This window comes from Pseudomonas sp. KCJK9000, assembly GCF_046230725.1.
Lineage (GTDB): Bacteria > Pseudomonadota > Gammaproteobacteria > Pseudomonadales > Pseudomonadaceae > Aquipseudomonas > Aquipseudomonas promysalinigenes.
This window is the reverse complement of record NZ_JBJJLN010000041.1, coordinates 1-41706: the sequence shown is the minus strand read 5'-3', so window position 1 is coordinate 41706 and position 41706 is coordinate 1. Positions and strand designations below refer to the sequence as shown.

Genomic DNA, 41706 nt, shown 5'->3' with positions numbered 1-41706 from the left:
GGGTGGATCAGTCATCGTGAAGCGTCTCGAAGATCAGGTCCGAAAATTCCTCGCCGTACTTCATCCCTTTAGTGCTTCCGAGGTAAGCTCCCGCCCCGGTTATGGCTATTCCGCATATGAACACGGCTTTAGGATGTCCGATTCTCCAGCAAACTTTTGCAGCAGCTTTAGCTCCCGCCTTGCCTCCAGCCCAGCCCCCGGCCAAGCCACCGGAGAAATTCCCTGCCTCAGTAACTTTGACCTTTTCGCAGGCCCTGGCGTCGCCCGCTAGGCACACGTCGGAAATTTTCACTACCGAGCCGACACCACCAATTCCAATGCCTATACGCCCCCCTGCCTTCAAATACTTGGAAATGCTTGCCAGTTTATCCAGGTGTGTTGAGTATCCGGGGATCTGGCCAGGTGTCCCTGCTTTGCTCCAGTGATGAACCAGGCTTTTTGATGAGATGCCCAAATCCCGACGCAACCTTTCATAGTTGCCAAGGTCAAGGCGCTTGTTCAGCACGGTTGCTTTGAGGGCCGTATCTAATTGTTTGAGCAGCTTCATGCGTTCGGCGAAAAACTCACGACTCCGCAGGTGTCCGTGCTTGGCAAATTGCTGCTGATGCAACTCTTCAATCTTTCGCAAGATAAGGGTTATGTCGCCCAGCGACTTTGCCATCATCGCTTCACTCACTCCGACTGAGAGGCTAATTTCGCTGAGCCACCCTGCAATTTCCGCCTGATGCCGCACCATGAATTCCGCCTCTTCTGGCGTCAGGCTCGCCAACGCCTCCCGCGCCTGTTTCGCCGCGCTCATCGCATGCAACTCTTCCTGGGTACAGACCGGTCGACTCAGGCCGTCGCCGATCACGAAGATCTCTCCCGCCTTGAACCCCTGCTGATAGGTCGGATTCAGGCGCTCCAGAAGCGAGCGCGGCAGGTTGGCCTGTGGCGCGCCGAGCTCAAGCAGGACCTCCTGGTACGTCATGCAACGCGGGATGATATAGAAGCCAGGCTCCATGCCTTGCGATACCGGCGATGGCTGGAATGTCTGGGGCGAGTAGGTCTCCCTCACGGACGTATTGGCGCGGGCTTGTGCAGGCGCCTCAAAGGCGGCTGTCGGCGCAGGCGTTTGGCGGGGAGCGGGGCGTTGGTGCAGCGGGGCAATGACACGATTGTCGCCCAGCGGACACCCGCACTTCACCAGGGCGCCATCCAAAGCTGTGGGGATGTTGTCCTGCCTCCAGCGTGGCTCGCCTTCGATGATGGTACCCGCTTCACCGCAGCGCGGGCAGGCGGTGGTCTGGTCGCCTGTGAGCAGCCAGTCACTGCCGTGGACGCGGCCCCTGGCCTTACCGGCAATGCAGACGGCGCCGGTGGTGGTTTGGTCGCCGTCCAGGCCTTGACCCCGGCCGAAAATGTTCATGCGTTGGCTCATGGCTCACCTCTGTTTCGAAGATGGAAGCCTGGAACCTAGCAGCCAGGAGGCCGTTATTTTCGGGGTAGGGGCAGTTTCGGAAATGTCCTACAGCATTCGAGGGGTTGGATGTCGCGAGCTGTTGCTAAGTGTGCCGACGTTCTCGCGAGGCAGGCAAAACCAACGCCAATCCATCGTTCCCTAAATGGAACGCTAAAGCCAAAAAACACGGTCTATCGGCCAAAAGGTGTTGGTTTTAATCTTCTCCCATCAACGCGAAACACCCAACTTACCGACAAGCAAATCCTTAGGAGCTACCACCATGACCAACTTCAAATACAACCGCCTGAACAAAGACGACGCTGCCGTACTGCTGGTCGACCACCAGGCTGGCCTGCTGTCCCTGGTCCGCGACATCGAGCCAGATGCGTTCAAGAACAACGTGCTGGCCCTGGCAGACCTCGCCAAGTTCTTCAACCTGCCGACCATTCTCACCACCAGCTTCGAGCAAGGCCCTAACGGCCCGCTGGTGCCTGAGCTCAAGGCACTGTTCCCGGATGCGCCTTACATCGCCCGCCCTGGCCAGATCAACGCCTGGGACAACGAAGATTTCGTCAAGGCAGTGAAGGCCACCGGCAAGAAGCAACTGATCATCGCTGGCGTGGTGACTGAAGTGTGCGTGGCTTTCCCGGCGCTGTCGGCCTTGGAGGAAGAGTTCGATGTGTTTGTGGTCACCGATGCCTCGGGCACCTTCAACGCCATGACCCGTGATGCCGCCCACGACCGTATGAGCCAGGCCGGTGCGCAACTGATGACTTGGTTCGGCGTGGCCTGCGAGCTGCACCGCGACTGGCGCAACGATGTCGAGGGGCTGGCAGCGCTGTGCTCCAACCACATCCCGGACTACCGCAACCTGATGACCAGCTACAACGCCTTCAACGCCGGCAAGTAAGCCGACCGCCAGCGGGCACCGCCATAAGGTGCCCGACAGCGGCCACCCACTCAGCAGATCTACCGCCCGTGCGCCGTAGCCCAGTGGATGCGGGCAAGTCATCCCGAGGAACGCCGATGAACACCGCATTCCAAGACAATCGCAACGTGGTGACCCTGGTCATCCAGCACAAGGCGCGCGCCGAATCACTGAGTGAATACGAGGCGTGGCTCAAGCGCACCGTCAGCGCCGCTCGCCGCCAGCCCGGGCATCTGGACGTCAATGTCATCCGACCCGATGCAGGCGGCCTACACTTCACCACCGTAGTGCGCTTTGCCGATGCAAGCCAGCTGCAGGCTTGGGTCAACTCGCAAGAGCGTCAGGCGCTGGTCGATGAGGTACTGCCGTTGCTCGATGGGGGCGATCACACCCAGGTTCATGAAGACCCGGAGTTCTGGTTCACCCCGCCGAGCGTCAACTCGGCCCAACCGCCGCGCTGGAAGCAGGCGCTGCTGACCTACCTGGTGATCTGCCCGATGACCCTGGTGGTGCCGCAGTTGCTGGCGCCGTTGTTCGCCCGCTTCCCGCTGCTGGGTGGCCCGGTTCTCGGAAATTTGATCGGTAACTTGTTCGTCATCCTGCCCGTGGTGTTCTACATCATGCCGTGGGCCACCCGTCGCTGTGCCAACTGGCTGCGCGGCTAAGCCGCCTTAGCCCTCAAACCTGCAAGGAGATATCGACATGACCACTCTCGTTACCCGCGATGGCACTTCCCTCTATTACAAGGACTGGGGCACTGGCAAGCCGGTGCTGTTCAGCCACGGTTGGCCACTGGACGCTGACATGTGGGATTCGCAGATGGAGTTCCTGGCTAGCCGAGGCTACCGCACCATCGCGTTCGACCGTCGTGGCTTCGGCCGTTCCAGCCAGCCTTGGACCGGTTATGACTACGACACCTTCGCCGACGATATCGCCGAGCTGATCGAACACCTCGACCTGCGCGATGTAACCCTGGTGGGCTTTTCCATGGGCGGTGGGGATGTCAGCCGCTACATCGCCCGCCACGGTAGCGAGCGGGTGGCCGGGTTGGTGCTGCTCGGTGCGGTGACACCTGTGTTCGGTAAGCGCGATGACAATCCCGAGGGCGTCGACCCGTCGGTATTTGCAGGCATTCGCGAGGGTTTGCTGGCCGACCGTGCCCAATTCATCGCTGATTTCGCTACGCCGTTCTATGGCATCAACCATGGCCAGCAGGTTTCCCAAGGGGTACAGACCCAGACCTTGAACATTGCCCTGATGGCCTCGATCAAGGGCACGCTGGATTGCGTGACAGCGTTCTCGGAAACCGACTTCCGTCCAGATATGGCCAAGATCGATGTGCCAACCCTGGTGATCCACGGCGATGACGACCAGATCGTACCGTTCGAAACCACCGGCAAGCAGGCCGCACAGATGATCCCGGGGGCGCAGCTGAAAGTGTATGCAGGGGCGCCGCACGGGTTCGCGGTTACCCATGCCCAGCAACTGAATCAAGACTTGCTGGCATTCCTCAGCCGCTGAGGGCACCGGGCCGCATTGCGGCCCATTTACCGGTTCGGCCAGCAGCGCACCTGAGCTGGGCTAGCCTGCTACAACCCACTGCACATCTACCCGAGGAGGCTCCATGACCGCCGACCTGATTCTGTTCAACGGCAAACTGCACACCGTTGACCGCGAAAAGCCCACTGCCACCGCCGTCGCCATCAAGGACGGCCGCTTCATCGCCGTGGGTAGCGACGCTGAGGCCATGGCCCACAAGGGTAGTGGCACACAGATCATCGACCTCAAGCAGCGTAGGGTGATACCGGGGCTTAACGACTCGCACCTGCACCTGATACGTGGCGGACTGAACTACAACCTGGAGCTGCGCTGGGAAGGCGTGCCGTCGGTGGCCGATGCCCTGCGCATGCTCAAGGACCAGGCAGCGCGCACGCCGACTCCGCAGTGGGTGCGGGTGGTCGGTGGCTGGAACGAATTCCAGTTCGCCGAAAAACGCATGCCGACCCTCGAAGAGATCAACCAGGCAGCGCCCGACACCCCGGTGTTCCTGCTGCACCTCTATGACCGTGCACTGCTCAACCGCGCCGCGCTCAAGGCGGTTGGCTACGACAAAAGCACCCCCAACCCGCCGGGTGGTGAAATCCAGCGTGACAAGTTCGGCAACCCCACTGGCATGCTGATCGCGCGCCCCAATGCGATGATCCTCTACGCCACCCTGGCCAAAGGGCCGAAGCTGCCACTGGAGTACCAGGTCAACTCCACCCGCCAGTTCATGCGCGAACTGAACCGCCTGGGGCTTACCAGCGCCATCGACGCCGGCGGCGGCTACCAGAACTTCCCCGACGACTACTCGGTGATTCAGGAGCTGGCCGACAAAGACCAGCTGACCGTGCGCATTGCCTATAACCTGTTCACTCAGAAGCCCAAGGAAGAATTGGACGACTTCAGGAAGTGGACCTCAAGCGTCAAGTTGCACAGCGGCACCGACTTCCTGCGTCACAATGGCGCTGGCGAGATGCTGGTGTTCTCCGCCGCCGACTTCGAGGACTTCCTCGAACCACGCCCGGACCTGCCGCAAACCATGGAAGAAGAACTTGAGCCGGTGGTGCGCCACCTGGTCGAGCAGCGTTGGCCGTTCCGCCTGCACGCGACCTATAACGAATCGATCACGCGCATGCTCGACGTGTTCGAGAAGGTCAACCGCGACATCCCGTTCAATGGCCTGCCGTGGTTCTTCGACCATGCCGAAACCATCACCCCGCAGAACATCGAGCGCGTGCGGGCACTGGGCGGCGGTATTGCCATTCAGGACCGCATGGCCTTCCAGGGCGAGTACTTCGTCGACCGCTACGGTGCCAAGGCCGCCGAGCAGACCCCACCCATCCAGCGCATGCTCGACATGGGCGTGCCGGTCGGTGCAGGTACCGATGCGACTCGTGTGTCCAGCTACAACCCTTGGACTTCGTTGTACTGGCTGGTCAGCGGCAAGACAGTCGGCGGCATGGAGCTTTACCCGCAAGGCCTGAGCCGCGACACCGCTTTGCAGCTGTTTACCCAGGGCAGTGCCTGGTTCTCCAGCGAGCAGGGCAAGAAAGGCCAGATCAAGGTTGGCCAGCTTGCGGACCTCGCGGCATTGTCGCTGGACTTCTTCAGTGTCGAAGAAGAGGCGATCAAGGGTATCGAGTCGGTGCTGACCATCGTCGACGGCAAGGTGGTGTACGCCGCTGCCGAGTTCGACAAGCTCGGCCCGGCCCAGGTGCCAGTGCTGCCGGAATGGTCCCCGGTGACCAAGGTGCCAGGGCATTGGCGGGTAGGCACACCTTCGCTGGCAGCGGTGGCGCACCAGTGTGTCGGGCCTTGTGGGGTACATGCCCACAGCCATGAAAAGGCGCGGCATTCGAGCGTACCGATCAACGACTTCCAAGGCTTCTGGGGCGCGTTGGGTTGCTCCTGTTTCGCCTTCTGAACCAGTAGTAGTGGGGGCCTTCACCGGCCCCCTTTGCGTTCTGCCAGCCTTTTCAAGCCATGTCGCTGAGGGCGAATTCTTCGGCCAGGTGATCGATCAGTGCCCGCACCGAAGGCAGCAAGCCCCGCCGCGATGGGAAGATCGCATGGACGATGCCGCAGCGCGGGTGCCAGCCTGGCAACAGCTCCACCAGGCGGCCCGCCGCCAGGTCCTCGCGCACGGCCACCGTTGGCAAGTGGGCGATGCCCACACCGGCCAGCACGAAGTGACGCAAGGCGAACAGGTCGTCGGTGACCATGCGCGGGGTGTGCGCGATGACAATGCTGCGGCTATTGGCCTCGCCCTGGAACAATTCCCACTGGTACTCCCGCTGCGCCCCGCCCCAGTGAACGCTAGGCAGCGTGCCCAGTTGCTGCGGCTCGAAGCCTTCGGGCAGTTCAGCCAGCAAGCGCGGGTGCCCGACCAGGCACTGGGTGCTATTGCTTAGCACTTTCATCACCATGTCGGTGTTTTCGAGCGGCGGAAAGCGCACCCGCAGCGCAATGTCGAATCCCTCGTGCAGCAGGTCTACGCGCCGGTTGGTGCTCTCTATGAACAGCTCCACCTGCGGGTACTTGAGCATGTAGCGGGTCAGCATCGGCCCGACCCAGGCATTGAGCAGGGTGGTTGGGCAACTGATGCGCACCAGCCCGCGCGGCTCGCTGCGGTTGCGTTCGATGATCTCGGCAGCGCCCTCGGCCTCCACGCGCATGGCCAGGCAGCGGTTGTAGTAGGCCTGGCCGATCTCGGTCAATGAACAATGGCGGCTGGTGCGGTGCAGCAGCCGCACGCCCAGGCGCTCCTCAAGGTCAGCGATGCGCCGGCTGAGCTTGGACTTTGGCATGTCCAGCGCCCGGCCGGCCGGTGCAAAACCACCGTGCTCGACGACTTGGGTGAAGTAGTAGAGCGAGTTGAGGTCTTCCAATGAGCGTTCTCCAATCGGAACGTTGTAGGCAATTTGGGCAGTCTAACGCCGTCAAGGGGGTGATTTAAGTAGCCTTGCTTTATTCGCGTGATGGCGAGGACAGACCAGCTTCAACCCGTTCACGCTTTTGTCGCCTTTCAGTTCATCTGATTTGTCGCAAGATTTTTCATGAAATACGATCTCGGCCCTTGAGAGAAGCAAAGTGGAAGTGAACAATGTTCTCTTTCGCATTCCCTCCGAGACTGGCCATGAAAACCCGTTCCCGTCTGCTCGCCTGGCTGCCGGCCGTATTGCTTGGCCCGGTGCTGGCGTTATGCAGCGCCCAGGCGCAGGCCCAAGCCCCCGCCGAAGCCGCCAAGGCCCTGCATCTGCTGGATTACATCGGTGCTGACTACCCCCCAACCGTTGCCAACGGCAAGGTGGTCGATGACGGCGAATACCGTGAGCAGCAGGAATTCAGCAGTGTGCTGGCGGACTTGATCGAAGGCCTGCCGAACAACCCTGAGCACGCCGGTTTGCAGCAAGGCGTGCAAGCGTTGCGCCAAGCCATCGATCAGCGCCAGGACGGCCCGGCGGTGGCCAAGCAAGCACGCCTGTTGGGCGCGCGCTTGGCGGTGGCCTACGAGGTCAGCCAGGCTCCCGTCATCACCCCGGACGCTGCCCGAGGCGCTGCGCTGTATGCGCAGAACTGCGCCATCTGCCATGGCACCAGCGGCGCCGGTGATGGCCCTGCTGGGGTAGGCCTGGAGCCCCCGCCAGCGAATCTGCGTAACACCGAACGCATGGATCAACTGAGCCTGTTCGACCTTTACAACACGTTGGCGTTGGGGATCGACGGTACCGAAATGCCATCGTTCGCTGACCAGCTCGACGAACGCCAGCGGTGGGACGTGGCGGCCTACATCGCCAGCTTCAGCGCCAAGCCAGAAGCGGCCGAGGGCGCTAAGACCTGGAACATCGCCGACCTGGCCCGCCAGACCCCTGCCGAAATCGCCGCCGCTGAGGGCGCTGCTGCCCTGGAAGCGTTCCGCGCCCAGCGCGCTCAGCCGCCCCAGGTCAAACGCGGCCCGGCGCAGTTGCTTGAATATACCGCCAGTACCCTGGACAAGAGCCTGGCGGCGTACCGTGCGGGCGACCATGACCAGGCTTACGACCTCTCGGTAGCGGCTTACCTTGAAGGCTTCGAACTGGTCGAGAGCTCGTTGGACAACATCGACACCGACGCGCGTAAAAGTACCGAAAGAGCCCTGATGGCCTACCGCCAGTCGCTGCAGGATGGGTTGCCCGTGGCCCAGGCCGAGCAGCGTCTGGCTGCAGCCAAGGCCAAGCTCGACCAAGCCGCCAAGCTGCTGGGTAGCGATGGCCTGAGCTGGTCCCTGAGCTTCGTCTCCGGCCTGCTGATCCTGCTGCGTGAAGGCCTTGAGGCCATTTTGGTGCTGGCTGCAATTCTGGCCTTCCTGCGCAATACCGGCCAGCACTCGGCCATGCGCAGCGTTAACATCGGCTGGGCCTTGGCTTTGGTTGCAGGCTTCGCCACCTGGGCTGTGGCTGCCTATGTGATCGACGTTGGTGGCGCTCAGCGCGAACTGCTGGAAGGTAGCACCGCTTTGTTCGCCAGCGTGATGGTGCTGTGGCTGGGCGTGTGGATGCACGACCGTCGGCATGCCGCTGCCTGGCAGGATTACATCAAGAGCAGCCTGGTCAGTGGAGGGGGGCGCTTTGGCTTCGCCGTGCTGGCGTTCTTCTCGGTGTACCGTGAGCTGTTCGAGGTGATTCTGTTCTACGAAACCCTGTGGCTGCAGGCTGGCCCTGCGGGGCATCAAGCGGTGCTGGCGGGCGGCGCCACGGCGATGGTGCTGCTGGTAGGCCTTGCCTGGGTTATTTTGCGCGGCTCGGCGAAGCTGCCATTGTCGTTGTTCTTCAGCATCAACGCAGGATTGCTGTGTGCCCTGTCGGTGGTTTTCGCCGGGCATGGCGTGAAAGCGCTGCAAGAGGCAGGCGTGCTGGGCACGCGGCCGATGGCGTTCTTCGAGTTCGATTGGCTGGGTATTCACCCTGACGTGTATTCACTCACTGCTCAGGCAGTGGCATTGCTGGCCATTGTGGTGTTGTATGGCCGCAGTCGCCTGGCCGAAAAGCGCCGGGCTGTGGTTTGAAGGTGGAGACTGCTGGCATGTTCGCGGTTGACGCCGCTTCGGTAGGTTGGCGCTGGTCTAAAAGCATGCGCAGTCCTGCTGGGCGGGTTCACCTGCGAAGGGGCTGGCGCAGTCATGAAGGTATCTAAAACAATGCGCATCTGGATCGACGCCGACGCCTGCCCAAAGGCAGCCAAGGACCTGATCGTCAAATTCGCCCTCAAGCGCCAGCTGGAGGTAGTCATGGTGGCCGGCCAGGCCGTAGCCAAGCCGGCCTTCGCGATCGTGCGCCTGATCGTGGTCCCTAGCGGCATGGACGCCGCCGACGATTATCTGGTCGAGCACGCCGTGCCTGGTGAACTGGTGATCTGCAGCGACGTGCCGCTGGCTGACCGCCTGATCAAGAAGGGGGTGGCCGCCCTGGACCCGCGTGGCCGCGAGTTCGATGAACGCAACATGGGCGAGCGCCTGGCGGTGCGTAACCTGTTCACCGAATTGCGTGAGCAGGGCCAGGTCGGGGGCGGGCAGGCGCCCTATGGCGAACGCGAAAAGCAGGCGTTCGCCAATGCCTTGGACCGGATTCTTACCCGCCTGAGCAGGGGCTGATCATTCCCCTTCGTGGGTCAGTTCCAGCACTCGGTCAACCAGCTTGTAGATACCACTGGCTGCTTCGCTGATCGACGTGGCGACCATGTAGGCAGGGGTGGTAACCAGCTTGCGCTGGGTGTCTTCGACGATGTCGTGTACATCGCACTGTTCGTGCTTGGCGCCCATTTTTTCCACAGCCGCTGCGGTGCCTTCGTCATTGCCGATGGTGCAGACCACACCTGGGCCATAGATCTTCGCTGCCAATGCGGGCGAAATACAGATCAAACCGACTGGTTTGCACGCTTCGGCAAAGGCTTCGGCCAGCGCCAGCACCTCCGGATTCACGGTACATTCCGCGCCTTGTACGGCAAAGTCGGACAGATTCTTCGCAGCCCCAAAGCCGCCCGGCACAATCAGCGCGTCGAAGTCCTCGGCCCTGGCTTGGCGAATATCTTTGACCTCACCACGGGCGATGCGCGCCGATTCAGTCAGCACATTGCGTGACTCGGGCATTTCCTGACCGGTCAGGTGGTCGATCACGTGCATCTGCGCAACGTTGGGCGCAAAGCACTGCACCTGCGCACCGCGCTGGTCTAAGCGCAGCAGGGTGATCACGCTTTCGTGGATTTCGGCACCGTCGTAAACCCCACAGCCGGAAAGAATCACCGCTACTTTCTTGGTCATGCTCATTACTCCATTTTCGAGGTGCTAAATGTCCCTTAGTTTGGCAGATGTGGCCATAGGGATTACTGGGGGCGCGTCCTACTCTTTGTGAATGAACTCCGAGAGCGTTGCCCATGGATCTGATTCTGCTGGCCGTGCCGTTCTTCTTCGTGTTGATTGCGCTGGAGCTGCTCGCCGACCGTGTGCGCCAGCAAAGCAACTTCACCCTGGCCGACTCGATCAACAGCCTCAGTACCGGTGCGCTGTCCACCACCACCGGCTTGTTGACCAAAGGTGTAGGGTTGCTGAGCTATGCACTGGCCTGGGAGCATCTGGCGGTACTGCGCCTGCCCCAGAACAGCGGCTGGGTGTGGCTGCTGGCCTTCGTCCTGTATGACCTTTGCTACTACTGGCTGCATCGCCTGGGCCATGAACGTAACGTGCTGTGGGCGGCGCATTCGGTCCATCACCAAAGCGAGGAGTACAACCTCACCACCGCGCTGCGCCAGACCAGTAGCGGCTTCCTTTTTTCTTGGATCTTCTATCTGCCCATGGCGTTGCTGGGCGTGCCGCCTGTGGTGTTCGTCACCGTGGCGTCGCTGAACCTGCTGTACCAGTTCTGGGTGCATACCCGCCACATTCCCAAGCTCGGTTGGCTTGAGTGGGTATTGATCACGCCGTCCAACCATCGCGTTCACCATGCGCAAAATCCTGCTTACTTGGATCGCAACTATGGTGGTGTGTTCATTATCTGGGACCGTCTGTTTGGCACCTTCAAGGAAGAAGACCCGCACGAACCGGTGGTTTTCGGTGTGACCACGCCCTTGGCCAGCTGGAACCCGTTGTGGGCGAACCTGCAGTTCTATGCCCAACTGTGCAGCGATGCCCGCCGTACACGCCGTTGGCAAGACAAGCTACGCATCTGGTTCATGCCCACTGGCTGGCGTCCGGCCGATGTCGCGGCCGCTTATCCACAGGCTAAGCAGAACCTGGCGTTGTTCCACAAGTTCGAAGTAGCACTGGGCCGGGCTTGGCAGGTGTACGTTGCGGTGCAGTTCTTGGCTTACATCGCTTTGGGCAGCTACTTGATGGAGGTGGCCGAACGCGTACCCGTTGCCGCTCTGGTGTTGGGCTGGGCGCTGATGGCCTTTGGGTTGTTCGTGTTGGGCGCGGCACTGGAAAATCGGCCGTGGGCACTGCGCCTGGAGTTGGTGCGCTTGCTCACGTTGGTGCCGGCGCTATACCTGGCCGCCACCCTGGGCTTAGCGGTGGTCTTGCCCGTGTTCTGGCTGCTTCTGGGCGGCTACTTGCTGCTCAGCGTTGTCGGCCTGCTCTTGTGCCGCAGCGCGGCGCTCGGCGCGCAGGGTCCGAAAGCGCCGGCGCAGCCACAGCAGGATGCCCAGCAACAGCAGGGCGCCGAGCACCCATAGCTCGTACTTCTTGATGCTGCCCAGCATGCCTTCGAGGATGGCGCCAAAATGGTAGGCGGCAAGGCCCAGCGCCAACGCCCAGACTGCGGCACCTATACCGTTGAGCAGCAAGTAACGGCGCGGCGAGTAACCGGACAGGCCGATGGCTACCGGCATGACCGTGCGCAGGCCGTAGACGAAGCGAAAGCTCAGCACCCAGATGTCCGGATGGCGACGGATATGCTCCAGCGCACGGTCACCCATGGCTTGCCAGCGCGGCTTGCGCGCGAGGATCTTGCGCCCGTGGCGCCGGCCCATGAAATACCACAGCTGATCGCCAGCGTAGCTGCCGCAAAACGCCACCAACACCACCAGCTTGATGTCCATGTATTCGCGGAACGCGAGGAACCCTGCAAGTACCAAAATGGTCTCGCCTTCGAAGAAGGTGCCTAGAAAAAGGGCAAAGTAGCCGAAATCCTGCAGGAATTGTTGGAGCATTTTCTGAGGTGCTGGCGAAATGAACGCGCAGCCTACCCCTTCGCGCGCGTTCGGGAAAGTGTCCAAATGTGTCTCGACGTGAACATTTCCTACACAGACAATACCGACAGCTTCAAGTCGCGCCTTGCGCGAAGCTGTCACACAGCCGTCATAATGGACGCTTATCTTGCCGCTCAATTGATCATAGGGCGTTAACGTCCTCAGGAACGTCAGATGAATAATGAAGTGCTAACCCCTGTCGCGATCAAGGACGCCCAGGCAGTCCCCGAAGAGATGATGCAGACCCCGCCGGACCTGCCCGAGGTTGCCGAGCCTGTGGTCGAAGCCACCGCCCCGGCCGCAGCGCCTGCCCCGGCCATCGCCGTACCGAGCCTGGACGACAGCAGCCTGTACATTCATCGCGAACTTTCGCAGCTGCAATTCAACATCCGCGTGCTGGAGCAGGCGCTGGACGAGTCGTATCCGCTGCTCGAACGCCTCAAGTTCCTGCTGATCTTCTCCAGCAACCTCGACGAGTTCTTCGAGATCCGCGTCGCCGGCCTGAAGAAGCAGATCAACTTTGCCCGTGAGCTGGCCGGCGCCGACGGCTTGCAGCCGCACCAGGCCCTGGCACGCATCAGCGAGTTGGTGCACTTCGAGGTGGAGCGCCAGTACGCGATTCTCAATGACGTGCTGCTGCCGGAGCTGGAAAAACACGCGATCCGCTTCATCCGCCGCCGTTATTGGACGCCCAAGCTCAAGACCTGGGTGCGCCGCTACTTCCGCGACGAGATCGCACCGATCATCACCCCGATCGGCCTGGACCCGACCCACCCGTTCCCGTTGCTGGTGAACAAGAGCCTGAACTTCATCGTCGAGCTCGAGGGTGTGGATGCTTTCGGCCGCGACTCTGGCTTGGCGATCATCCCGGCCCCGCGCCTGTTGCCACGGGTGATTCGTGTGCCTGAAGAGGTCGGCGGCCCTGGTGCCAACTATGTCTTCCTGTCGTCGATGATCCATGCCCACGCCGATGATCTGTTCCAGGGGATGAAGGTCAAGGGTTGCTACCAGTTCCGCCTGACCCGTAACGCTGACCTGGCGCTGGATTCGGAGGAGGTCGACGACCTGGCCCGGGCCCTGCGCGGTGAGCTGTTCTCGCGCCGCTACGGTGATGCGGTGCGCCTGGAGGTGGCCGATACCTGTCCGAAACACCTGTCGGACTATCTGTTGAAGCAGTTCAGCTTGAGCGAGAGCGAGCTCTACCAGGTCAATGGCCCGGTCAACCTGACCCGCCTGTTCAGCATCACAGGCCTGGACAGCCACCCAGAGCTGCAATACACGCCGTTCACCCCGGCAATTCCCAAGCTGCTGCAAAATGCCGACAACATCTTCAGTGTCATCGGCAAGCAGGACATTCTGCTGATGCACCCGTTCGAGTCGTTCACTCCCGTGATCGACCTGCTGCGCCAGGCTGCCAAGGACCCGCACGTGCTTGCGGTACGCCAGACGCTGTACCGCTCCGGGGCCAACTCGGAAATCGTCGACGCCTTGGTGGATGCAGCGCGTAACGGTAAAGAGGTCACTGCGGTGATCGAGCTGCGCGCACGCTTTGACGAAGAGTCCAACTTGCAGATGGCCAGCCGTCTGCAAGCGGCCGGTGCGGTGGTGATCTACGGCGTGGTCGGCTTCAAGACCCACGCCAAGATGATGCTGATCCTGCGCCGCGAGCAGGGCGAGATCGTGCGCTATGCGCATCTGGGTACCGGTAACTACCATGCCGGGAACGCGCGGCTGTACACCGACTACAGTCTGCTGACCTCTGACGACGCCCTCACCGAAGACGTCGGCAAGCTATTCAGCCAGCTGATCGGCATGGGCAAGACCTTGCGCATGAAAAAACTGCTGCATGCGCCGTTCACCCTGAAAAAAGGCATGCTCGACATGATCGCCCGGGAGACTCAGTTCGCCCTGGACGGCAAACCTGCGCACATCATCGCCAAGTTCAACTCGTTGACCGATGCCAAGGTCATCAAAGCGTTGTACAAGGCCAGCCAATCGGGCGTGAAGATCGACCTGGTGGTGCGCGGCATGTGCTGCCTGCGCCCAGGTATCGCGGGGGTTTCCCACAACATACAGGTGCGCTCGATTATTGGCCGCTTCCTTGAGCACACGCGGGTGTTCTACTTCCTCAACGGCGGCGAGGAACAAATCTACCTGTCCAGCGCCGACTGGATGGAGCGCAACCTCGACAAGCGCGTCGAGACCTGCTTCCCGGTCGAGGGCAAGAAACTGCTGTTGCGGGTGAAGAAGGAGCTGGAAGGCTACCTGACCGACAACACCCATGCTTGGACCTTGCAGCCCGACGGGCGCTATGTGCGTAGCACCCCGACCGGCAACCAGAACCCGCGCAGCGTTCAGGCGACCCTGCTGGAGCGCCTGAGCAACCCGGTCCTCAACGTACGCTGAGGACGAAGCCGACCCGGGTCAGCCACTGCGCCTCGTTGGCGAAGTCGGCCTGGGTCAGCTGGTTCTGTTCCAGCCAGCCTTCGGGGAACACCACCTCAAGGCTGTCTTCATCCGCTTTGAGCTGTACCTTCGGCATCTGTTGAGTTCCCCGGATGTGGTGGAACAGGATGGCGAAGCGCAGCAGCACGCACAGGCGCAGCAACTTGACGCCCTCATCGCCGAGTTCCACGAACTTGTCTTTGGGGATGTTGCGGCGGTGGCCGCGCACCAGCAGGGCCATCATTTGTTGATCTTCCCGCGAAAAGCCTGCCAGGTCGGAATGCTCGACTAGATAGGCGCCGTGCTTGTGGTAGTGATAATGGGCAATATCCAGGCCGATTTCGTGAATTTTGGCCGCCCAACTGAGAAGATCCCGCCAATTACCCTCATTCAGGTCCCACTGCGCGGCGACTTGGTCAAACGCATGCAAGGCTTTGCGCTCGACCCGCGCGGCCTGGCCGTGGTCGACGTGGTACCGCTCCATCAGCGAGTTCAGGGTGCGTTCGCGCACGTCTTCATGGTGATGGCGGCCCAACAGATCGAACAGCACGCCTTCACGCAGTGCGCCGTCGCAGTGGTCCATGCGTTGCAGTTCCAGGGCATCGAAGATCGCTTCGAGAATCGCCAGGCCCGCCGGGAAAATGGTGCGCCGATCTGGTTTGACGCCTTCGAAGTCGATCTTGTCGGCTTCGCCCAGCTTGAACAGCTTGCGTTTGACCCAAGCCAGGCCTTCGGCATTGACCTCACCATTGCCCAGGCCTGCAGCCTTGATCGCAGCGCCGATGGCGCGGATGGTGCCGGATGAACCGATGGCCTCGTCCCAGGTCAGGCGGTGCAGGCCGTTCTCGATGCTCATCAGCTCCAGGCGTGCAGCGGTGTAGGCCTGGGCGTAGCGTGCCGGGGTGATCTTGCCGTCGCGGAAGTAGCGCTGGGTGAAACTCACGCAGCCCATCTGCAGGCTTTCGCGCAGCAGCGGCTCGAAGCGCTGGCCGATGATGAACTCGGTACTGCCGCCGCCGATGTCGGCGACCAGGCGCTTGCCGGGGTTGTCGGCCAGCGTGTGCGAAACGCCCAGGTAGATCAGGCGCGCCTCTTCACGCCCGGAGATGACTTCCACCGGGTGGCCGAGGATAGCTTCGGCGCGCTGGATGAATACGTTGCGGTTACGCGCTTCTCGCAGGGCATTGGTGCCAACGATGCGCACTGAGCCTGCCGGCATGCCGTTGATCAGCTGGGCAAAACGCTTCAGGCATTCCAGGCCACGTTCCATGGCTTCTTCACTGAGCCTGCGCTCTTCGTCGATGCCAGCGGCAAGCTGAACCTTTTCGCCCAGCCGCTCGAGAATGCGGATCTCAGTATGGTGGGCCTTGGCCACGACCATGTGAAAGCTATTGGAGCCCAGGTCGATGGCGGCGATCAGAGACAGGTTCTTCGCGGAAGTTTGCGGCATTCTGTGTGTTCTCGGTCGGTAACCCGGCAATCGTGCCACGATCCTTGGCTTACGCCAACGCGCACTGCGCCGGGCCTTGATGCAAGGCAATTTGCCATTCGATGCTATGACACTCGTGTGACAGTTTCGATTCGAGTGGTCTTGCACAACTATAGTTACACTCAATCGTCCGTGGCTTCCTGTAGGGCTTGGGTGCAGCTATCATGGGCCACGTTTTTTGCTTACGACCCTGGAGATATCCATGAGCAGCGATCTGATCAAACACGTCACCGACGCCACCTTCGAAGCCGAAGTCCTGCAGGCTCAAGGCCCGGTGCTGGTCGACTACTGGGCTGAATGGTGCGGTCCATGCAAGATGATCGCTCCGGTTCTGGACGACATCGCCGGCACCTACGAGGGCAAACTGACCGTCGCCAAGCTCAACATCGACGACAACCAGGAAACCCCGGCCAAGCACGGCGTGCGTGGCATTCCTACCCTGATGCTGTTCAAGAACGGCAACGTCGAAGCCACCAAGGTAGGCGCGTTGTCCAAATCGCAGCTGGCCGCGTTCCTCGACGCCCACCTGTGATGTGATGGAAAAAGCCCCGCAAATGCGGGGCTTTTCTTTTTCAGAGCACTAGACGCAGAAAAAAGCAAGTGTTACATTCGGCCTCGCACTGCTTCTCCAGTGCCCTCTGCATGCCGTCGCCGAAGCATCCCTAATTCGAATCAGTACGCGATCCTGTCGCCATCTAGCGGCGCGGCCTCATTAAGCCAAAGCTTAATTCTCCCTTCTTACATGATTACGTCATTCCCCTTATGAACCTGACTGAACTCAAGCAAAAGCCGATTACCGATCTTTTGGAAATGGCCGAACAGATGGGCATCGAAAACATGGCCCGTTCGCGCAAACAGGACGTGATTTTCGCCCTGCTGAAGAAGCATGCGAAGAGCGGCGAAGAGATCTCGGGTGACGGCGTGCTGGAGATTCTCCAGGATGGTTTCGGTTTCCTGCGTTCTGCTGATGCGTCCTACCTGGCCGGCCCCGATGACATCTACGTCTCGCCAAGCCAGATCCGCCGTTTCAACCTGCGTACCGGCGACACCATCGTCGGCAAGATCCGCCCACCCAAAGAAGGGGAGCGCTACTTCGCCCTGCTGAAGGTCGACACCATCAACTTCGACCGTCCGGAAAACGCGAAGAACAAGATCCTGTTCGAGAACCTGACGCCGCTGTTCCCCAACAAGCGTCTGAAGATGGAAGCCGGTAACGGCTCCACCGAAGACCTCACCGGCCGCGTCATCGACCTGTGCGCCCCGATCGGCAAAGGCCAGCGTGGCCTGATCGTTGCTCCGCCAAAAGCCGGTAAGACGATCATGCTGCAGAACATCGCGGCGAACATCACTCGTAACAACCCTGAGTGCCACCTGATTGTCCTGCTGATCGACGAGCGCCCGGAAGAAGTGACCGAAATGCAGCGCACCGTGCGCGGCGAAGTGGTCGCCTCGACCTTCGACGAGCCGCCAACCCGCCACGTGCAGGTTGCCGAAATGGTCATCGAGAAGGCCAAGCGCCTGGTCGAGCACAAAAAGGATGTGGTCATCCTGCTGGACTCCATCACCCGCCTGGCCCGTGCCTACAACACCGTGATCCCAAGCTCCGGCAAGGTGCTGACCGGTGGTGTCGATGCCCATGCGCTGGAGAAGCCCAAGCGCTTCTTCGGCGCCGCGCGAAACATCGAAGAAGGTGGCTCGCTGACCATCATCGCCACCGCGCTGGTAGAAACCGGCTCGAAGATGGATGAGGTGATCTACGAAGAGTTCAAGGGTACTGGCAACATGGAGCTGCCTCTGGACCGTCGTATCGCCGAGAAGCGTGTGTTCCCGGCCATCAACATCAACCGCTCCGGTACCCGCCGCGAAGAGCTGCTCACCGCTGATGATGAGCTGCAGCGCATGTGGATCCTGCGTAAGCTGCTGCACCCGATGGACGAGATCGCGGCTATCGAGTTCCTGGTCGACAAGCTCAAGCAGACCAAGACCAACGACGAGTTCTTCCTGTCGATGAAGCGCAAGTAAGCTTACGTTTCAGGCATTGAATGGGGCTGCTGCGCAGCCCTTCGCGGGTGATCCCGCTCTTGCAGCGATAGCACCAGGCCAACTGCCGGTGCCTACCTTGCGGGGGCGGGTCACCGGCGAAGGGTCGCGAAGCGGCCCCAAGTCATTTTTGGCCATTGAATGCTGAACGGCGCTACACTCTGCAACCCCGACCGATACGGCCAACACGAGGCTCAAGCATGCAGTATCGCGACTTGCGCGACTTCATTCGTGGCCTGGAGCAGCGCGGTGAACTCAAGCGCATCCAGGTTCCGATTTCCCCTGTACTGGAAATGACCGAGGTCTGCGACCGCACCCTGCGCGCTAAGGGCCCGGCGTTGCTATTCGAAAAGCCCACTGGCTTCGACATCCCTGTCCTGGGCAACCTGTTCGGCACGCCTGAGCGCGTGGCCATGGGCATGGGCGCCGAGTCGGTCGACGAGCTGCGCGAAATCGGCAAGTTGCTGGCCTTCCTCAAAGAGCCCGAACCGCCAAAAGGCCTGAAAGACGCCTGGTCGAAGCTGCCGATCTTCAAGAAAGTCGTGTCGATGGCGCCCAAGGTGATCAAAGACGCGGTATGCCAGGAAGTGGTGGTCGAGGGCGATGATGTCGACCTCGGCCAACTGCCCATTCAGCACTGCTGGCCAGGCGACGTGGCGCCGCTGATCACCTGGGGTCTGACCGTTACCCGTGGGCCAAACAAGGACCGCCAGAACCTGGGCATTTACCGCCAGCAGGTGATCGGCCGTAACAAGGTGATCATGCGTTGGCTGAGCCACCGTGGCGGTGCGCTGGATTATCGCGAGTGGTGCGAAAAGAACCCAGGCCAGCCGTTCCCCGTGGCGGTGGCGCTTGGCGCTGACCCAGCGACCATTTTGGGCGCCGTGACACCGGTGCCAGATACGCTGTCCGAATACGCGTTCGCTGGCCTGTTACGCGGCAACCGCACCGAACTGGTCAAGTGCCGAGGCAGTAACCTGCAGGTACCGGCTACCGCCGAAATCATCCTCGAAGGCGTAATTCACCCGGGCGAAATGGCCCCTGAAGGTCCCTATGGCGACCACACCGGGTACTACAACGAGGTGGACAGCTTCCCGGTATTCACCGTCGAGCGCATCACTCATCGGCAAAAACCGATCTACCACAGCACCTACACCGGCCGGCCACCGGATGAACCTGCCATTTTGGGTGTGGCTCTGAACGAAGTGTTCGTACCCATTCTGCAAAAGCAGTTCCCGGAGATCGTCGACTTCTACCTGCCGCCTGAGGGTTGCTCGTACCGCATGGCGGTTGTGACCATGAAAAAGCAGTATCCAGGCCACGCCAAGCGCGTGATGCTGGGTGTGTGGTCGTTCCTGCGACAGTTCATGTACACCAAATTCGTTATCGTCACCGACGATGACATCAACGCCCGCGACTGGAACGATGTGATCTGGGCTATCACCACGCGCATGGACCCCAAGCGTGATACGGTGATGATCGACAACACCCCGATCGACTACCTGGATTTCGCATCCCCGGTATCGGGGCTGGGGTCGAAGATGGGCCTGGACGCCACACACAAGTGGCCGGGCGAGACTACACGCGAATGGGGCCGAGTCATCGTCAAGGACGAGGCCGTCACCCGCCGCATCGATGAGCTGTGGGATCAATTGGGAATAAATTGATGCAGGTAACGTTGCAGCCGTCCGGGGCGGTGCTGGCGCTAGAACCCGGGGAAAGGATTCTGGATGGAGCGCGGCGGCTGGGCTATGACTGCCCGAACAGCTGTCGCAATGGCAATTGCCACGTCTGCGCCGCATTGCTGGTCGAAGGGCGCGTGCGCCAGGAGGGCCAAGTCCGCGACCACGGCGAGTTGTTCACCTGTATCGCCGAACCCTTGGAGGACTGTGTGTTGCTCTGGGACGGTGTGCTTGCCTTGGGCGAGCTGCCGGTGCGCAAGCTGGCGTGCAGCGTGAGCGAGTGCGTTCAAGTCGGTGGCGATGTGTGGCGCGTTCGCCTGCTAGCACCGGCCGGCAGACCGCCGCGCTATCATGCCGGGCAGTACCTGATGATCGAGCGCGAGGGCGGCAAGCAGGCGGCGTTTTCGCTGGCTTCTGCGCCGCATTGCGGGCGCGAGCTTGAGCTGCACGTGCTGGGTCGTGAAACCAGTGCGTTGCAGTTGCTGGAGCAACTTCAGCGAGAGCGGGTGGCGCGCATCGAACTGCCCTTTGGCGATACTCACTTGGCCGAGTTGCCTGACGGGCCACTGGTGCTGATAGCCGCAGGTACCGGCATGGGGCAGATGCACAGCCTGGTCGAGCATTGCCGCGCTCAGGGCTTCAAGCACCCGGTACACCTGTACTGGGGGGTACGTCGGCCGGAGGACTTCTATACCATCGAACACTGGGCCGAATGGGAGCGTTTGCCCAACTTGTTCCTGCACAAGGTGGTCAGTGACCTGTGCGGCTGGGAAGGGCGCTGCGGCATGCTGCACGAAGCGGTCTGTGAGGACGTCAAGGATCTCAACACCGTGCATGTGTATGCCAGTGGTTCGCCGAACATGGTCTACGCCACGCTCGATGCGCTGGTAGAGGCGGGTATGGATGCCCACCGCATGCGTGCCGATGTATTCGCCTATGCCCCACGCGGCTAATTACCCAAGTTGCAACTAGTGGGTATAAGGCGGTAATTGTTACCGCCTGAGCCACTAACTTTCAACGCATCCTCAACACTAACTCCCAGTCGTCGGAACCCTGCGTGAAACTTGCGCCCGAGGGCTTGAGCATTCTGTCAGTTCTATCCTATGGTTAGTGCAAGCGCCCTTGGCGCGGCGGCGCAGAGCGTCTGTTACATGTCTTTGGCTACGTGTGTAGCACTCGGGGAATAATGGCGGCAGCTTATGTCGGCACTTGAAAGTTTGTCTTGGGGAATCACTTATCCTCCGGCGCTGGACTTTGGCCAGCAATTGTCCCGTGAGCAACTGCTCAACTCCATGCAGATGACCATGTCTCGCCATGAAGGCGGTCCTGTGTGGTTGTTTGCCTACGGTTCACTGATCTGGCGACCGGAGTGTCAGTCCGTCGAGCGGCAGCGGGCCCGCGTACATGGGTATCACCGTGGGTTGTACTTGTGGTCCCATGAGCATCGCGGCACCCCGGAAACGCCCGGCCTGGTGTTCGGCCTGGACCGCGGCGGATCTTGCAGCGGGTTCGCTTATCGTCTGGAGGACAGCAACCTCGATGAGTCGCTGATGGCGCTGTGGCAACGGGAAATGCCCTATCCGGCCTACCGGCCGCACTGGCTAAGCTGCAGGCTGGATGATGGCAGCAAAGTGCAGGCGCTGGGCTTCGTCCTGGAGCGGCACTTGCCTTGCTATGCGGGAAACCTGCCGGACACCTTGCTCAGCCAGATTCTGGCCAGTGCCAAAGGGCGTTATGGTACGACTAAAGATTATGTCGAACAGACCCTCAATGCGCTGCGCAGCCACCAGATGCCCGATCGCAATCTGGAGGCCCGGTTCAGGCGCTGCCATAACCTGCACGAACCTATTCGCGGCTAAGGCCGCGCCCACCGGCTTGGCGCTCACCCCAAGCCATGTGCAACGCTCGTGGGACCGGGTTCACCCGCGAAGAGGCCGGGCCTGCATTACTTGGCCAGCACCACCAACTTACCGACGGCCTTGCGCTGCGCCAATGCTTCGATCGCCGCCCCGGCCTCAGCCAGTGGATAGGTTTTCGACACCAGGGGCTTCAACTTGCCCTCGGCATGCCAAGCGAACAGCTGTCGGAAATTTGCTGCATTGTCCTCCGGCTGGCGCTGGGCAAACGCACCCCAGAACACCCCAAGCACTGCTGCCCCTTTGAGCAGCACCAGGTTTGCCGCCATTTGCGGGATCGTCCCGCTGGCAAACCCGACCACCAATAACCGTCCCTGCCATGCAAGGCCGCGCACGGCTTGGTCGAACAGTTCGCCACCGACCGGGTCGTAAATCACGTCGGCGCCCTGGCCGCCTGTCAGACGCTTGATCTCGTCCTTCAGGCTCGCCTGGCTATAGTCGATCAATTCGTCAGCTCCGGCAGCTTTGGCAATGGCAAGCTTCTCGGCGCTGCTGGCCGCTGCGATCACCCTCGCGCCCATGGCCTTGCCAATTTCCACCGCTGCCAGGCCGACACCACCAGAGGCGCCCAACACCAACAGGGTTTCCCCAGGCTGCAACTGGCCACGCTGCTTGAGCGCGTGCATCGAGGTGCCGTAGGTCATGCCAAAGGCCGCAGCGGTGGCGAAATCCATGTGCTCGGGGATCGGCATGACGTTATAGAACGGGACCGCCACCTGTTCGGCGAATGCCCCCCAGCCGGTCAGAGCCATTACCCGGTCGCCCACTTTGAAGCTGCCGGCTTTTTCGCCCACTGCCGAAATCACGCCTGCGGCCTCACCGCCAGGTGAGAATGGCAAGGGCGGTTGGAACTGGTATTTCCCTTCGATGATCAGCGTGTCGGGGAAATTGACCCCGGCAGCGTGTACATCGAGCAGGATCTCATTCTTCTTCGGTACCGGGCTGGTTGCGTCTTCCAGTACCAGGTCGCGAGCCGGGCCGAGGGTTTTGCACAACACCGCTTTCATCGGGACTATTCCTTTGCGTGTAGTGGCCGATAAGTGTAGGAGGGCAGCTTGCCGGGTCAACGAGCATGCTCGGCCCTGATGGGTCGGCATAAGCCCGGGCTTGGGTTTGCCAAGCATGCTGGGTAAGCTGGCGCCAACTGTTTCTAGGAGCGAATTCGTGAAAGCGTGGATCTTGATGGTACTGGCGCTGATGCTGCCAGCAGCGGCCATGGCCGAGGAAGCCAAGGAAGGGGAGCCGAAGGTTGCCTACATAACCCTCACCCCGCCCTTCGTCGGCAACTACGCCCTCGATGGTGGCCCTAAGCTTCGCGTGTACAAGGCCGATGTAGCCCTGCGCGTGACGGGTGATACAGCGGCAGCTGCGGTCAAACATCATGAACCGCTGATCCGTAACCAACTGGTGGCACTGTTCACTCAGCAAACCGTGGAAAGCATGAGCAACGTCGATGCCAAGGAAAAGCTGCGCCAAGAGGCGTTGAAGCAAGTGCAGCAGGTGATGGAGGCCGAAGAGGGAAAGCCAATCGTCGAAGACCTGCTGTTCAATAACTTGATTGTGCAGTAATGATTTTGGCGCTAGCAATCTAGAGGCTGTAAGCCCGGCGCGCCCCCCGCGCCGAGCTCGCTCGCAAAGCCCCCTAAGGCTTTTGAGTCGAACTCAACTGGCCAGTTTAATGATGGCCGCCCATTGCGCTTCGGTCACTGGCATCACCGACAACCGTGTGCCTTTTTGAACCAGCGGTAGCTCCGCCAGCGCATCCTGCTGTTTCAGCAAGCCCAGCCCCAGCACCTTACCGAATGTCTTCACATGCGCTACGTCCACCGCGCTCCATGGATTCTTTTCTTGGTTGGCCTTGGCGTCGTAGTAATGGCTTTCTGGGTCGAGCGCCGTCGGGTCTGGGTAGGCGGCTGCGGTAATCCGGGCAATGCCGGCAATGCCCGGCTGCGGGCAACTGGAGTGGTAAAAGAAGAACTCATCGCCTACGCTCATGGCCCGTATGAAATTGCGCGCCTGGTAATTGCGAACGCCATCCCAGCGAGCCTCACCAAGGCGTCCCAGAGCCTCTATGGAAAGCTCATCGGGTTCGGACTTCATTAGCCAATAGGCCATGGATACTGCTCCTGAAAAGGTTTGAAATAACCTGTTGCATGAAACCGACGGCCGGCTGGCGTCAACGTTTGCGTGATGACTCAGGTTGTCGGAGAATGCGCCGATTTTAACGCTAGACGCTCCGGCGGCACCAAGAAGGTCGCCGAGCCTGAACGTATGCCTAGGGGGGCATTCTTCGATGAATCAACGCAAACCGGATCTACTCTGGATCCTGGTCTTCATCTTCGGTCTTGGCGTCGTCACCACTGGCTATGCCCAAGGGATCTGGGAACGCAAGCTGGATACCGCCTACCAGGCACCTGTGGACGCAGCCCCGCAAAGTCGCTGAATTCCAGTACTGCGCCACTCAGTGTGGCGCCAGGTACCAGTTGCGGTCGCTGACCGTGCCTTGCATCGGTACATCCCAACTGGCCTGCGCAAGTCGCTCGACCTTCTGGCACTCATGGGCCAGCCCCAGCAGCAGCGGTTTTTTCCAGCTCTTGCGACGTGCCTGGTAAGCCAGGCTGCGGTCGTAAAACCCTCCGCCCATGCCCAGCCGGCCGCCCACTTCATCGAAGCCGACCAACGGCAAGAGGATCAGGTCCAGCGCCCATATCGGCCGCTGGCGCCGGCGATCAGCCAAGGGCTCGGGTATGCGGAAGCGGTTGCGCTTGAGTTTCTCGCCCTGGTCGAAGCGCTGAAACACCATGCGCGTACGCGGCCAGGCATGCAGCACCGGCAGGTAGGTGCGCTTGCCTCGGCGCTGGGCCTCGCGCAACAGCAGGCGCGGGTCGATCTCACCGTCGTTGGGCAGGTACAGGGCGATATGCCGGGCGCGTCGGAACAACGGATGCTGCGCCAGCTGGCGATACAGGCCGCGTGAGGCCTTAAGCTGTTGAGCGGGGGTGAGGGCGCGGCGGGCGGTGCGAAGCAGGCGACGAAGCTGGGGGCGGGTGAGCGGCGCAGTTTCAGTCATGGCACTGGCTATCCCAGTTGTCGAATTGCCCAGCTGAACACTGGGCAAGAAGAATCAGGCTCCCCGATAAGACCGCTATCGGTGTAGCCCTTGAACCCGAAAGTTCAAGGTGGAGATTGCAGGGGGCGTTAAGGCTTTCCGTCGGGCGGACATGCACACCGGCCCCAGCGTGCAACCCCCGTGGTTGTGCGTATCGGCTCAGGGACATAACCGACTGGCGCATCCCCCAGGGAGTGGCGCCAGTATACCAATCTCAGCCGTTTTTGGTACCCGCATCGTCGGACAAAGCCTGATCGACCCGCTCCAGCAGGTCGCGCACCTGTTCACGGCTGGTGCCCGCGACCGGTGCAGCAGTCCGGTCGTCCTGGCGATGCAGCATCTCGTGGGTGATGTTCAACGCGGCCATGACCGCAATACGGTCGGCGCCGATCACCTTGCCGCTGCTACGGATCTCGCGCATCTTGCCATCCAGGTAGCGGGCTGCGCTGACCAGGTTGTTGCGCTCTTCCGGCGGGCAGATGATCGAGTACTCCTTGTCGAGGATCTGCACGGTGACGCTATTGCTTGAACTCATGAGTCTTGCTCCAGGGCCTTCAGGCGTAAAATCATCGACTCGACCTTGCGCTTGGCGATCTCGTTTTTTTCGATGAGGTGGGCGCGCTCCTCGCGCCAGGATTTTTCCTGAGCTACTAAGAGTGCATTTTGCCGTTTTAGTTGCTCGACGCGTTCAATCAGCAACTCGAACCGGCTCATCAGCGCTTGCAGGTCGTTCTCTTGCGTGGGTTGCACTCGCTTCGCTCCGTGGTGAATCACCCGTCGATGATGCCTGTCCCTGCGCAGCGGCGGCCAGTGCCGATAGTCTTGGCGCGCCTGCCGATGCTAGGATACAAGGCCTTCATTCTAGTCAAATGCGCCGTCTGGCGCCTAGCCGACCATGCCTAATACTCAATCGCCCTACGTTGCCTTCGCCATGCTGCTTTCGAGCAATGGTCACCCTGTAACCCCTGCCGAGCTGCACGGCCTGCTGATCGGGCGCAGCTGCGCCGGTGCCGGGTTCGATGCCGAGGCCTGGCTGGCCGATGCGGCCCAACTGCTGGAAACCGAACCTGGTGATAGCGTGCGCAATGCCCTGATCGGCCTGCAGGAGATGGTCAAAGGTGAACTGACCAGCGATGACATGGCGATCGTTCTGTTGCTGCCTGGCGACGATGCCGCGCTGGCTGACCGCGCCGAGGCCTTGGGCCAGTGGTGCCAGGGTTTCATCACAGGCTTTGGCCTGAACGCCGGTGGCAAGGACCTGTCTACCGAAGCCAAGGAAGTACTGCAGGACCTGGTGGCCATTTCCCAGGTTCAGGAAGCCTTGGAAGAGTCCGAAGACGGCGAAAGCGACTACATGGAAGTCATGGAATACCTGCGCGTAGCGCCGCTTTTGCTGTATTCGGAACTGGCCGCGCCCGCCGCGCCAGCGCCAAAACCTTCGCTGCACTGATCAACTGGGGGTAGTTGTGCCCATGAGCCGCATACCCAAGGCCGAATATGCCCGTCGGCGCAAGGCGCTGATGGCGCAGATGGTCCCCAACAGCATTGCCATTCTACCGGCTGCTGCGCTGGCCATTCGTAACCGCGATGTCGAGCATGTGTATCGCCAGGACAGCGATTTTCAGTACCTCAGTGGCTTTCCCGAGCCGGAGGCAGTGATCGCATTGATCCCTGGGCGTGAGCATGGCGAATATGTGCTGTTCTGCCGCGAGCGCAACCCCGAGCGCGAGCTGTGGGATGGCCTGCGTGCCGGCCAGGAAGGCGCGATCCGTGACTTTGGCGCGGACGATGCCTTCCCGATCACCGACATAGACGAGATTCTGCCCGGCCTGATCGAAGGCCGTGAGCGGGTCTACAGCGCCATGGGCAGCAACCCTGAGTTCGACCGCCGGCTGATGGAGTGGATCAATGTGATCCGCTCCAAGGCACGCCTCGGCGCGCAGCCGCCGAACGAGTTCGTTGCGCTGGATCATCTGCTGCACGATATGCGCCTGTATAAATCGGCAGCGGAAGTGAAGGTGATGCGTGCCGCGGCAGAAATCTCCGCACGTGCCCATGTGCGGGCCATGCAAGCTTGCCGGGCCGGGTTGCACGAATTCAGCCTCGAAGCGGAGCTTGACTATGAGTTCCGCAAGGGCGGCGCGAAAATGCCTGCCTATGGCTCGATCGTCGCCGCTGGGCGCAATGGCTGTATCCTGCACTATCAGCAAAACGATGCTCCGCTCAAGGATGGCGACCTGGTGCTGATCGATGCTGGCTGCGAGATCGACTGCTACGCCAGCGACATCACCCGTACCTTCCCGGTCAGTGGGCAGTTTTCGCCCGAGCAGAAAGCCATCTATGAATTGGTGCTCAAGGCACAGGCTGCCGCGTTTGCCGAGATCGCCCCAGGCAAGCACTGGAACCACGCCCACGAGGCGACGGTAAGGGTCATCACCGAAGGCCTGGTGGCGCTGGGCTTGCTCAAGGGCCAGGTGCAGGCGCTGATCGACAGCGAGGCATACCGGGCCTTCTACATGCACCGTGCCGGGCATTGGCTGGGCATGGATGTGCATGATGTGGGGGAGTACAAGGTAGGTGGCCAGTGGCGGGTGCTGGAGCCCGGCATGGCGCTGACGGTCGAGCCAGGCATCTACATTGGTGCCGATAACCAAGCAGTCGCGAAGAAATGGCGCGGCATCGGCATCAGGATCGAAGATGACGTGGTAGTGACCAAGCAAGGCTGTGAAATTCTCACCTCGGGTGTGCCCCGCACGGTAGCCGAAATCGAGGCGCTGATGCAGGCCGCGCGTAAGGCTGCAGCATGAACCGAGTCAACCTGGCGATCATTGGCGGCGGGCTGGTTGGGGCGAGCCTGGCCCTGGCTCTGCAGGCCGGCGCCAAAGCCCGCGGCTGGAAGATTCTGCTGATCGAGCCGTTCGCTCCCGGCGACAGCTTTCAGCCAAGCTACGATGCACGTTCGTCGGCGCTGTCGTTCGGCACCCGGCAGATCTATCAGCACCTTGGCCTGTGGCAAACCATCAGCCCGCGGGCCGAACCTATTCGTCAGATCCAGGTTTCCGACCGTGGCCGCTTTGGCGCTACCCGCCTGGATGCCAACGAAGAGGGCGTGCCTGCCTTGGGTTATGTGGTGGAGAACGCCTGGCTCGGCCAATGCCTGTGGCAAGGCTTGGACCGCGAGGTGGTGAGCTGGCGTTGCCCGGCTGAGGTGAAAGCGATGCAGGCCATCGAGGGCGGCTACCGGCTGTTGCTCGACGATGACACCAGCCTGGAATGCGACCTTGCGGTGCTGGCCGATGGCGGGCGCTCGGGCCTGCGTGAGCAACTGGGTATTCATGTGCGTCGTACGCCGTATGAGCAGAGTGCGCTGATCGCCAACATCACCCCAGGCCAGGCCCATGGCGGGCAAGCCTTCGAGCGTTTCACCGAGCAGGGCCCGATGGCGCTGCTGCCGCTGCCTGACAACCGTTGCGCGCTGGTGTGGACGCGGCAAGGGATGGATGCCCGGCGCCTGGCCGATATCGACGAGCGCAGCTTCCTGCGCGAGCTGCAAGACGCTTTTGGCTACCGCCTGGGCGCTTTGCGCCAGGTCGGTGCCCGGCACCTCTACCCGTTGGCGTTGATCGAGGCCCAGGAGCAGGTGCGCCCGCACCTGGTGGTATTGGGCAACGCGGCGCATAGCCTGCACCCGATTGCCGGTCAGGGCTTCAACCTGTCGCTGCGAGACGTGCAGTCGCTGGCTGAGGCCTTGTTGGCCGGCCCCTCGCATCCGGGCGATCTGGCGAGCTTGCAGGGCTATCAACAGCGCCAGCGCTTCGATCAGGCCCTGACCATCGGCTTCTCCGATCAGGTCACCCGCCTGTTTGGCAGCAACCAGCCCGTGGTGGCGGCCGGGCGCAATATCGGCCTGCTCGGCCTTGACCTGCTGCCGCCGGCCAAAAGCTGGTTCGCCCGCCAGGCCATGGGCCTTGGTACGCGCTCTGACCAGCGGGGCCGCGCATGAGCAACCCGCGCCGGCTGGCACGCCGGGCTCGCATGCTGCGCTGGCTGCTGAACCTTTACCCGCCCTATCTGGGTGCCGGTATCCACATCCAGCACATCAGCCCAGACATGCGCAGCGTCAAGGTACGCATGAAACTGACTCGCTGGAACCGAAACTACGTCGGCACTCAGTTCGGCGGTAGCCTGTATTCGATGGTCGACCCGTTCTACATGCTGTTGCTGATCGAGCAGCTGGGCCGTGAGTACATCGTCTGGGACAAGGCCGCCAGTATCGATTTCATCGCGCCGGGCAAGGGCACGGTGTATGCCCAATTCCATGTCGATGACGCGCTGCTGAGCGAAATTCGCCAGCAGACCGCCAGCGGCAAGAAGTACCTGCCGCGTGTGCAGGTCGATGTCCGTGACGAAGCCGGTGAGCTGGTGGCACGGGTCGATAAAATCCTATACGTGCGGCTCAAGCCGCAAGCGAGGCAGGCGTAAGGCATGGAAATGCGCGCAGATGTGTTGATCGTCGGTGCCGGCATGGTCGGCAGTGCCCTGGCCTTGGCGCTTCGCCACAGCGGCCTGGAAATTATCCTGCTCGATGGCGGCCCGCTTTCGGTCAAACCGTTCGATCAGGCTGCCCCGTTCGAACCGCGGGTCAGTGCCCTGTCGGCGGCCAGCCAGCGGATCCTCGAACGCTTGGGGGCTTGGGACGGCATCGCCAGTCGACGTGTGTCAGCGTATTCCGATATGCAGGTGTGGGACGGCAGCGGCACCGGGCAGATCCATTTCTCGGCCGCCAGCGTACATGCCCAGGTGCTCGGCCATATCGTGGAAAACCGGGTAGTGCAGGACGGGCTGCTGGAGCGCCTGCACGACAGCGACATCGGCCTGCTGCCCAACGCCCGCCTGGAACAGCTGCGCCGTTCGGGTGACCAGTGGCTGCTGACGTTGGCCGACGGCCGCAAACTACGCACGCCGCTGGTGGTGGCTGCCGACGGCGCCCATTCGGCGGTGCGCAAGCTGGCCGGCTGCCAGACCCGTGAATGGGATTACCTGCACCACGCAATCGTTACCAGCGTGCGCTGCAGCAGCGCCCACCAGGCCACGGCCTGGCAGCGGTTCACCGATGATGGGCCCCTGGCGTTCCTGCCGTTGTCCCGAGACGGCAAGCAGGACTGGTGCTCGATCGTCTGGTCCACGACGCCGGAGCAGGCCGAACGGATCATGGCCCTGGGGGATCAGGCCTTCCTCGAGGCACTGGAGCGCGCCTTCGAGGGGCGTTTGGGGCGTGTGCTGGAAGCGGACCCGCGCCTCTGCGTGCCGTTGCGCCAGCGCCACGCCATGCGCTACGTCGATGAAGGGCTGGCGCTGATTGGCGATGCGGCACACACCATTCACCCGTTGGCCGGGCAGGGGGTCAATCTTGGCTTTTTGGATGCCGCAGTGCTGGCCGAAGTGTTGGGCAATGCAAGCGCGCGAGGCGAGCGCCTGGCCGATGTGAAAGTGCTCAGTCGTTACGAGCGCCGACGCATGCCGCATAACCTGGCGCTGATGGCGGCGATGGAAGGCTTTGAACGGCTGTTCCAAGACGACCGGTTGCCGCTGCGCTGGCTGCGAAACACCGGTTTGAAGCTTGTGGAGCAGCTGCCAGATGCAAAAGCAGTGTTCGTGCGCCAGGCCTTGGGGTTGAGCGGGGATCTGCCGGAGCTGGCCAAGGCTTGAGACCGCCGGGAGCCGCGTCCTGGCTGCCTGCAACATCCGGTAACTGCTCGGTAGATGAGCTGGATAATGGGATTCACTACCATTTGCGCCTCTCATACGATCCCAGGAGTGCTTTCCATGTTGCCACGCAAGCCCCTATTGGCCGCTCTGGCCCTGTCCCTGCTCGGCGGCACCGCCCAGGCGGCTGATGAAGTGGTGGTGTACTCCTCGCGTATCGACGAGCTGATCAAGCCGGTGTTCGACGCCTACACCGCCAAGACCGGGGTCAAGGTCAAGTTCATCACCGACAAGGAAGCCCCGCTAATGCAGCGCATCAAGGCCGAGGGCGAGAACGGGGTGGCCGACCTGCTGCTGACCGTCGATGCCGGCAACCTTTGGCAGGCCGAACAGATGGGCATTCTGCAGCCGATCAAGTCGGCCACCATCGACCAGAACATCCCGCCCCAGTACCGTGCCTCGTCCCATGACTGGACCGGCCTGAGCTTGCGGGCACGGACCATCGTCTACTCCACCGAGCGGGTCAAGCCGGCCGAGCTGAGCACCTATGAAGCCCTGGCCGACAAGCAGTGGGAAGGCCGCCTATGCCTGCGCTCGGCCAAGAAAGTCTACAACCAGTCACTGACCGCTACCCTGATCGAAAACCATGGCGAGGCCAAGACCGAGCAAATCGTCAAAGGTTGGGTCAACAACTTGTCCACCGATGTGTTCTCCGACGACAACGCGGTAATCCAGGCAATCGCCGCTGGCCAGTGCGATGTAGGGGTGGTGAACACCTATTACTACGGCCGCCTGCACGCCCAGAACCCACAACTGCCGGTGAAGCTGTTCTGGCCCAACCAGGCTGACCGGGGCGTGCATGTCAACCTGTCCGGTATCGGCCTGACCAAGCATGCACCTCACCGGCAAGCCGCCATCGAACTGGTCGAGTGGATGACCGGCGAGCAGGCGCAGAAGCTGTTCGCCGACATCAACCAGGAGTTTCCGGCAAACCCCAAGGTCAAGCCTTCGGACGAAGTAGCGGCCTGGGGTAGCTTCAAGGCCGACAGCATTGCGGTGGAAGTGGCCGGCAAGCGTCAGGCCGAGGCCATTCGCCTGATGGATCGTGCCGGCTGGAATTAAGCCCCAGGCTTGACCACTCCGTGGCCTGTCAGGGCCTTTTCGCGGGTAAACCCCAAGAGTAGCGGTGTACGCTGTGGGGCTACCCGCGAACGATTGCAACCGAGACCATCGCCTTGCCCCACACCCTCCAACGTCGCTGGTACCTTCCGGTCATCCTGACCGCCGCTTTGGTCCTTCTGCCCCTGAGTGTGCTGCTGCTGTCCTGGCAGTCGGTCGACCTGCAGATCTGGTCGCACCTGCTCGATACCCAGATGGCCCGCCTGCTGGGCAATACTGCGACACTAGTGCTTGGCGTCGGCTTCGGCGTTACCCTGCTCGGTGTCAGCTTGGCCTGGCTCACCAGCCTGTGTGAGTTTCCCGGCAGGCGTTGGCTCGACTGGGCGCTGATGCTGCCTTTCGCCATACCGGCCTACGTGCTGGCCTTCGTTTTCGTCGGCCTGCTCGACTTCGCAGGCCCTGTGCAGAGCGCGCTGCGCGAGGCGTTCGGGCCTATGCGCCTGCCCAGGGTACGCTCTACGGGCGGGGTAATCATCGTGCTCGTGCTGGTGTTCTACCCCTACGTCTACCTGCTGGCGCGCACCGCGTTCCTGGCCCAGGGCAAAGGCCTGATGGAAGCAGCGCGGGTGCTTGGCCTGACACCCTTGCAAGCCTTCTGGCGGGTTGCCCTGCCGATGGCGCGGCCAGCGATCGGTGCTGGTATTGCCCTAGCGTTGATGGAAACCTTGGCCGATTTTGGCGCAGTGGCGGTGTTCAACTTCGATACCTTCACCACCGCCATCTACAAGACCTGGTATGGCTTCTTCAGCCTGTCCAGCGCGGCGCAGTTGGCCAGCCTGCTGCTGTTGGCGGTGATGCTGGTGCTGTACGGCGAGCGCCGGGCCCGTGGGGCAACCCGCCATGGTCATGAGCGCCCGCGCGGGCAGGCGCTTTACCACTTGCGCGGGTTGAAGGCGCTGCTGGCCAGCGCTTGGTGCTTGCTGGTGTTCGCCTGCGCATTCGTCATCCCGCTGCTGCAGTTGCTGGCGTGGTTTTGGCAGCGCGGTCGGCATGATCTGGACGAACGTTATGTGGGCCTGGTGCTGCATACCTTGTACCTGGGCAGCATGGCCGCCCTGATCACCGTTGGCGTGGCCCTGATGCTGGCGTTCGCTCGGCGTCTGGCGCCTACGGCGGGGGTGCGCGCGGGCGTCGGCCTGGCCAATCTCGGCTACGCCTTGCCAGGCTCGGTGCTGGCGGTGTCGATCATGCTGGCCTTCAGCTACCTGGACAACCACGTGGTGATACCGCTGACGGCGTGGTTGGGCGGTGCAGGCAAGCCATTGCTGTTGGGTAGCCTGGCGGCGTTGCTGCTGGCGTACCTGGTGCGCTTCATCGCGGTGGCTTATGGGCCGCTTGAGAGCAGCCTGGCGCGTATTCGCCCATCGCTGCCAGAGGCTTCACGCAGCCTGGGTGTGGGTGGCATGGGTTTGTTTTTCAAGGTGTATCTACCGCTGCTAGTGCCTGGCGCCCTCAGCGCCGCGTTGCTGGTGTTCGTCGATGTGCTCAAGGAAATGCCTGCCACCTTGCTGATGCGCCCATTCGGCTGGGATACCCTGGCGGTAAGGGTCTTCGAGATGACCAGCGAGGGCGAGTGGGCCCGCGCCTCGTTGCCGGCGCTCACCCTGGTGCTGGTAGGGCTGTTGCCAGTCATCGGGCTGATTCGCCGTTCCGCTCGTCGCCCCGGTCACAGTCACTGAGGATGCCAGCCTGCGCCCATGCGGCTACAATGCGCGGCATTCGCGCGGCGGGTCCTACAAGAAGAGCTGACGATTAAACGTCTTCGACCGCCGCCGCTTCGCCACGCCCGGAAGGAGAAACCCATGGGACAGCGCACGCTTTTATACGACTTGCACCTGGCGCTGGGCGCCAAGACGGTCGATTTCGGTGGCTGGGACATGCCCCTGCACTACGGCTCGCAAGTCGAGGAACACAATCAGGTGCGTAGCGATTGTGGGGTGTTCGACGTTTCCCACATGACGGTCATCGACATGACTGGCGAGCAGGCCACGGCCACGTTGCAACGCCTGTTGGCCAACGACGTTGCGCGGCTGAGCAGCATCGGCAAGGCGCTTTACAGCCCGCTGCTAAACGAGCAAGGCGGGGTGATCGATGATCTGATCGTGTATCGCACACATACCGGCTACCGCTTGATCACCAACGCCATCACGCGGACCAGGGTTCTCGATTGGCTGAACGAGCAGGCTGTCGGCTTCAACGCAACGTTCAAGGTACGCCCGGACTTGGCCATCCTCGCCATTCAAGGCCCCCATGCTCGAGAAAAGGTCGCTGGGCTGCTAAGCCCTGCGCGCGCTGCGTTGATTCGTGAACTGCGGCCATTCGAAGGAGTTGCCGAAGGCGACTGGTTCATCGCTCGCACCGGCTACACCGGTGAAGACGGCCTGGAGATCATTCTGCCAGGTGATGAAGCTGTAGGATTTTTCAACGATCTGGTCGGCGCGGGTATCGCCCCCAGCGGCCTCGGCGCGCGCGATACCCTGCGCTTGGAAGCCGGGATGAATCTGTATGGCCAGGACATCGATGAGCAGCACACCCCGCTGACCTCCAACCTCGGTTGGAGCATTGCCTGGGAGCCTGCCGAGCGCAACTTCATCGGCCGCACTGGCCTTTTGGCGGAAATCGAGCATGGCGTGCAGGAGAAACTGGTCGGCCTGGTGCTCGAAGAGCGCGGGGTGTTGCGTGCTCACCAAGTGGTTCGTGTTGCCGGTATTGGCGAAGGGGAGATCACCAGTGGTAGTTTCTCGCCTACGCTGAGCAAGTCCATAGCCCTGGCGCGTGTCCCCATGGCTACTGCCGACCGTGCCGAGGTCGAAATTCGCGGCAAGTGGTACCCGGTGCGAGTGGTCAAGCCGACCTTCGTGCGCCATGGCAAGATTCTGATCTGAACATTCAACGGCGGGCCGAACCGCTGAGCCAAACGAGGAAGTCAACACATGAGCAATATCCCCGCCGATCTGCGTTTCGCCGAAAGCCACGAGTGGGCGCGCCTGGAAGCCGATGGCAGTGTCACCGTCGGCATCAGCGACCACGCCCAGCAAGCACTGGGTGATGTGGTGTTCGTCGAGCTGGCCGAAGTGGGCAAAACCTTCAGCGCTGGCGATGCTGCCGGCGTGGTCGAATCGGTCAAGGCAGCATCCGACATCTACGCCCCGGTTTCCGGTGAGGTGATCGCGGTCAACGAAGAACTGGCCGACAGCCCAGAGCTGCTCAACGACGAGCCTTATGAGTCGTGGATCTTCAAGCTCAAGCCAAGCAACCCGGCCGAGCTGGACAAGCTGCTGGATGCCGCGGGCTACAAAGCTGCCATCGGCGAGTGATAGCGCCTCGCCTGCTTTGCGGGTAAACCCGCTCTTGAATGAGCGGCTTCAGCCGCAAACAGGCACAGGCTGGCGAACAAGTTTTCACGCAGCATCGTCGATCCCTTCCTAGACTTACAAGTCTCCATGAGACCCGGTCTAGGAAGAGAGCGTCGACATGCCTCAGTCGCCATCCCTGCAGCAACTGCAAGAGCTCAACCCTTTTTTGCGCCGCCATCTGGGGCCCGATGCCTCGGAGCAGCAGGCCATGCTCAATGCCCTTGGCCTCAGTAGCCGTAGCGAACTGATCGAGCAGACCGTGCCGCCAGGCATACGCTTAAACCGCGCCCTCGACTTACCGCCGGCCCTGGACGAGCAGGCTGCGTTGGCCAAGCTTGCCGCTTACGCCGAACAGAACCAGGTGTGGACCAGCCTTATCGGCATGGGCTACCACGGAACCGTGACGCCCACCGTCATCCTGCGCAACGTGCTGGAAAACCCCGGCTGGTACACCGCCTACACGCCCTATCAGCCTGAAATCGCCCAAGGCCGACTAGAGGCGTTGCTCAACTTCCAGCAAATGGTCATCGACCTCAGCGGTTTGGCGCTGGCCAATGCATCGCTGCTCGATGAAGCCACCGCCGCTGCCGAGGCAATGGCGCTGGCCAAGCGTGTGGCACGCAACAAGTCCAACGCGTTCTTCGCCGACGAGCATTGCCACCCACAAACATTGTCAGTGCTCAAAACCCGCGCCGAGGGTTTCGGCTTCGAGCTGATCGTCGACGCTGTGGACAACCTTGCCCAGCACCAAGTGTTCGGTGCATTGCTGCAGTACCCGGATACCCACGGCGAGGTACGTGACCTGCGCCCGTTCATCGACCAGTTGCATGCCCAGCAGGCCCTGGCCTGCGTGGCGGCGGACCTGCTCAGCCTTGTGGTGCTGACGCCGCCTGGCGAAATGGGTGCCGATGTGGTGCTCGGCTCGACTCAGCGCTTCGGCGTGCCGATGGGCTTCGGCGGCCCGCACGCCGCCTACTTCGCTTGCCGTGAGGATTACAAGCGGGCGATGCCAGGGCGCATCATCGGCGTGTCCCGCGATGCACGTGGCAATACCGCGTTACGCATGGCCCTGCAAACGCGCGAGCAGCACATTCGCCGCGAAAAGGCCAACTCCAACATCTGCACAGCCCAGGTACTGCTGGCCAACATGGCCGGGTTCTATGCGGTTTACCATGGGCCAGAAGGGCTGCAGCGTATTGCCCAGCGCGTGCACCGGCTGACTTTCCTTTTGGCCGCAGGCCTTGAGGCCAAAGGCATAAAGCGTATCAATCAGCATTTTTTCGACACCCTGACCTTGGATGTTGGCGGCGCCCAGGTGGCAATCATCGAAAGCGCCGAGGCTGCTCGCATCAACCTGCGGATTCTGGGGCGCGGCCATTTGGGCGTGAGCCTGGATGAAACCTGCAGCGAAGCCACGGTGTTGCGCTTGTTCGATGTATTCCTAGGGGTCGATCATGGTCTTGATATCCACGCCCTTGACCAGCTGGCGTCGCCTGAAGGTATCCCCGCAGCATTGGCGCGCGGTACGCCGTTCCTTGGCCACCCGGTGTTCAATCTGCATCACAGCGAAACCGAGATGCTGCGCTACCTCAAGCAGCTTGAAAACAAGGACCTGGCCCTGAACCAGTCGATGATCCCGCTCGGCTCTTGCACCATGAAACTCAATGCCACCAGTGAGATGATACCGATCACCTGGCCCGCCTTCGCCCAGCTACACCCCTTCGCACCTGCCGCACAGGCCGCGGGCTATAAGGCGATGATCGATGAGCTGGAAAGCTGGTTGTGCGCCATCACCGGTTTCGACGCCATCTGCATGCAGCCCAACTCCGGCGCTCAAGGTGAATACGCGGGGCTCATGGCAATCACACGCTATCACCGCAGTTGCCAACAGCCACAACGCACGTTGTGCCTGATTCCCTCGTCTGCCCACGGAACCAACCCGGCCTCGGCGCAGATGGCTGGCATGGAGGTGGTGATCGTCGAGTGTGACGATGCTGGCAACGTCGACCTCGAAGACCTCAAGGCCAAGGCTGCTGCCGCCGGCGACAAGCTGTCATGCCTGATGGTCACCTATCCTTCGACCCATGGTGTTTATGAGGAGGGCATCCGCGAGATCTGCGCGGTGGTCCACCAATACGGTGGCCAGGTCTACATGGACGGTGCCAACCTCAATGCCCAGGTTGGCCTGGCCCGGCCTGCGGACATCGGTGCCGACGTTTCGCATATGAATCTACACAAGACGTTCTGCATCCCCCACGGCGGAGGCGGCCCAGGCATGGGCCCAATCGGCATTCGCGCCCATCTGAAACCCTTCGTCGCAAGTCACCCGGTAGTGCCCGTGCCCGGGCTGGACCCGAACAACAGTGCGGTCAGTGCCGCGCCCTGGGGCAGCGCCAGCATTCTGCCGATCAGTTGGATGTACATAGCCATGATGGGCCCGCAACTGGCTGACGCCAGCGAGGTGGCGATCCTTTCAGCCAACTACCTGGCGAGCCAGTTGGCCGGAGCGTTCCCGGTGTTGTACCGCGGGCGTAACCAGCGGGTGGCCCATGAGTGCATTCTCGACCTGCGGCCTCTCAAGGCGCAGACCGGCATTACCGAGGAAGACGTTGCCAAGCGCTTGATGGACTATGGCTTCCATGCCCCGACCATGTCATTTCCGGTGCCGGGTACCCTGATGGTCGAGCCGACTGAAAGCGAGTCGAAGGCCGAGCTGGACCGCTTCGTCGAGGCGATGCTGGCGATTAGGGCAGAGATCGCTCAGGTTCAAGACGGGAGCTGGCCAGCCGAAGACAACCCACTCAAGCATGCACCCCATACCCTGGCCGACGTACTGGAGCCATGGACGCGGCCCTACACCCTGGAGCAGGCCATTGCCCCCAGCGGCCACGTGCGTCTGCACAAATACTGGCCTGCTGTGAACCGCGTCGACAATGTCTATGGTGACCGGAACCTGTTCTGCGCCTGTGTGCCAGTGCAGGCGTACCGGTAGTGCCATGTGCTGGCGTTGGCTACTTAGCGGTTGGCACCGCAAGGTAGGCGGCGCGGCTATTGAGCCAAGGCATGTTTGGCGAGGATCGCATGGGCCAGTTCCATGTCCGAGGCCTCAAGCCCTGGGTGTTCAGCCCGGATCTGCTGGATCGCAGCCTCTAGGTACGGCCCACGAATCGCCCCGTCGCTGGCTACGAAGCTGCCGGCGTCGTCCTGTGCCGCGACCACCAATTTGTGGTCGGCCGATGTCAGGTAGCTGGAAGAAAACAGGGTGCCGGTGGATACCAATGAGCGGGACGAACCGGAAGCTTCTGCCGTTTGCTGGCCGATGAGAATCACAAGTAGAGCGGCTAAGAGTTCACGCATATCGAGGCTCCAGTGAGCGGTTGGCGGAGCCTCGATGGTAACGAACGAACGTTCGGTAGTAGTCCTACACCGGCCTGAGAGGTTGGTAGGAAAGGTCTGCTTGGTGTCAGAGCATCCGAGTTACGCTGCGGGAGCGTTCACGGATTGGCCGTGCGGGCCAAAATTGCATTGGCCAGTTCCATGTCCGATGCTTGAAGCGTGGGGTTTTGCGCACGTACTTGCTGCAACGCTTGTTCCAGAAACGGCCCGCGAATCTCACCGTTACTGGCGACGAAACTGCCGGCGTCATCCTGTGCCGCCAGTACCAGCTTGTGGTCGCGCGAGGTGATGTAGCTGGACGCCGTGGTGGCGCCAGAGGTCATTACATTACGCCAGAAAGTGTCGGCCATTGTGGAGCCAACAGGCAGCGAAAGCAGGGCAGCGGCTGCCAGCGCGGATTTGATGCGCATGATGAAACACCTGAAGGGTGAGGGGGCTGAAGATGGCCGCTTTGATCGTCAAAACCACACCTAAGTTCCTTGATTGCGAAGGTTTTCGCTCAGGAACAGACCCGCATCACCTCTTCGCTGCGGGTGATTCCACGGGCCACTTTCGCCGCCCCGCAACTGCGTAAATCTTGTAATCCTTCAGCCACCGCCTGGCGCTGCAGGTCGGCCAGGTCGGTACTGGCGCCGATGTGCGACCGCAAGCTGTCGCTGGGGATCAGCAGTTCGAACAGGCCTGTGCGGCCCCGATAGCCGGTGCCGCGACACAACGGGCATGGTGCGCCGGACGCGTGCCCTTGGCAGCCATCGCAGAGGATGCGCACCAGGCGCTGTGCCATGACCCCGGCCAAAGTCGCGCGGATCAGGTAGTCGGCCACCCCCAGCTCCAGCAGACGGGTAATGGCGCTGCAGGTGTCATTGGTGTGCAGGGTCGAAAGTACCAGATGCCCGGTAAGCGCGGCCTGCACCGCCACTTGTGCGGTTTCGCGGTCGCGTATCTCGCCGATCATGATGATGTCGGGGTCCTGGCGTAGCAGAGCACGCACGCCGTCGGCAAAATCCAGCCCCAACCCGGGCTGCACCTGTAGTTGGTTGAAGGCAGGCTCCAGCCGCTCGATGGGGTCTTCGATGGTGCACAGGTTGACCTCAGGTGTGGCCAGCAGCTTGAGGCTGGCGTACAGCGTACTGGTCTTGCCCGAGCCTGTAGGCCCGGTCACTAGCACAATGCCCTGGCGGCGCTGCAACAGCCTGCGCCACTGGCTCAGCGTCTCACCCTCCAGGCCAAGCTGGGCGAAGTCTTCCTGCAACTGGCGCGGGTCGAACAGGCGCACCACCAGTTTTTCGCCATAGGGCGTAGGCAGTGTGGAGAGGCGCAATTGCACTTCGCTGCCGCCAGGCAGGCGACTTTTGACCCGCCCGTCTTGCGGGCGGCGCTTTTCCGCTACGTCCATGCGCCCCAAGTGTTTCAAGCGGCTGACCACGGCCAGGGTAACGCTGGCTGGGAAGGCGTAGACCGTCTGCAACAGCCCGTCGATGCGATAGCGCAGGTGGCCCTTTTCGTGGCGTGGCTCCAGGTGGATATCGCTGGCGCGTTGCTCGATGGCGTATTGCAGCAGCCAGTCGACGATATTCACGATGTGCGCATCGTCGGCCGTGGCCTGCGCCTGGCGCTGGCCCAGTTCAAGCAAGTGCTCCAGTTCGCCCAGCCGGGTCGTCTGCTGGTGCTGCGCACCTTGGACCGAGTGGGCCAGGCGAAACAGCGACTGGCCCAGCTGGCGGATCTGCAGCGGGCTGGCCAGCACGCGGCGGATTGGTTTGCCCAGGCTGCGTGCGAGGTCGGCCTGCCACAGTTGCTGATAGGGCTGGGCACTGGCTACGGTGATGGCGTTGGCATCTTCGGCCACGATCAGGATGCCGTGACGTTGCGCAAAGGCGGGTGAAATCAGGCCATTGACCTGGGTAAGGTCCAGCTGCATGGGGTCGATGTGCAAGTAAGGCTGACCGACCTTGTGTGCCAGCCACTGGCACAGCGCATCCAGGGTCAGCTGCTGGCCGGGCCTGCAGCGGTCTTCAAGGCCCAGTGCCGCGATGGTTTCCAACGGGTGGTGCGCACTGTAGTGCGCCGCTTGTTCACGAACCTGGCATGAGTCGCTGGCGCTGAGGTGCTGGTCGGCCTGCAAGGCGTCCAGCAGGCTTTGAAGGTCGAGGGCTTGCTCGTCGGGCGTTAACATCCGTGGGCTTCCTTGCCTTAAGGGAGACGAGTGGCAAGGCTAGTCGGGCTCTGGCAAGCCGCGTTGGGGAAAGATTATCCAGATTTTGCGCGCCTAGCTTCAGACCACCGCCAGCTCCAGGTACGCCAGGTTTTCCAGGCTTACCTCGCCCACGCATACCAGGTTGCGCAGTTTTTGCGCAATTACCTGCGCCCTATGCCAACTCAGTCCGCCGATGCCGATTTCGATGTCGAGCCAGTCTTCCTGCTGGCTGACCTGCACGCTATGGGGAGTAAGGAACTGCAGGGCGAACAGGTTGAGCACACGGCAAAGCGTATCCGGTTCGACCTCGGCTTGCAGGCAATAGCGCACGGTGCTGTGGCTGGCATTGGCAGCCCAGGCATCGCTGCGGGGCAGGGGGCGTTCGAGTGCGTTCATGATGGGTCTCCGCGGGTCTGGGAGAAATTCTTGCACGTCGAAGCCGGTATTTTTTCGCTATTATTTCATTAATTCCCCTATATTTTAGATTGAACTAATCGGATTGCCGCTATTTGGAGAATTATTCATGCAAAGCGAGTTGGATGCCTACGACCGGCGCATCCTCGAACTACTGCAAGAAGACTCATCACTGTCCAGTGCGCAGATCGCCGAGCGCGTGGGGCTGTCGCAATCGCCCTGCTGGCGCAGGATTCAGCGGTTGAAAGAGGAAGGAGTGATCCGAGGCCAGGTAACCCTGCTGGACCGCAAGAAGGTCGGCTTGAACACCCAGATCTTCGCCGAAGTGAAACTCAACGCCCACGGCCGCTCCAACTTCACTGAATTCACTGAGGCGATCCGCGGCTTTCCGGAGGTGCTGGAATGCTATGTGCTTATGGGGGCGGTGGACTTTCTGCTACGCATCGTCACCTCGGATATCGAGGCTTATGAGCGCTTCTTCTTTGAAAAGCTATCGAACGTGCCGGGTATTCAGGAAGTGAATTCGATTGTGGCGCTGTCGGAGATCAAGTCCACCACCAGCTTGCCTCTGGCGAAGTAACGCTGCTGCGGCCAAATCCTGGGATTGGGCTGCCAGGTGCCTGACTTGATGAATGTAGCGCCTGTA

At 61.6% G+C, this 41706-nt stretch carries 39 protein-coding genes, 1 other RNA gene and 1 pseudogene; 26 read left to right on the top strand and 15 right to left on the bottom strand.

Annotated elements, in window-relative coordinates:
* Nucleotides 1-7 precede the first annotated feature (7 nt).
* Complete coding sequence (locus ACK59H_RS17230; RefSeq protein ID WP_409264665.1) at nucleotides 8-1420, bottom strand: PAAR domain-containing protein; 1413 nt, start codon at nucleotides 1418-1420, stop codon at nucleotides 8-10.
* Nucleotides 1421-1721: 301 nt separating this feature from the next.
* On the opposite strand from ACK59H_RS17230, the gene ycaC reads away from it, so the two are divergent.
* The 4 genes from ycaC (at nucleotide 1722) to ACK59H_RS17210 (ending at nucleotide 5835) form a co-directional block, all read left to right on the top strand.
* Complete coding sequence (ycaC, locus tag ACK59H_RS17225) at nucleotides 1722-2351, top strand: isochorismate family cysteine hydrolase YcaC (RefSeq protein WP_060477200.1); 630 nt, start codon at nucleotides 1722-1724, stop codon at nucleotides 2349-2351.
* A 116-nt stretch (nucleotides 2352-2467) separates the two neighbouring features.
* On the top strand, nucleotides 2468-3034 hold the full coding sequence (locus tag ACK59H_RS17220; RefSeq protein WP_060477199.1) for an antibiotic biosynthesis monooxygenase: 567 nt from the start codon (nucleotides 2468-2470) through the stop codon (nucleotides 3032-3034).
* Nucleotides 3035-3071: 37 nt separating this feature from the next.
* Nucleotides 3072-3890 carry an alpha/beta fold hydrolase gene (locus ACK59H_RS17215; protein ID WP_186476190.1) on the top strand — a complete coding sequence of 273 codons (819 nt, stop codon included), beginning with the start codon at nucleotides 3072-3074 and terminating at the stop codon, nucleotides 3888-3890.
* Nucleotides 3891-3993: 103 nt separating this feature from the next.
* Nucleotides 3994-5835 (top strand): amidohydrolase, encoded by a 1842-nt coding sequence (locus ACK59H_RS17210; protein ID WP_261744379.1) that lies wholly within the window; start codon nucleotides 3994-3996, stop codon nucleotides 5833-5835.
* 52 nt (nucleotides 5836-5887) lie between these two features.
* Here the strand turns inward: ACK59H_RS17210 and ACK59H_RS17205 are convergent, their stop codons facing one another.
* Nucleotides 5888-6799 (bottom strand): LysR substrate-binding domain-containing protein, encoded by a 912-nt coding sequence (locus ACK59H_RS17205; protein ID WP_060477196.1) that lies wholly within the window; start codon nucleotides 6797-6799, stop codon nucleotides 5888-5890.
* A gap of 215 nt (nucleotides 6800-7014) precedes the next feature.
* Here ACK59H_RS17205 and ACK59H_RS17200 point away from each other — a divergent pair, with 215 nt between their 5' ends.
* A complete protein-coding gene (locus tag ACK59H_RS17200) occupies nucleotides 7015-8955 on the top strand; it encodes an FTR1 family protein (protein ID WP_409264664.1) in 1941 nt (646 codons plus the stop codon).
* 132 nt (nucleotides 8956-9087) lie between these two features.
* Nucleotides 9088-9540, top strand: a complete 453-nt coding sequence (locus tag ACK59H_RS17195) for a YaiI/YqxD family protein (protein ID WP_060477194.1) — start codon at nucleotides 9088-9090, stop codon at nucleotides 9538-9540.
* Here ACK59H_RS17195 and elbB read toward each other — a convergent pair whose 3' ends face one another.
* Nucleotides 9541-10206 carry an isoprenoid biosynthesis glyoxalase ElbB gene (gene elbB, locus ACK59H_RS17190; RefSeq protein ID WP_060477193.1) on the bottom strand — a complete coding sequence of 222 codons (666 nt, stop codon included), beginning with the start codon at nucleotides 10204-10206 and terminating at the stop codon, nucleotides 9541-9543. It abuts the gene before it with no gap.
* A 113-nt stretch (nucleotides 10207-10319) separates the two neighbouring features.
* On the opposite strand from elbB, the pseudogene ACK59H_RS17185 reads away from it, so the two are divergent.
* Nucleotides 10320-10898 (top strand): annotated as a pseudogene (locus ACK59H_RS17185) (sterol desaturase family protein); the annotation flags it as partial.
* A gap of 549 nt (nucleotides 10899-11447) precedes the next feature.
* On the opposite strand, the gene ACK59H_RS17180 reads toward ACK59H_RS17185, so the two are convergent.
* Nucleotides 11448-12092, bottom strand: coding sequence for a DedA family protein (locus ACK59H_RS17180; RefSeq protein WP_186476194.1), 645 nt, complete (start codon nucleotides 12090-12092; stop codon nucleotides 11448-11450).
* Nucleotides 12093-12305: 213 nt separating this feature from the next.
* On the opposite strand from ACK59H_RS17180, the gene ppk1 reads away from it, so the two are divergent.
* Nucleotides 12306-14537 (top strand): polyphosphate kinase 1, encoded by a 2232-nt coding sequence (ppk1, locus tag ACK59H_RS17175; protein WP_409264663.1) that lies wholly within the window; start codon nucleotides 12306-12308, stop codon nucleotides 14535-14537.
* Here the strand turns inward: ppk1 and ppx are convergent.
* Complete coding sequence (ppx, locus tag ACK59H_RS17170; RefSeq protein WP_060477189.1) at nucleotides 14524-16026, bottom strand: exopolyphosphatase; 1503 nt, start codon at nucleotides 16024-16026, stop codon at nucleotides 14524-14526. The genes ppk1 and ppx overlap by 14 nt on opposite strands.
* 241 nt (nucleotides 16027-16267) lie before the next feature.
* On the opposite strand from ppx, the gene trxA reads away from it, so the two are divergent.
* From trxA to ACK59H_RS17145, 5 genes are all read left to right on the top strand, one after another.
* The gene (gene trxA / locus ACK59H_RS17165; RefSeq protein WP_060477188.1) at nucleotides 16268-16597 is read left to right on the top strand and encodes a thioredoxin TrxA; all 330 of its coding nucleotides are present in this window, start codon (nucleotides 16268-16270) and stop codon (nucleotides 16595-16597) included.
* Between the two features lie 230 nt (nucleotides 16598-16827).
* Entirely contained in the window at nucleotides 16828-18087 is a 1260-nt protein-coding gene (rho, locus tag ACK59H_RS17160) for a transcription termination factor Rho (protein WP_003253661.1), read from the top strand.
* Nucleotides 18088-18305: 218 nt separating this feature from the next.
* Nucleotides 18306-19772 (top strand): 4-hydroxy-3-polyprenylbenzoate decarboxylase, encoded by a 1467-nt coding sequence (gene ubiD, locus ACK59H_RS17155; protein WP_060477187.1) that lies wholly within the window; start codon nucleotides 18306-18308, stop codon nucleotides 19770-19772.
* Nucleotides 19772-20740: a CDP-6-deoxy-delta-3,4-glucoseen reductase gene (locus tag ACK59H_RS17150; protein ID WP_060477186.1), complete on the top strand. Its 969-nt coding sequence runs from the start codon at nucleotides 19772-19774 to the stop codon at nucleotides 20738-20740. Before ubiD ends, ACK59H_RS17150 begins: the two co-directional genes overlap by 1 nt.
* Before the next feature lie 246 nt (nucleotides 20741-20986).
* On the top strand, nucleotides 20987-21646 hold the full coding sequence (locus ACK59H_RS17145; RefSeq protein WP_060477185.1) for a gamma-glutamylcyclotransferase: 660 nt from the start codon (nucleotides 20987-20989) through the stop codon (nucleotides 21644-21646).
* Nucleotides 21647-21732: 86 nt separating this feature from the next.
* On the opposite strand, the gene ACK59H_RS17140 is transcribed toward ACK59H_RS17145, so the two are convergent.
* Nucleotides 21733-22710, bottom strand: a complete 978-nt coding sequence (locus tag ACK59H_RS17140) for an NADPH:quinone oxidoreductase family protein (protein ID WP_060477184.1) — start codon at nucleotides 22708-22710, stop codon at nucleotides 21733-21735.
* Between the two features lie 157 nt (nucleotides 22711-22867).
* Between ACK59H_RS17140 and ACK59H_RS17135 the strand changes: the two genes are divergently transcribed.
* Nucleotides 22868-23272, top strand: coding sequence for a flagellar basal body-associated protein FliL (locus ACK59H_RS17135; protein ID WP_060477183.1), 405 nt, complete (start codon nucleotides 22868-22870; stop codon nucleotides 23270-23272).
* Between the two features lie 93 nt (nucleotides 23273-23365).
* On the opposite strand, the gene ACK59H_RS17130 is transcribed toward ACK59H_RS17135, so the two are convergent.
* A complete protein-coding gene (locus tag ACK59H_RS17130) occupies nucleotides 23366-23818 on the bottom strand; it encodes an EVE domain-containing protein (protein WP_060477182.1) in 453 nt (150 codons plus the stop codon).
* Nucleotides 23819-23996: 178 nt separating this feature from the next.
* On the opposite strand from ACK59H_RS17130, the gene ACK59H_RS17125 reads away from it, so the two are divergent.
* On the top strand, nucleotides 23997-24146 hold the full coding sequence (locus tag ACK59H_RS17125) for a hypothetical protein (RefSeq protein WP_186476198.1): 150 nt from the start codon (nucleotides 23997-23999) through the stop codon (nucleotides 24144-24146).
* 18 nt (nucleotides 24147-24164) lie between these two features.
* On the opposite strand, the gene ACK59H_RS17120 is transcribed toward ACK59H_RS17125, so the two are convergent.
* The 4 genes from ACK59H_RS17120 to ACK59H_RS17105 all read right to left on the bottom strand — a co-directional run bounded on the left by ACK59H_RS17120 (nucleotide 24165) and on the right by ACK59H_RS17105 (nucleotide 25526).
* On the bottom strand, nucleotides 24165-24773 hold the full coding sequence (locus tag ACK59H_RS17120; protein ID WP_409264662.1) for a 5-formyltetrahydrofolate cyclo-ligase: 609 nt from the start codon (nucleotides 24771-24773) through the stop codon (nucleotides 24165-24167).
* 56 nt (nucleotides 24774-24829) lie between these two features.
* A non-coding RNA gene (gene ssrS, locus ACK59H_RS17115) (6S RNA) lies at nucleotides 24830-25009 on the bottom strand.
* A gap of 17 nt (nucleotides 25010-25026) precedes the next feature.
* Entirely contained in the window at nucleotides 25027-25347 is a 321-nt protein-coding gene (locus ACK59H_RS17110; RefSeq protein ID WP_060477180.1) for a cell division protein ZapA, read from the bottom strand.
* Nucleotides 25344-25526 carry a TIGR02449 family protein gene (locus tag ACK59H_RS17105; RefSeq protein WP_029886233.1) on the bottom strand — a complete coding sequence of 61 codons (183 nt, stop codon included), beginning with the start codon at nucleotides 25524-25526 and terminating at the stop codon, nucleotides 25344-25346. Before ACK59H_RS17105 ends, ACK59H_RS17110 begins: the two co-directional genes overlap by 4 nt.
* A gap of 181 nt (nucleotides 25527-25707) precedes the next feature.
* Between ACK59H_RS17105 and ACK59H_RS17100 the strand changes: the two genes are divergently transcribed.
* The 10 genes from ACK59H_RS17100 to gcvP all read left to right on the top strand — a co-directional run bounded on the left by ACK59H_RS17100 (nucleotide 25708) and on the right by gcvP (nucleotide 38045).
* Entirely contained in the window at nucleotides 25708-26262 is a 555-nt protein-coding gene (locus ACK59H_RS17100) for a YecA family protein (protein ID WP_060477179.1), read from the top strand.
* Between the two features lie 22 nt (nucleotides 26263-26284).
* Nucleotides 26285-27619 carry a Xaa-Pro aminopeptidase gene (pepP, locus tag ACK59H_RS17095; protein WP_060477178.1) on the top strand — a complete coding sequence of 445 codons (1335 nt, stop codon included), beginning with the start codon at nucleotides 26285-26287 and terminating at the stop codon, nucleotides 27617-27619.
* Entirely contained in the window at nucleotides 27616-28815 is a 1200-nt protein-coding gene (gene ubiH, locus ACK59H_RS17090; protein WP_409264660.1) for a 2-octaprenyl-6-methoxyphenyl hydroxylase, read from the top strand. The genes pepP and ubiH overlap by 4 nt, the downstream gene beginning before the upstream one ends.
* A complete protein-coding gene (locus ACK59H_RS17085) occupies nucleotides 28812-29294 on the top strand; it encodes a DUF4442 domain-containing protein (RefSeq protein WP_060477176.1) in 483 nt (160 codons plus the stop codon). The genes ubiH and ACK59H_RS17085 overlap by 4 nt, the downstream gene beginning before the upstream one ends.
* A 9-nt stretch (nucleotides 29295-29303) precedes the next feature.
* Nucleotides 29304-30521 (top strand): 2-octaprenyl-3-methyl-6-methoxy-1,4-benzoquinol hydroxylase, encoded by a 1218-nt coding sequence (locus ACK59H_RS17080; protein ID WP_409264666.1) that lies wholly within the window; start codon nucleotides 29304-29306, stop codon nucleotides 30519-30521.
* Nucleotides 30522-30638: 117 nt separating this feature from the next.
* Nucleotides 30639-31640: an extracellular solute-binding protein gene (locus ACK59H_RS17075; protein ID WP_186476201.1), complete on the top strand. Its 1002-nt coding sequence runs from the start codon at nucleotides 30639-30641 to the stop codon at nucleotides 31638-31640.
* Between the two features lie 113 nt (nucleotides 31641-31753).
* Nucleotides 31754-33376 (top strand): ABC transporter permease, encoded by a 1623-nt coding sequence (locus tag ACK59H_RS17070; protein WP_409264659.1) that lies wholly within the window; start codon nucleotides 31754-31756, stop codon nucleotides 33374-33376.
* A 123-nt stretch (nucleotides 33377-33499) separates the two neighbouring features.
* Nucleotides 33500-34582 (top strand): glycine cleavage system aminomethyltransferase GcvT, encoded by a 1083-nt coding sequence (gcvT, locus tag ACK59H_RS17065; RefSeq protein WP_186476203.1) that lies wholly within the window; start codon nucleotides 33500-33502, stop codon nucleotides 34580-34582.
* 48 nt (nucleotides 34583-34630) lie between these two features.
* On the top strand, nucleotides 34631-35014 hold the full coding sequence (gene gcvH / locus ACK59H_RS17060) for a glycine cleavage system protein GcvH (protein WP_060477171.1): 384 nt from the start codon (nucleotides 34631-34633) through the stop codon (nucleotides 35012-35014).
* A gap of 157 nt (nucleotides 35015-35171) precedes the next feature.
* Nucleotides 35172-38045 (top strand): aminomethyl-transferring glycine dehydrogenase, encoded by a 2874-nt coding sequence (gcvP, locus tag ACK59H_RS17055; protein WP_409264658.1) that lies wholly within the window; start codon nucleotides 35172-35174, stop codon nucleotides 38043-38045.
* 56 nt (nucleotides 38046-38101) lie between these two features.
* Here the strand turns inward: gcvP and ACK59H_RS17050 are convergent, their stop codons facing one another.
* The 4 genes from ACK59H_RS17050 to ACK59H_RS17035 form a co-directional block, all read right to left on the bottom strand.
* Nucleotides 38102-38410, bottom strand: a complete 309-nt coding sequence (locus ACK59H_RS17050) for a DUF2388 domain-containing protein (protein ID WP_186476205.1) — start codon at nucleotides 38408-38410, stop codon at nucleotides 38102-38104.
* Nucleotides 38411-38547: 137 nt separating this feature from the next.
* On the bottom strand, nucleotides 38548-38859 hold the full coding sequence (locus ACK59H_RS17045; RefSeq protein WP_060477168.1) for a DUF2388 domain-containing protein: 312 nt from the start codon (nucleotides 38857-38859) through the stop codon (nucleotides 38548-38550).
* A gap of 89 nt (nucleotides 38860-38948) precedes the next feature.
* Nucleotides 38949-40625 carry a GspE/PulE family protein gene (locus ACK59H_RS17040; RefSeq protein ID WP_409264657.1) on the bottom strand — a complete coding sequence of 559 codons (1677 nt, stop codon included), beginning with the start codon at nucleotides 40623-40625 and terminating at the stop codon, nucleotides 38949-38951.
* Between the two features lie 99 nt (nucleotides 40626-40724).
* Nucleotides 40725-41042, bottom strand: a complete 318-nt coding sequence (locus ACK59H_RS17035) for a hypothetical protein (protein WP_060477166.1) — start codon at nucleotides 41040-41042, stop codon at nucleotides 40725-40727.
* A gap of 127 nt (nucleotides 41043-41169) precedes the next feature.
* Here ACK59H_RS17035 and ACK59H_RS17030 point away from each other — a divergent pair, with 127 nt between their 5' ends.
* Nucleotides 41170-41640, top strand: coding sequence for an Lrp/AsnC family transcriptional regulator (locus tag ACK59H_RS17030; RefSeq protein WP_186476209.1), 471 nt, complete (start codon nucleotides 41170-41172; stop codon nucleotides 41638-41640).
* Nucleotides 41641-41706 lie beyond the last annotated feature (66 nt).

Bases quoted from the DNA above. Each gene is read 5' to 3' on its own strand.
- ACK59H_RS17230 (WP_409264665.1), bottom strand. From the start codon at position 1,420: ATGAGCCAACGCATGAACATTTTCGGCCGGGGTCAAGGCCTGGACGGC.
- ycaC (WP_060477200.1), top strand. From the start codon at position 1,722: ATGACCAACTTCAAATACAACCGCCTGAACAAAGACGACGCTGCCGTA.
- ACK59H_RS17220 (WP_060477199.1), top strand. From the start codon at position 2,468: ATGAACACCGCATTCCAAGACAATCGCAACGTGGTGACCCTGGTCATC.
- ACK59H_RS17215 (WP_186476190.1), top strand. From the start codon at position 3,072: ATGACCACTCTCGTTACCCGCGATGGCACTTCCCTCTATTACAAGGAC.
- ACK59H_RS17210 (WP_261744379.1), top strand. From the start codon at position 3,994: ATGACCGCCGACCTGATTCTGTTCAACGGCAAACTGCACACCGTTGAC.
- ACK59H_RS17200 (WP_409264664.1), top strand. From the start codon at position 7,015: ATGTTCTCTTTCGCATTCCCTCCGAGACTGGCCATGAAAACCCGTTCC.
- ACK59H_RS17195 (WP_060477194.1), top strand. From the start codon at position 9,088: ATGCGCATCTGGATCGACGCCGACGCCTGCCCAAAGGCAGCCAAGGAC.
- elbB (WP_060477193.1), bottom strand. From the start codon at position 10,206: ATGACCAAGAAAGTAGCGGTGATTCTTTCCGGCTGTGGGGTTTACGAC.
- ACK59H_RS17180 (WP_186476194.1), bottom strand. From the start codon at position 12,092: ATGCTCCAACAATTCCTGCAGGATTTCGGCTACTTTGCCCTTTTTCTA.
- ppk1 (WP_409264663.1), top strand. From the start codon at position 12,306: ATGAATAATGAAGTGCTAACCCCTGTCGCGATCAAGGACGCCCAGGCA.
- ppx (WP_060477189.1), bottom strand. From the start codon at position 16,026: ATGCCGCAAACTTCCGCGAAGAACCTGTCTCTGATCGCCGCCATCGAC.
- trxA (WP_060477188.1), top strand. From the start codon at position 16,268: ATGAGCAGCGATCTGATCAAACACGTCACCGACGCCACCTTCGAAGCC.
- rho (WP_003253661.1), top strand. From the start codon at position 16,828: ATGAACCTGACTGAACTCAAGCAAAAGCCGATTACCGATCTTTTGGAA.
- ubiD (WP_060477187.1), top strand. From the start codon at position 18,306: ATGCAGTATCGCGACTTGCGCGACTTCATTCGTGGCCTGGAGCAGCGC.
- ACK59H_RS17150 (WP_060477186.1), top strand. From the start codon at position 19,772: ATGCAGGTAACGTTGCAGCCGTCCGGGGCGGTGCTGGCGCTAGAACCC.
- ACK59H_RS17145 (WP_060477185.1), top strand. From the start codon at position 20,987: ATGTCGGCACTTGAAAGTTTGTCTTGGGGAATCACTTATCCTCCGGCG.
- ACK59H_RS17140 (WP_060477184.1), bottom strand. From the start codon at position 22,710: ATGAAAGCGGTGTTGTGCAAAACCCTCGGCCCGGCTCGCGACCTGGTA.
- ACK59H_RS17130 (WP_060477182.1), bottom strand. From the start codon at position 23,818: ATGGCCTATTGGCTAATGAAGTCCGAACCCGATGAGCTTTCCATAGAG.
- ACK59H_RS17125 (WP_186476198.1), top strand. From the start codon at position 23,997: ATGAATCAACGCAAACCGGATCTACTCTGGATCCTGGTCTTCATCTTC.
- ACK59H_RS17120 (WP_409264662.1), bottom strand. From the start codon at position 24,773: ATGACTGAAACTGCGCCGCTCACCCGCCCCCAGCTTCGTCGCCTGCTT.
- ACK59H_RS17110 (WP_060477180.1), bottom strand. From the start codon at position 25,347: ATGAGTTCAAGCAATAGCGTCACCGTGCAGATCCTCGACAAGGAGTAC.
- ACK59H_RS17105 (WP_029886233.1), bottom strand. From the start codon at position 25,526: ATGAGCCGGTTCGAGTTGCTGATTGAACGCGTCGAGCAACTAAAACGG.
- ACK59H_RS17100 (WP_060477179.1), top strand. From the start codon at position 25,708: ATGCCTAATACTCAATCGCCCTACGTTGCCTTCGCCATGCTGCTTTCG.
- pepP (WP_060477178.1), top strand. From the start codon at position 26,285: ATGAGCCGCATACCCAAGGCCGAATATGCCCGTCGGCGCAAGGCGCTG.
- ubiH (WP_409264660.1), top strand. From the start codon at position 27,616: ATGAACCGAGTCAACCTGGCGATCATTGGCGGCGGGCTGGTTGGGGCG.
- ACK59H_RS17085 (WP_060477176.1), top strand. From the start codon at position 28,812: ATGAGCAACCCGCGCCGGCTGGCACGCCGGGCTCGCATGCTGCGCTGG.
- ACK59H_RS17080 (WP_409264666.1), top strand. From the start codon at position 29,304: ATGCGCGCAGATGTGTTGATCGTCGGTGCCGGCATGGTCGGCAGTGCC.
- ACK59H_RS17075 (WP_186476201.1), top strand. From the start codon at position 30,639: ATGTTGCCACGCAAGCCCCTATTGGCCGCTCTGGCCCTGTCCCTGCTC.
- gcvT (WP_186476203.1), top strand. From the start codon at position 33,500: ATGGGACAGCGCACGCTTTTATACGACTTGCACCTGGCGCTGGGCGCC.
- gcvH (WP_060477171.1), top strand. From the start codon at position 34,631: ATGAGCAATATCCCCGCCGATCTGCGTTTCGCCGAAAGCCACGAGTGG.
- gcvP (WP_409264658.1), top strand. From the start codon at position 35,172: ATGCCTCAGTCGCCATCCCTGCAGCAACTGCAAGAGCTCAACCCTTTT.
- ACK59H_RS17050 (WP_186476205.1), bottom strand. From the start codon at position 38,410: ATGCGTGAACTCTTAGCCGCTCTACTTGTGATTCTCATCGGCCAGCAA.
- ACK59H_RS17045 (WP_060477168.1), bottom strand. From the start codon at position 38,859: ATGCGCATCAAATCCGCGCTGGCAGCCGCTGCCCTGCTTTCGCTGCCT.
- ACK59H_RS17040 (WP_409264657.1), bottom strand. From the start codon at position 40,625: ATGTTAACGCCCGACGAGCAAGCCCTCGACCTTCAAAGCCTGCTGGAC.
- ACK59H_RS17035 (WP_060477166.1), bottom strand. From the start codon at position 41,042: ATGAACGCACTCGAACGCCCCCTGCCCCGCAGCGATGCCTGGGCTGCC.
- ACK59H_RS17030 (WP_186476209.1), top strand. From the start codon at position 41,170: ATGCAAAGCGAGTTGGATGCCTACGACCGGCGCATCCTCGAACTACTG.